This window comes from Streptomyces sp. NPDC001153 (assembly GCF_053598315.1).
Map to the genome: position 1 here is coordinate 1 of NZ_JBSFJZ010000052.1, position 57,671 is coordinate 57,671.

Annotated in this window: 49 protein-coding genes and 1 pseudogene (1 of these 50 running past the window's edge); 25 read left to right on the forward strand and 25 right to left on the reverse strand. The window is 70.6% G+C overall.

The annotated features are described in order from the left end of the window. Positions 1–48 precede the first annotated feature (48 nt). Positions 49–663 (reverse strand): FMN reductase, encoded by a 615-nt coding sequence (locus ACWDEN_RS40295; RefSeq protein WP_450862927.1) that lies wholly within the window; start codon positions 661–663, stop codon positions 49–51. Then, positions 660–1,766, reverse strand: coding sequence for an LLM class flavin-dependent oxidoreductase (locus ACWDEN_RS40300; protein ID WP_351605248.1), 1,107 nt, complete (start codon positions 1,764–1,766; stop codon positions 660–662). The genes ACWDEN_RS40295 and ACWDEN_RS40300 overlap by 4 nt, the downstream gene beginning before the upstream one ends. A gap of 204 nt (positions 1,767–1,970) precedes the next feature. Between ACWDEN_RS40300 and ACWDEN_RS40305 the strand changes: the two genes are divergently transcribed. The 7 genes from ACWDEN_RS40305 (at position 1,971) to ACWDEN_RS40335 (ending at position 10,694) form a co-directional block, all read left to right on the forward strand. After that, positions 1,971–2,822, forward strand: a complete 852-nt coding sequence (locus tag ACWDEN_RS40305; protein ID WP_450862929.1) for an NmrA/HSCARG family protein — start codon at positions 1,971–1,973, stop codon at positions 2,820–2,822. Positions 2,823–2,981: 159 nt separating this feature from the next. After that, the gene (locus ACWDEN_RS40310) at positions 2,982–4,022 is read left to right on the forward strand and encodes a helix-turn-helix domain-containing protein (protein ID WP_450862931.1); all 1,041 of its coding nucleotides are present in this window, start codon (positions 2,982–2,984) and stop codon (positions 4,020–4,022) included. A gap of 71 nt (positions 4,023–4,093) precedes the next feature. Continuing rightward, positions 4,094–6,841, forward strand: coding sequence for an ATP-binding protein (locus ACWDEN_RS40315; protein ID WP_450862933.1), 2,748 nt, complete (start codon positions 4,094–4,096; stop codon positions 6,839–6,841). Between the two features lie 84 nt (positions 6,842–6,925). Next, complete coding sequence (locus ACWDEN_RS40320; protein ID WP_351605257.1) at positions 6,926–7,693, forward strand: alpha/beta fold hydrolase; 768 nt, start codon at positions 6,926–6,928, stop codon at positions 7,691–7,693. 48 nt (positions 7,694–7,741) lie between these two features. Further along, entirely contained in the window at positions 7,742–8,992 is a 1,251-nt protein-coding gene (locus ACWDEN_RS40325) for a sugar ABC transporter substrate-binding protein (RefSeq protein WP_450862935.1), read from the forward strand. Further along, positions 8,964–9,863 (forward strand): carbohydrate ABC transporter permease, encoded by a 900-nt coding sequence (locus tag ACWDEN_RS40330; RefSeq protein WP_450862937.1) that lies wholly within the window; start codon positions 8,964–8,966, stop codon positions 9,861–9,863. The genes ACWDEN_RS40325 and ACWDEN_RS40330 overlap by 29 nt, the downstream gene beginning before the upstream one ends. A gap of 15 nt (positions 9,864–9,878) precedes the next feature. Further along, positions 9,879–10,694: a carbohydrate ABC transporter permease gene (locus ACWDEN_RS40335; RefSeq protein ID WP_351605266.1), complete on the forward strand. Its 816-nt coding sequence runs from the start codon at positions 9,879–9,881 to the stop codon at positions 10,692–10,694. Positions 10,695–10,715: 21 nt separating this feature from the next. Here the strand turns inward: ACWDEN_RS40335 and ACWDEN_RS40340 are convergent, their stop codons facing one another. From ACWDEN_RS40340 to ACWDEN_RS40365, 6 genes and pseudogenes are all read right to left on the reverse strand, one after another. Further along, entirely contained in the window at positions 10,716–11,198 is a 483-nt protein-coding gene (locus ACWDEN_RS40340; RefSeq protein WP_351605269.1) for an alpha/beta fold hydrolase, read from the reverse strand. 6 nt (positions 11,199–11,204) lie between these two features. Beyond that, positions 11,205–11,597 carry an alpha/beta fold hydrolase gene (locus ACWDEN_RS40345; protein WP_351605271.1) on the reverse strand — a complete coding sequence of 131 codons (393 nt, stop codon included), beginning with the start codon at positions 11,595–11,597 and terminating at the stop codon, positions 11,205–11,207. Between the two features lie 45 nt (positions 11,598–11,642). Then, positions 11,643–12,365, reverse strand: a complete 723-nt coding sequence (locus tag ACWDEN_RS40350) for an alpha/beta fold hydrolase (RefSeq protein ID WP_351605273.1) — start codon at positions 12,363–12,365, stop codon at positions 11,643–11,645. A gap of 35 nt (positions 12,366–12,400) precedes the next feature. Beyond that, positions 12,401–12,898: a MaoC family dehydratase gene (locus ACWDEN_RS40355; RefSeq protein WP_351605274.1), complete on the reverse strand. Its 498-nt coding sequence runs from the start codon at positions 12,896–12,898 to the stop codon at positions 12,401–12,403. Positions 12,899–12,915: 17 nt separating this feature from the next. Next, entirely contained in the window at positions 12,916–13,884 is a 969-nt protein-coding gene (locus ACWDEN_RS40360) for a hypothetical protein (protein WP_351605277.1), read from the reverse strand. Between the two features lie 59 nt (positions 13,885–13,943). Further along, positions 13,944–15,062: pseudogene (locus ACWDEN_RS40365) on the reverse strand (FAD-binding oxidoreductase); the annotation flags it as partial. A 211-nt stretch (positions 15,063–15,273) separates the two neighbouring features. On the opposite strand from ACWDEN_RS40365, the gene ACWDEN_RS40370 reads away from it, so the two are divergent. Next, entirely contained in the window at positions 15,274–16,152 is an 879-nt protein-coding gene (locus ACWDEN_RS40370; protein WP_351605280.1) for an alpha/beta fold hydrolase, read from the forward strand. Between the two features lie 9 nt (positions 16,153–16,161). Here the strand turns inward: ACWDEN_RS40370 and ACWDEN_RS40375 are convergent, their stop codons facing one another. The 7 genes from ACWDEN_RS40375 to ACWDEN_RS40405 all read right to left on the reverse strand — a co-directional run bounded on the left by ACWDEN_RS40375 (position 16,162) and on the right by ACWDEN_RS40405 (position 23,987). Then, positions 16,162–16,392, reverse strand: coding sequence for a hypothetical protein (locus ACWDEN_RS40375; RefSeq protein WP_351605283.1), 231 nt, complete (start codon positions 16,390–16,392; stop codon positions 16,162–16,164). A gap of 23 nt (positions 16,393–16,415) precedes the next feature. Continuing rightward, positions 16,416–16,865 (reverse strand): DUF5709 domain-containing protein, encoded by a 450-nt coding sequence (locus ACWDEN_RS40380; protein ID WP_351605417.1) that lies wholly within the window; start codon positions 16,863–16,865, stop codon positions 16,416–16,418. Positions 16,866–16,876: 11 nt separating this feature from the next. Further along, the gene (locus tag ACWDEN_RS40385; RefSeq protein ID WP_351605286.1) at positions 16,877–17,803 is read right to left on the reverse strand and encodes a glyoxalase; all 927 of its coding nucleotides are present in this window, start codon (positions 17,801–17,803) and stop codon (positions 16,877–16,879) included. A gap of 114 nt (positions 17,804–17,917) precedes the next feature. After that, positions 17,918–18,889, reverse strand: a complete 972-nt coding sequence (locus ACWDEN_RS40390) for a helix-turn-helix domain-containing protein (RefSeq protein ID WP_351605288.1) — start codon at positions 18,887–18,889, stop codon at positions 17,918–17,920. Continuing rightward, positions 18,883–19,923 (reverse strand): helix-turn-helix domain-containing protein, encoded by a 1,041-nt coding sequence (locus ACWDEN_RS40395; protein WP_351605291.1) that lies wholly within the window; start codon positions 19,921–19,923, stop codon positions 18,883–18,885. The genes ACWDEN_RS40390 and ACWDEN_RS40395 overlap by 7 nt, the downstream gene beginning before the upstream one ends. Positions 19,924–19,997: 74 nt before the next feature. After that, complete coding sequence (locus ACWDEN_RS40400) at positions 19,998–20,984, reverse strand: alpha/beta hydrolase (RefSeq protein ID WP_351605293.1); 987 nt, start codon at positions 20,982–20,984, stop codon at positions 19,998–20,000. Between the two features lie 69 nt (positions 20,985–21,053). Further along, on the reverse strand, positions 21,054–23,987 hold the full coding sequence (locus tag ACWDEN_RS40405) for a helix-turn-helix transcriptional regulator (RefSeq protein ID WP_351605295.1): 2,934 nt from the start codon (positions 23,985–23,987) through the stop codon (positions 21,054–21,056). 270 nt (positions 23,988–24,257) lie between these two features. Here ACWDEN_RS40405 and ACWDEN_RS40410 point away from each other — a divergent pair, with 270 nt between their 5' ends. The 4 genes from ACWDEN_RS40410 (at position 24,258) to ACWDEN_RS40425 (ending at position 31,561) form a co-directional block, all read left to right on the forward strand. Continuing rightward, positions 24,258–27,032 carry an ATP-binding protein gene (locus ACWDEN_RS40410; protein ID WP_351605298.1) on the forward strand — a complete coding sequence of 925 codons (2,775 nt, stop codon included), beginning with the start codon at positions 24,258–24,260 and terminating at the stop codon, positions 27,030–27,032. A 1,332-nt stretch (positions 27,033–28,364) separates the two neighbouring features. Continuing rightward, positions 28,365–28,496 carry a hypothetical protein gene (locus tag ACWDEN_RS40415; protein ID WP_351605301.1) on the forward strand — a complete coding sequence of 44 codons (132 nt, stop codon included), beginning with the start codon at positions 28,365–28,367 and terminating at the stop codon, positions 28,494–28,496. A gap of 629 nt (positions 28,497–29,125) precedes the next feature. Further along, entirely contained in the window at positions 29,126–30,268 is a 1,143-nt protein-coding gene (locus ACWDEN_RS40420) for a globin domain-containing protein (RefSeq protein ID WP_351605303.1), read from the forward strand. Positions 30,269–30,427: 159 nt separating this feature from the next. Continuing rightward, complete coding sequence (locus ACWDEN_RS40425; protein ID WP_450862944.1) at positions 30,428–31,561, forward strand: nitric oxide synthase oxygenase; 1,134 nt, start codon at positions 30,428–30,430, stop codon at positions 31,559–31,561. A gap of 33 nt (positions 31,562–31,594) precedes the next feature. Here ACWDEN_RS40425 and ACWDEN_RS40430 read toward each other — a convergent pair whose 3' ends face one another. From ACWDEN_RS40430 to ACWDEN_RS40455, 6 genes are all read right to left on the reverse strand, one after another. Further along, complete coding sequence (locus tag ACWDEN_RS40430; protein WP_450862945.1) at positions 31,595–33,043, reverse strand: FAD-dependent oxidoreductase; 1,449 nt, start codon at positions 33,041–33,043, stop codon at positions 31,595–31,597. A 250-nt stretch (positions 33,044–33,293) separates the two neighbouring features. Continuing rightward, positions 33,294–33,710 carry an ester cyclase gene (locus tag ACWDEN_RS40435; protein ID WP_450862947.1) on the reverse strand — a complete coding sequence of 139 codons (417 nt, stop codon included), beginning with the start codon at positions 33,708–33,710 and terminating at the stop codon, positions 33,294–33,296. A gap of 84 nt (positions 33,711–33,794) precedes the next feature. Further along, the gene (locus ACWDEN_RS40440; RefSeq protein WP_450862984.1) at positions 33,795–34,622 is read right to left on the reverse strand and encodes an alpha/beta fold hydrolase; all 828 of its coding nucleotides are present in this window, start codon (positions 34,620–34,622) and stop codon (positions 33,795–33,797) included. Between the two features lie 493 nt (positions 34,623–35,115). Next, on the reverse strand, positions 35,116–35,334 hold the full coding sequence (locus ACWDEN_RS40445) for a hypothetical protein (RefSeq protein WP_450862949.1): 219 nt from the start codon (positions 35,332–35,334) through the stop codon (positions 35,116–35,118). Further along, complete coding sequence (locus ACWDEN_RS40450) at positions 35,331–35,975, reverse strand: hypothetical protein (RefSeq protein ID WP_450862951.1); 645 nt, start codon at positions 35,973–35,975, stop codon at positions 35,331–35,333. The genes ACWDEN_RS40445 and ACWDEN_RS40450 overlap by 4 nt, the downstream gene beginning before the upstream one ends. Positions 35,976–36,282: 307 nt before the next feature. Beyond that, the gene (locus tag ACWDEN_RS40455; protein ID WP_351605317.1) at positions 36,283–36,942 is read right to left on the reverse strand and encodes an NADPH-dependent FMN reductase; all 660 of its coding nucleotides are present in this window, start codon (positions 36,940–36,942) and stop codon (positions 36,283–36,285) included. 1,075 nt (positions 36,943–38,017) lie between these two features. On the opposite strand from ACWDEN_RS40455, the gene ACWDEN_RS40460 reads away from it, so the two are divergent. Next, entirely contained in the window at positions 38,018–39,133 is a 1,116-nt protein-coding gene (locus tag ACWDEN_RS40460) for a PP2C family protein-serine/threonine phosphatase (RefSeq protein ID WP_450862953.1), read from the forward strand. A 314-nt stretch (positions 39,134–39,447) separates the two neighbouring features. Further along, a complete protein-coding gene (locus ACWDEN_RS40465; RefSeq protein ID WP_450862955.1) occupies positions 39,448–39,762 on the forward strand; it encodes a hypothetical protein in 315 nt (104 codons plus the stop codon). 11 nt (positions 39,763–39,773) lie between these two features. Here the strand turns inward: ACWDEN_RS40465 and ACWDEN_RS40470 are convergent, their stop codons facing one another. Beyond that, entirely contained in the window at positions 39,774–40,478 is a 705-nt protein-coding gene (locus tag ACWDEN_RS40470; protein WP_450862957.1) for a UPF0158 family protein, read from the reverse strand. A 790-nt stretch (positions 40,479–41,268) separates the two neighbouring features. Between ACWDEN_RS40470 and ACWDEN_RS40475 the strand changes: the two genes are divergently transcribed. Then, the gene (locus ACWDEN_RS40475; RefSeq protein WP_450862959.1) at positions 41,269–41,745 is read left to right on the forward strand and encodes a hypothetical protein; all 477 of its coding nucleotides are present in this window, start codon (positions 41,269–41,271) and stop codon (positions 41,743–41,745) included. Then, the gene (locus ACWDEN_RS40480; RefSeq protein WP_450862961.1) at positions 41,742–42,389 is read left to right on the forward strand and encodes a hypothetical protein; all 648 of its coding nucleotides are present in this window, start codon (positions 41,742–41,744) and stop codon (positions 42,387–42,389) included. Before ACWDEN_RS40475 ends, ACWDEN_RS40480 begins: the two co-directional genes overlap by 4 nt. Positions 42,390–42,398: 9 nt before the next feature. Here ACWDEN_RS40480 and ACWDEN_RS40485 read toward each other — a convergent pair whose 3' ends face one another. Beyond that, complete coding sequence (locus ACWDEN_RS40485) at positions 42,399–43,655, reverse strand: helicase-associated domain-containing protein (RefSeq protein WP_450862963.1); 1,257 nt, start codon at positions 43,653–43,655, stop codon at positions 42,399–42,401. A 185-nt stretch (positions 43,656–43,840) separates the two neighbouring features. Here ACWDEN_RS40485 and ACWDEN_RS40490 point away from each other — a divergent pair, with 185 nt between their 5' ends. The 9 genes from ACWDEN_RS40490 (at position 43,841) to ACWDEN_RS40530 (ending at position 56,101) form a co-directional block, all read left to right on the forward strand. After that, positions 43,841–44,971 carry a hypothetical protein gene (locus ACWDEN_RS40490; protein WP_450862965.1) on the forward strand — a complete coding sequence of 377 codons (1,131 nt, stop codon included), beginning with the start codon at positions 43,841–43,843 and terminating at the stop codon, positions 44,969–44,971. Between the two features lie 576 nt (positions 44,972–45,547). Continuing rightward, positions 45,548–45,928, forward strand: a complete 381-nt coding sequence (locus ACWDEN_RS40495; protein ID WP_450862967.1) for a hypothetical protein — start codon at positions 45,548–45,550, stop codon at positions 45,926–45,928. Positions 45,929–46,238: 310 nt separating this feature from the next. Further along, complete coding sequence (locus ACWDEN_RS40500; protein WP_450862969.1) at positions 46,239–47,843, forward strand: amino acid permease; 1,605 nt, start codon at positions 46,239–46,241, stop codon at positions 47,841–47,843. A gap of 66 nt (positions 47,844–47,909) precedes the next feature. Continuing rightward, on the forward strand, positions 47,910–48,821 hold the full coding sequence (locus ACWDEN_RS40505) for an urea amidolyase associated protein UAAP1 (RefSeq protein WP_351605338.1): 912 nt from the start codon (positions 47,910–47,912) through the stop codon (positions 48,819–48,821). 1 nt (position 48,822) lies between these two features. Beyond that, positions 48,823–49,623 carry an urea amidolyase associated protein UAAP2 gene (locus ACWDEN_RS40510; protein WP_351605341.1) on the forward strand — a complete coding sequence of 267 codons (801 nt, stop codon included), beginning with the start codon at positions 48,823–48,825 and terminating at the stop codon, positions 49,621–49,623. After that, positions 49,620–53,213: an urea carboxylase gene (uca, locus tag ACWDEN_RS40515; protein ID WP_351605344.1), complete on the forward strand. Its 3,594-nt coding sequence runs from the start codon at positions 49,620–49,622 to the stop codon at positions 53,211–53,213. The genes ACWDEN_RS40510 and uca overlap by 4 nt, the downstream gene beginning before the upstream one ends. A 5-nt stretch (positions 53,214–53,218) precedes the next feature. Beyond that, positions 53,219–54,922 carry an allophanate hydrolase gene (locus ACWDEN_RS40520; RefSeq protein WP_351605425.1) on the forward strand — a complete coding sequence of 568 codons (1,704 nt, stop codon included), beginning with the start codon at positions 53,219–53,221 and terminating at the stop codon, positions 54,920–54,922. Between the two features lie 42 nt (positions 54,923–54,964). Next, on the forward strand, positions 54,965–55,648 hold the full coding sequence (locus ACWDEN_RS40525; protein WP_351605346.1) for a TetR/AcrR family transcriptional regulator: 684 nt from the start codon (positions 54,965–54,967) through the stop codon (positions 55,646–55,648). Between the two features lie 240 nt (positions 55,649–55,888). Next, positions 55,889–56,101, forward strand: a complete 213-nt coding sequence (locus tag ACWDEN_RS40530; protein WP_450862986.1) for a hypothetical protein — start codon at positions 55,889–55,891, stop codon at positions 56,099–56,101. A 73-nt stretch (positions 56,102–56,174) separates the two neighbouring features. Here the strand turns inward: ACWDEN_RS40530 and ACWDEN_RS40535 are convergent, their stop codons facing one another. Continuing rightward, complete coding sequence (locus ACWDEN_RS40535; protein WP_450862972.1) at positions 56,175–56,852, reverse strand: GTP cyclohydrolase II; 678 nt, start codon at positions 56,850–56,852, stop codon at positions 56,175–56,177. Between the two features lie 187 nt (positions 56,853–57,039). Continuing rightward, positions 57,040–57,671, reverse strand: the 3' portion of a protein-coding gene (locus tag ACWDEN_RS40540; protein WP_450862974.1) for a zinc-binding dehydrogenase. Its footprint extends 415 nt past the window's final position; the window shows 632 of its 1,047 coding nt (coding positions 416–1,047); the start codon falls outside the window, past its right edge; its stop codon occupies positions 57,040–57,042.

Consider the following 57,671-nt stretch of genomic DNA (forward strand, 5'->3'; position numbering starts at 1 on the left):
GACTGAGCCCTGCCGTCACGGGCCCGGCCGGGCCCGTGACGGCAGGGCTCAGTCGAAGCGCAGGTCGGACAGCTGCCGTTCGAGCGCGGTGACGTCGTCGTCGGGTGCCACCTCGGACGGACGGGCGGCCATGAGGGCGGCCAGCTCACCGCCCGCCCGCCGGATGCGCGCGGGCAGCCCCTCCGTGTACGTGTCACCGCCCGACCCCCAGTCCTCGGACGCCGCGTACACCGCGGTGGGGACGACGGCCGCCCGCAGGTAGGAGAACAGCGGGCGCAGCGCGTGCTCCAGGACCAGGGAGTGGCGGGCCGTGCCTCCCGTCGCCGCGATCAGGACCGGCTTGCCGGAGAGGGCCTCCGGATCGATCAGGTCGAAGAAGGACTTGAACAGCCCGCTGTAGGAGGCGGTGAAGACGGGGGTCACGGCGATCAGACCGGCGGCTCCCGTCACCGCGCCGATCGCGGCGGCCAGTGGGGGCGGCGGGAAGCCGGTCACCAGGTTGTTGGCGACGGCGACGGCCAGCTCGCGCAGCTCGACGATCTCGGTCTCCACCTCGAGGTCCTGGGTGGCGAGTTCGCCGTGGACCGCCTCGGCGAGACGGTCCACGAGCAGACGGGTGGAGGACGGGGTGCTCAGCCCCGCGGACACGGCGACGAGTTTCATACGGCACTCACCTCTTCCTGGGCTTCCCGGCCTTCCCGATCCTTGAGCAGCGAAGCGTGCGTCGGCGCGTCCGGCACCTCGGCGGGGCGCCCCTTCGCGAACTCCTCGCGCAGCACCGGCACCACCTCCTGGCCGAGGATGTCGAGCTGTTCCAGCACCGTCTTCAGGGGCAGGCCCGCGTGGTCCATCAGGAACAACTGCCGCTGGTAGTCGCCGACAGTCTCGCGGAAGGAGAGGGTCCGCTCGATGACCTGCTGCGGGGAGCCCACCGTCAGCGGTGTCTGCTCGGTGAAGTCCTCCAGGGACGGTCCATGGCCGTAGACCGGGGCGTTGTCGAAGTAGGGGCGGAACTCCCGCACTGCGTCCTGCGAGTTCTTCCGCATGAAGACCTGCCCGCCGAGACCGACAATGGCCTCCTCGGGGCGGCCGTGGCCGTAGTGGGCGTAGCGCCGCCGGTACAGCTGGACCATCCGCCGTGTGTGCTCGGCCGGCCAGAAGATGTTGTTGTGGAAGAATCCGTCACCGTAGTAGGCCGCCTGGTCGGCGATCTCCGGCGAGCGGATCGAGCCGTGCCAGACGAACGGCGCTACGCCGTCCAGCGGGCGGGGCGTCGACGTGAAACCCTGAAGGGGCGTACGGAACTTCCCCTCCCAGTCCACGACGTCCTCGCGCCACAGCCGGCGCAGCAGCCCGTAGTTCTCCCGGGCGAGCGGAATGCCCTGCCGGATGTCCTGCCCGAACCACGGGTAGACGGGCCCGGTGTTCCCGCGTCCCAGCATCAGGTCCACTCGCCCGTCCGCGAGGTGCTGGAGCATCGCGAAGTCCTCCGCGATCTTCACCGGGTCGTTTGTGGTGATCAGGGTCGTTGCGGTGGACAGGATCAGGTTCTCGGTGCGGGCGGCGATGTGGCCGAGCATCGTGGTCGGGGACGAGGGCACGAACGGCGGGTTGTGGTGCTCACCGGTCGCGAAGACGTCCAGGCCCACCTCCTCCGCCTTGAGCGCGATGGCGACCATCGCCTTGATGCGCTCGTGCTCCGACGGCGTGCGGCCTGTGGTCGGATCGGGCGTCACGTCCCCGACCGTGAAGATGCCGAACTGCATGGGTGCCTCTTCTTTCCGGCAGTCGTGTGAGGTGGGGAACGCTAGGCGCCGGGCGCACGAGCGTCATGACTGTGCGTGCACGGGGTCGAGTCCTCCAGCGCCCGTCTCGGGCGAGTCTGCGTCATGCGCTGTCGCTCGTGACGGATGGTTGCCGTCGGGGCCGACCTCAGATCCGATGCCCCGTTGCCGGAAAGGAGTTCATCCATGGCGCATGAGCCGATCCTGGTGCTTGCCGCGACGGGCGGGCAGGGCGGTGCCGTGACCGAAGCGCTGCTCGCCCGGGGGGTTCGGATCAGGGCGCTGGTCCGCGACCCCGGCCGCAGTGCCGCGCGGCAACTGGCCGACCGGGGTGTCGAGGTGGTGGCGGGTTCTCTGAGCGATCCCGGGTCGCTCGCCGCGGCCATGCGGGGGGTGGCCGGTGTCTTCGCGTTCACCACCCCCTTCGAGGCTGGTGTCGAGGCGGAGGTGGACCAGGGGCGGGCGATCCTCGCCGCGGCGGCGCGGGAGCGCGTTCCGCATCTCGTGTTCAGTTCGGTCGCCGGGGCCGACCAGGACAGCGGGGTACCGCATTTCGAGAGCAAGGCGCGCATCGAGGCTGAACTGACCGCAGGTGGTGTGCCGTACACGATCCTCGGGCCGACGTACTTCTTCGACAACGCACTGGGCGGAGCGGAGCGCATCCTCGACGGTGTTCTCGATCTGCCGCTGCCGCCCGACCGGCCGTTGCAGCAGCTCGCCCGGCCGGACCTCGGCGCGTTCGCGGCGGAGGTGCTGCTCAACCCGGCTCCCTACGTCGGGCGGCGCATCGAACTGGCCGGCGACGCACCGACTCCCACTCAGATGGCGGCCGCGCTCGGTGCGGCGCTGGGACGGGAGGTCCGCCATGAGTACGTCCCGCTGTCGGCCATCGGCAATCCGGACATGCACGCGATGTGGACGTTCCTGAACGGGCCCGGCTACCGCGTCGACATCCCCGCCCTCCGTGCCGCCCACCCGGAGATCCACTGGACCCGCTTCGCCGACTGGGCGGGCCGCGCCTGGGCCACCGGGGGCTGAACCGGCAGTCCGCCTGCCGGCCGGCTCGCCGGGCCGCGTCGCACGAGCGCGCCCGGCGAGCCCCGCCGCCCCCGGATCTCACGCGTTCACGCGATGTGGCGAACACTCCCCCACTGGCACGGTGTGTCCGGAAAACGCACAGGCCGAAAGGCGGAGATCATGTCGCCGGATTCCTCCCTACTGCAACCCAGGCCCTCCGGCACCCTCCACACCACGGACGCGGTGCCCAGCCACCGACGGCGGGCGTACTGGCGCGAGGCCCTGTCCGAGACGTTCGGCTCGGTGGACATGGGCGTTCCCGACGAGATCCACCGCGGCACGATCCGTACCTCACTCCTGGGCCCGATGCAGGCAGTGACGGTGGAAGGCGACCCCCTGCGGGCCCTGCGCACGCGGCGGCTCATCGCGGGCAGCGACAACGACGACTACGTGGTCGTGAAGCTGCTGAGCAGAGGTGTGGCCCGAGTCGAGCAGGACACGCGGGACACCTTCGTACGGCCGGGGCAGCTCTTCGTCTACGACATGGCGCGGCCGGTCCGGATGACCATCCCCGAGCCCTTTCGGACGAAGTCCCTCGTGCTGCCGCGCGAGGTGCTGGGTCTGAGCGAGTCGGAGCTGCGGCACATGACGGCGTCTCCCCTCGACTCCGAGACACCGCTCGGCGCGTTGCTGTCGCCGTTCCTGTCCCGGCTCGTGGACACCGCACAGACGTATCCGCAGCACACGGCCGAGTCGATCGCCCGCAACGTCGTGGATCTGCTGCAGACCCTGGCCGACGAACGGCTGGGCAGGGCGACCGAGGACACGCAGAACGCCGCGCGGGTGTCGCTGCTGCGGATCCGGGCGTACATCGACTGGCATCTCGCCGATCCCGACCTTACCCCGGAGGCCATCGCCCGGGCCCACCACATCTCCGTGCGCTACCTGCACAAGCTGTTCCAGTTGGAGGACATCACGGTCAGCCGGTGGATCCAGCAGCGTCGGCTGGAGCAGTGCCGGCGCGAGCTGGCCCGCCGGGGGTCGGCGGGGCTGACCATCGCCGCGGTGGCGCACCGCTGGGGTTTCACGAGTGCCTCCCACTTCAGCCGGGTGTTCCGGGCCGCGTACGGGGTCTCCCCCGCCGAGTGGCGCAGCTCCGCCGTACGAGGGCCCCGGATGTCCGCCCCGGGTGACGAGCCCGAGCTACCTCATGTGCGCTGAGCTGCCGCTTTTGCCATAGTGGACCTCCTGAGCACCGGCGTTCGCCGGTGTGCGAGGAGGGGACGGTCACGGTGGCGGGGTCGAGCGGATCGCTGTCCCGAAGCGGTCTGCGCGGCCGGGAGGCCGAGCTGGAGGAGCTGCGGGCACTGATCGCCTCGGTGGCCCGTACCGGAAGCGGCGCCCTGGTCCTCGTCCGGGGCGAGCCGGGAATCGGCAAGACCACGATGCTCGCCGAAGCCGTCACCAGGGCCGAGGCGGCGGGATTCTCCGTCGGGGTCGGCAAGGCCGACGAACTGCATCACATCGTGCCGCTCTCGTCGCTCGCGACCTGTCTCCTGTACGGCGACCGGCCGCTGCTGTCCGGCGACGCGCTGGCCGGTCTCGCGCACCGCCACGATCAGCGGATCCGGCTGGTGGAGCGCTTGGCGGAGGCGATCGAGGAGAGAGCCGGCAGCGTGCCGGTGCTGATCGCCCTGGACGACGTGCAGTGGGCCGACGCGCTGAGCCGGTTTGCGCTGCAGCAGCTTCCGCGACGTCTGCGGACGTCGCCCGTCCTGTGGCTGCTGACCGGGCGGCAGGGCATCGGGGGACCCGCCGAGGAGATCGTCACGGCCGTCCGGGACGAACTCCCGGCGCGCACCCTGTCCCTCGGCCCGCTGTCCGGCTCGGCCATCGGCCAGCTCGCCGACGACACCCTGGGTCCGGGCGTGGACGAGCGCGTGCGTGAGCTGCTCGAAGGAGCCGGTGGAAACCCGTTCCTGGCGGTCGAGATGCTCGTCGGGCTGCGGACCACCGAGCACTCGGGAGAGTCCGTACCCCCGGGGCTGGTGTCGGGAGTGCGCGGCAGGCTCACGTCCCTGCGGTCCGCCACCTTGCGCTTCCTGCAGATGGGAGCGGTGCTGGGGCGCAGGTTCGCCTTCCACGACGCCGCCGCGCTCTGCGGCGGGCCGTCCGCCCCGCTGATCGCGGCGCTCGACGAGGCGGTGCGCGCGGGACTCCTGGACGACGACGGCGACCAACTGGCCTTCCGGCACGACCTGCTGCGCCAGGCGGTCTACGTGGACATCCCGCCCTCGGCCCGCAAGGCGCTGCACCGAGAGGCCGCGGGCCACCTCGTCGCCTCGGGACACCGGCCGATCGACGCGGTGTCGCACGTCCTACGGGGCGCCCGGCCCGGAGACGAAGAGGCGGTGGAACTGCTGAGGCGCGCCGCGGACGACGTACTGCCGGTGACGCCGGGGCTCGCGGCCGACCTGGTGACACGCGCCCTGGACCTGGCGCCCACCGCGCGGCCGTCGTGGTTCGCCGTGGGTGAGCAGGCCATCGTCTGCCTGACCCGAGCCGGCCGGAATCGTGAGGCACTGTCGACCTGCGACCGGCTGCTGGAGTGCCGACCGCCCGTGGAGACGTTCGGCCGGCTGCAGGCCGCCCTCGGCGGGACGCTGTGGAACCTGGACCTCGCCGAGGAGTTGCGCCACCGGGCCGAGACGGCCCTCGCCGTCGGAGGTGCCGCCCCGGAGGTCGAGGCCCGGCTGGCCGCCCTGCGGGCGCTGGCCCTGTCCCGCGGCCACGATCTGCGCGCGGCGCGTGAGGCGGGCGAGAACGCGCTGCCTGCCGCGATCGCGACCGGGGACCGGGACGCCCACGTGCAGGCCCTGTTCGCGCTCGGTGAGATCGCGCTCAACGCGGGTGAGAACGCCGCCGCCCTGGAGCGGTTCACGGCGCTCAGCGCTGTCGACTCCTCCTTCTTTCCCGAGGAGATCGTCGCGTACCAGCACATGGACGACTTCGCGTCCGGCGAGAGGCTGCTGCTGAAGGCGGCGGAGCGTTCCGGGGGGCTCCGCGAGGCCATGCTGCTGTGGGCCCAGGGGCAGCAGCACCTGGGTACGGGCAGGCTCGACGACGCCGAGGCCGACTTCGTGACGATGGAGCGCCTGGAGGACGACGTACAGGTACCCGTCCAGCAGGTGAACGCGCGCGTGATCCGGTCCTGGATCGCCCTGCTGCGCGGCGAGGGGGAGGCGGCACGGCGCCATCTGGCCGCCGCACGGGAGAGGCTGGCGGTCAAACCGAACCCGGGCAACAGGGCCGCGGTGCGGTTCCTGGAGGCGCTGCACGCCGACGCCGACGGGGACATCGCCCTGGCCGTCGACAGGATTCATCAGGTGCAGGAGGAGGGTCCCTTCCTCCGCTGGCGGCTGTTGCGCACCTGGGTCGACGCCGCGATACGCATGGCCCTGCGAGGAGCGGACCACGAACTCGCGCGGGACCTGGCCGCACAGGCCGAGGCCCACGCCGCACGCAACCCGGCGGTGCCCACGGCGACCGGGGTCGCGGCGCACGCCCTGGGGCTCGTGCGAGGCGACCGCGCCCTGCTGGAACGCTCCGTCGCCCTGCTCGGGGCGGGCCCCCGACCGCTGGTCCACGCCTCGGCCTGCGCCGACTTCGGGCAAGCGCTGCTGGCGGCGGGCGACCGGACCCGGGCGGTGGCCGCCCTGACCCAGGCCCATGGCACGTTCACCGCGTCGGGCGCGCACGCCGCGGCGGCACGCGTGGAGCGCGAGCTGAAGGGGGCGGGGAGCGACGGCCGCCGCGCGGCGAGCGGGCCGCGTCCCGTCCAGGGCTGGGAGGCCCTCACGGCCTCGGAGAAGAAGGTCGCGCGCCTCATCGCCGAGGGCCACACCAACCGGTCCGCCGCAGAGCTGCTCGTGGTCTCTCCGCACACCGTCAACACGCACCTGACCTCGGCCTTCCGCAAGTTGTCGGTCAACTCGCGGGTGCAGCTGGCCAATCTGGTCCGGTCGCTGCCCGACGGCTGAGCGCACGGTTGGTACGTTCACGCGATGCCGGGGCGAGCCGGGTGCGGTTGGCTGGGAAGCCCACCCCGGTCGGAGGTCGCCGACGTGCACGGAGACACCCCTGCACCGCCCACCGTCGTCCTCGTGCACGGAGCGTTCACCGACGCCTCGTGCTGGGCGGGGGTCATCGGGCTCCTTCACGCCGACGGTCTGACGGTGCGCGCCCCGGCGAACCCGCTGCGCGGCCTGGCGTACGACGCCGCCTCCCTCAGGAGCGTGCTGCGCCGGATCGACGTCCCGGTCGTGCTGGTCGGCCACGGCTACGGCGGCGCCGTCATCACCGATGCCGCCACCGACGCCGACAACGTCGTCGCCTTGTGCTACGTCGCCGCGTTCGGCCTCGACGCCGGAGAGTGCCTCCTCGACATCACGAGCCGCTTCTCGCCTGCACCAGGCGCGGACGCGCTCTTCAGCGCCACCGTACCCGCGCCGTGTCCCGCCGACGCGGACAGCGAGTTGTACATCCGCAGGGAACGTTTTCCTCACGCGTATGCCGCTGATCTGTCCCCGCACGTCACCAGTGTGCTGTCCGTGACACAACGCCCCATCGCCCGGTGCGCGTTGACCGGCAGATCGGGCCCGCCCGCCTGGGCGGCCACACCGTCCTGGTACGCCGTCGCCACCGCCGACCGCATGCTCGACCCCACCGCTCAGCGGTTCATGGCGCTGCGCATGGCGGCCACCGCCCGCTTACTGGACGCCTCGCACGCCGTGCCGCTCTCCCGGCCCGATGCCGTGGCGGCGATGATCCGCGAGGCCGTGCGGACATGCATGGGGCCCGGCTCCTGCCACGGGCCTCGACACCCCTTCTGAGCAGGCATATGAGATAGCATCCCCGCTCGTCACTCGGAAGGCATCACCATGATCAAAGCGGCCGGACCTTCGGCGCAGCGCATATCCGCCCTCCTCACGGCCGCAGCCCTCGTCCTGACCGCCTCCGGATGCGCGGGCGGTTCCGGGCCCACGTCCGCCGCGGGCAAGGTCACCTCCATCACCGCTCTCGACTACTACACCGACGCGACCGAACACGCCCAGTGGAGCGAGCGGCTCGACGCCTGTGGCAAGACCGCCGGCGTCACGGTCGAGCACCGCAGCGTCCCGGGCGCGTCTCTGGTCCCGAAGGTGCTGCAACTGGCGTCGTCGCGGACCCTTCCCGACCTGTTGATGCTGGACAACCCCGACCTGCAGCAGATCGCGCAGACCGGCGCCCTGACCCCGCTGGACCGGTACGGCATCGGATCCGGCGGGTTCGCCGAGGGCATCCTGTCGGCGGGCACCTACCGGGGCAAGGTGTACGGACTGGCGCCCACGGTCAGCACCATCGCCCTCTTCTACAACAAGGACTTGCTGTCCAAGGCCGGTGTCTCCGTGCCGCGGACCTGGGACGAGCTGAAGGCGGCGGCGGCCAGGCTGACCCGCCCGGGGCGCTACGGCATGGCGGTGGACGCGAACGCCACCTTCGAGGACACCTGGCAGTTCCTGCCCTTCCTGTGGTCCAACGGCGGCGACGAGAGGCATCTGGACACCCCGCAGGCCGCGCAGGCACTCCAGCTCTGGGTCGACCTGGTCAGGAGCGGATCCATGTCGAAGTCGGTACTGAACTGGACACAGGGCGATGTGCACGACCAGTTCGTCGCCGGGCGTACGGCCATGATGGTCAACGGGCCCTGGCGGGTGTCCGAGATGAACAAGATCAAGGACCTGCACTGGGGAGTCGCCCCCATCCCCGTCCGTCGGCCGGGGCAGACCCTGGTCACCCCGCTCGGCGGCGAGGTGTGGACCGTCCCACAGAACGCTTCGAACGCCCGGCAGGCCAAGGCGGCCCAGGTCCTCGCCTGTGTGAACGACTCCGCCCACATGCTCGCCCTGGCGAAGCAGAACTTCACCGTGCCCTCCCGCTCGGCGGTGGCGTCCCGCTATGCCGAGCAGGTCCCGTCGATGGCGGCCTTCGTCAAGAGCGTCGAACGGGCCCGCGCCCGTACCGGCGAACTCGGCGTCAGGTGGCCCAAGGCGGCAACCGGAATCTACACGGCTGTCCAGGCCGCGCTGACGGGCGAGCAGACACCACGGGAAGCACTCGGGCATGCGCAGCGGATCGCGACCGCTTCCTGACCGGCTCGCCCGGTGGGGGTTCCTCGTTCCCGCCCTGGCCTACCTGCTGCTGTTCTTCGTCTACCCGATCGCCAAGAACTTCGCGATGAGCTTCCAGCGGTACACGATCACGACGTTCTACACCGGTGCCGCGCCGTTCGTGGGGCTGCGGAATTACGCGGACATCGTGTCGTCGGACCAGTTCCCGAAGCTCCTGCTGACCACGGCCTTGTTCACCGTCGGTTCGCTCGCCGGGCAGTTCGTGCTCGGGCTGGCCGTCGCCCTGTTCTTCCACCGCCGGTTCCCGCTCGGCGGCGTGCTGCGCTCGCTCCTGCTGCTGCCCTGGCTGCTGCCGCTGGTCGTCTCTGGAACGGCCTGGAGATGGATGCTCGACGCCGACACGGGAGTCGTGAACCACGCGCTGCGCGACCTGCACCTGCTGTCAGCCGGCATCCCCTGGCTGACCGGCACGTCACAGGCGCCAGTGTCGGTGATCCTCGTCAACGTGTGGGTGGGCATCCCCTTCAACGCCACGATCCTGTACGGCGGGCTGCAGGACATCCCGGTCCAGCTGTACGAGGCGGCGCGGCTGGACGGGGCCGGTCGGCTCGCGTCGTTCCGCCACATCACCTGGCCGCTGCTACGACCCGTGGCCGGCGTCGTCCTGGTGCTGGGCCTGGTCTACACGGTCAAGGTGCTGGACATCATCCTCGTCGTGACGGGCGGGGGTCCGGCCGAAGCCACCGAGACCCTCGCCACCAGGTCCTACGAACTGTCCTTCCGGCAGTTCGAGTTCGGGCGCGGCGCCGCCCTCGGCAATGTCCTGGTCGTCCTCTCGCTCGCCTTCGCCCTCGTCCACCTGCGCGCCAACCGCCGCGCCCTGAACGCCTGAAGGGGAGGGGAGCCCGTGAAGCGCGCACCCGCCCGGGGCCGGACGTCCACGCTCGTCGGCATCGTCCTGCTCGCGCTGATGCTGTTCCCGGTGTACTGGATGGTGAACGTCTCCCTGCAGCCGGCGAACAATGTCCTGCGGGCCGGCTGGTTTCCCGTCCACCCGGACTTCAGCGGCTACGCCACCGCGCTGCGCGAGCAGAGGCACAACCTCGTCACCAGCCTCGTCGTGGCTCTCGGCAGTGCGGTGCTGAGCCTCGCACTCGCCGCTCCGGCGGCCCATGCCCTGGCCCAGTTCCGCCTCCGGGGAACCACCGCCGTGCTCTTCGGTGTCCTGGTCACCCAGGCGGTTCCCGGCATCGTCGTGGCGAACGCCCTCTACGGCGCCTACAACGAACTGGGGCTCCTGAACTCCTACTTCGGGCTGATCCTCGCCGACTCGACCGCCGGGGTGCCCTTCGCGATCCTGGTTCTGCACGCGTTCATGCGGGCCCTCCCCAGGGAGATCATCGAGGCCGCTCGTGTGGACGGTGCCGGAAGGCTGCGCGTCTTCCGCTCCGTGGTGCTCCCGCTGAGCACCAACGCTCTGATCACCGCCGGCGTCTTCACCTTCCTCTTCGCCTGGAGCGACTTCCTCTTCGCCCTCACCCTGAACACCACGGACTCGGTCCGGCCGGTGACGCTCGGCATCTACGAGTACGTCGGCGCCCACATGGACCGGTGGAACGCCGTCATGGCCACCGCTGTGCTGGCCTGCGTCCCGGCGGCGGTGCTGCTCGTCCTCGCTCAGCGCCGCATCGCCGCCGGGATCACCAGCGGAGCCGTCGGATAAGGGCACGGTCGGGAGTGCTGGTCAGCGGACTGCCTCGGCCGCCGCGGTGATCACGCGGGTGACCACGTCGGGGCACGTGATCAGGGACAGATGGCCCGCTGGCACCTCGGTCATGTGGGCGTCCGCGCGCTCGGCCATCGCCCGCTGTTCGGCCGGGGGGATGACGTGGTCCTCGGTGCCGACGACGGCCCAGGAGGGAAGGGACTTCCACGCGGGAGCACCGGAGGGCTCCGACCCGGCGCTGACCGCGAAGGGCCGCTGCCCCGCCGCGAGGAGCCGCGCCCGCGCGGCGGGAACACCGTTGGCGAAGCAGTCCTGGAAACCCTTGTAGGCGCCGTTCGGGGCCCACTTGAGGTAGGCGTCGACGTCGCCGGACGGTCCTCCGGGGTACGGAACCAGGTTCAGGAACGTCGACGGTTCGGCCGTGACGCACGAGCCGGGCCGGGCCCCGTTGATCTGGAACACGGTCTCACCCTGGTCGGGGATGTACGCGTCGTCGTACACGAGCGCCTACACGTTGGCGCTCTTCGCGGCCGCGTTGCTGATGACCATGCCGCCGTAGGAGTGGCCGACCAGGACCACCGGGCCGGGGATGGTCGCCACGAACGAGGCCAGGGTCTGGGCGTCGTAGGAGACCTCGCGCAGCGGGTTCGGCGGGGCGTAGACGGTGTAACCGGCGTGCTGCAGGCGGGCGATGACGGCGTTCCAGCTCGATGCGTCCGCCCAGGCGCCGTGCACCAGCACGATGGCGGGCTTCGCACCGCCGTCCGGCTCCGGGGCCGCGGCCGCGGGTGCGGCGGTCACCTGCGAGGTGGCGGCGAACACCGTGGCGGCAGCGGCCACGACGCAGGACGCGGCGAGGGCGCGCGCCCGTCTCGTTCTCGGGCGAGGGAGGGATCTCATGGGTTTCTCCTGCTGAAGTGAGAGGATCGACGGGGTGGTTGCGGATCAGGCGCTAAGGCTCCGGACGGCCTCGCGGATCAGGTCCGCGACCTCCTTGGGGTGCGCGAGCATGACGAGGTGCGAGGAGTCGACCTCGACGATGGTCATGCCGGCCCGCTGGTAGCCGAAGCGCTCGACGTCGGGGTTGATGGTGTGGTCCGAGGACGACACCAGACCCCAGGACGGCTTGGTCTTCCAGGCCGCAACCGGGGCCGCCTCGGCGAAGGCCGCACCGGCCAGGGGCCGCTGGGAGACGGCGAGCGTCCGGGCGAGGCCGGGGTCCACGTCGGCGGCGAAGATGGCGGGGAACTTGTCGATGTCCACCGTCACATCGGTGCCGGGCTCGTCCGCACCCTCGACCGGGAAGGGCGTGAAGACGAGCGCCGAGGCCAGGTCGGAGTCGGGGAACCGGCCCTGCAGCTCGCCCAGGCTCTCCCCCTCCTCCAGCGCGTATCCGGCCAGGTACACCAGGGCCTGGACGTTGTCCTCGGCGCCGGCCACGGTGATGACGGCACCGCCGTAGGAGTGCCCCACGAGAACGACGGGACCGGGGATCCGGCGGACGATCGAGGCGATGTGGGCGGCATCACCGAGGAGACTGCGGTTGGGGATGGCCGGGGCGAGCACCTGGATTCCGTCGGCCAGCAGTTCGGGGATGACACGCGCGAAGCTGGAGGCGTCGGCGAAAGCGCCATGCACCAGGACGACGGTGGGTGTGGACGTGGTCATGGACGTTCCTTCCGGAGGGTGCGGGTACGGGGTGGTCATGCCGTGCGGCGGAGCAGGTACTTGTGCTGTCCCGACAGCACGAGTTCGCCGCGCTGGTTGTGGATGGTGGCGGCCGTGAAGACGACGCCGGTGTCGCCCCGGGGCTCCAGCGCGGTGACGGTGAGGGCGGGGTACAGGGTGTCCCCGGAGTGCACCTCCGCCAGGAAGGTGCAGGACAGCTCGAGGAAGCTGATGAACACCTCGCCGATGAAGTGCGGGAACAAGGTGGCGCCGGGCGCGGTGAAGGCCAGCACCTGAAGACCGTGCACCACGGGCGCGGGGTGGCCGCGGTGGCGGGCCCACTCGGCGTCGTAGTGCACCGGGTGGTTGTCCGCGGAGACCGTCTGGAACGCCGCGGCATGGGCGTCGGTCAGAGTCCGGCTGGGCGCCCGGAAGACCTCGCCGACGCGCAGGTCCTCGAAGGTCCGGGCCGGTACGACGAGGAAGTCGTCGGGGTCGAAATCGGTGGAATTGGCAGATGTCTGATCAGTCATCGGTCAGCTCTCTTCCGCTACTTGCCGTGCTCGACGTGGACCGCGAGGACGTTGGGGTCGCTGTTCGTGAAATAGGCACCGCTGGCGATGTACGCCGTCCGGCCCCGTACGGCGAGCGAGGTCGGGTTCTCCAGGCCGTCGGCGGCGGTCAGCACGATGCTGTGGCTGCCGTCGGGCCTGACCAGGGCGACCACGTTGTCCTTGTTGATCGCCGCGAGCAGGGTGTCGCCGACGCCGGTGAAGTCGAAGTCGTCGATGTCGACCAGTGTGGTGGCCCGGGTCTCGACGGGCCCGGCGCCGCCGTGGCAGGTGAGCGGGATGCGCAGCACGGTGCCCTTGTCCAGGTTGGACACCCAGACCGCCCCGTTGTGGATCTTGATGCCGTTGGCTCCCAGGAATCCGGCGGGCCGCAGCTCGGGGGCGGCGGCCCACCGGGTGGGCGTGCCACCGGCGACCGGCACCCGCCAGACGGTGCCGAGGACCGAGTCGGCGACGTACAGCAGGCCGCTGTGCCGGTCGAGGGCCAGGCCGTTGGGCAGGCTGTCGGACGGAAGTGCGGCGATGTGCTGCGGGGTGCCTCCGGGGCGCAGGCGCCACACACCGGTCAGGTCGGTGCCCGTGGCGTACAGGAAGTACAGCGTCCCGTCGTGGGTGCGGACGATGCCGCCGAGGAACGGTGAGGTCAGAGCGGGGGTGACGGACCCGGCCGGGGGTGCCGGCAGGGTCGCCAGGATGTGCGCCCGGCCGTCGGGGGTGATGCGGGCGATCTGGCGGGAGTAGGCGAAGGTGACGTCCGCGGCGCCGCCGGGCTCCAGGGCTATGTTCTCCGGCCGCTGCCCGTCGGTGATGTTCAGATGCGCGACGAAGCGTACGACCGACGGCGGGCCGGAGGCGGCGCCCGCAGTGCCGGTGAGGGTGACGGTGAGGGCCGCCGCCACGGCCGTGGTCAGCAGGACTGTCCGCGCCCCTTGTCTGGTTCCGGGCATGGTGAAGTTCCTTTCCGATGCGAGGACTCGATGTGTGTGCTCAGCCGGTGAATCGCTGGCGCAGTTCGCCGATGCCCTCGATCGTCCGGAGCGCGGAACTCCACCAGCAGAGCAGCGGTCTCCGGGGGAATCCCGGCCCAGTCGGCGGGAACGCCGTCGACGCTCGCGCAGGCCCGCAGGGTGTTTCCGTCCATCAGCTCGACCGCCCGGGCCCCGGCGTCGTTGAACAGCGGTACCGCCGCGGCGGCGTCGGTGAGCCGAGGGAAGAACAGCAGCGCGGTGTGGGTGAGCCGGTCCAGGGAGACCGTCCGGAACACCATCTCGGCGATGAACCCGAGGGTGCCCTGGGAGCCCACCACCAGTCCGCGCAGGACCTCCGCCGGGCCGGCTCCATCCAGGAAGGCGTCGAGGCGGTAGCCGTTGGTGTTCTTCAGCTCGTACTTCGCGCGGATCCGGGCGGTGAGTTCACGGTCGTCCTCGATCTCCGCCTTCAGCGCCAGCAAACCCTCGCACAGCTCGGGCTCGGCCGTGCGCAGTGCCGCGTCGGCGTCCGGGGTCGCGGTGTCCACCACCGTGCCCGACGGCAGGACGACGGTGAGGGAGGACAGCAGACAATAGGAGTTGCGGGTGACGCCGGCGGTCATGCCGGAGGCGTTGTTGGCGACGACCCCGCCGACGGTGCACGCGCTGGAACTCACCGGGTCGGGGCCCATCAGACGGCCGTGGCGAGCCAGCGTCACATTGACGCGTCCCACGGTCGTGCCGGGGCCGATCCGCACCTCGGTGCCGTCGCCGAGCACGTCGACGCCGGTCCAGTGGCGGCGCACGTCGACCAGGATGTCCTTGCCCTGGGCCTGCCCGTTCAAGGAGGTTCCGGCCGCCCGAAAGACGACCTCCCGCCGGTTGTCGCGGGCATAGCGCAGCACCGCGGCCACGTCCTCGATGCTCTCGGCGATCACCACCACCATGGGCACGAAGCGGTAAGGGCTGGCGTCCGAGGCGTACTTCACGAGGTCGGACACCGAGTGCAGCACCTTGCGCTCCCCCAGCAGTCGGACGAGATCCTTCTGCAGGGCATCGGGTGTTCCGGACGCCCGGTCGTCCATGACCCGGTCGTCGGCCGGGCCACCGGTGGCGTGCGGTCGCAGCTTTCCCGGTTCCGGATCGAGCAGTGCCATAGAAATCTCCGTCATGATTCAGGAATGACACCGGCCCACGGCAGCGGCTGGTTGCCATCGGAGTTTATGCAGACGAGAAGTGTCCGGCGCGGACCAGTGCACTACGGGAACACATCCGGTGCATTCCGAGAAAAGCGGCACCAGCGGGGGTCGACAGGTTTTCCGCGAATCAATGAACGGCAGGAGAATCCGACCTCCCGAGTGAGAAATCATGACAGCAGAAGTCGCCGGCATCACCCACCACACCGCCGAACTCAACGGCATCAGGCAGCACTGGGTGAGCGCCGGGCAGGGACCGCCGGTCTACCTGTTGCACGGCTTCCCCGAGACCTGGTACGGGTGGCGCAAGCAGATACCGGTGCTCGCCGAGCGGTTCACCGTGATCGCGCCGGGTCTGCGCGGCTACGGCGACACGGACAAACCCGCCTGCGGATACGACAAGCGGACCATGGCCCAGGACGTCGTCGCGTTGATGGACCACCTCGGCCATCGGCGTATCGCGCTGATCGGCCACGACCGCGGCGCACGCGTGGGCACCCGGTTCGCCAAGGACCACCCCGACCGGATCGACCGGTTCGCGGCCCTGGACAACATCCCCACCCGGATCATCGCCGAGACCTACGACGTGCGGCTCGCCCGGCAGGGGTACTGGTTCTTCATCTTCCTCGGCGTCCCCGACCTTCCCGAGGCGCTGATCGCCGGCCGTGAGGAGGTCTGGTTCACCCACTTCTACCGGAGCTGGTCGTACGACCCCGGCATGCTGACGCCCGAGGAGATCGCGGTCTATGTGCGCGCCTATCAGCAGCCGTGGGCGATACGCGGTTCCTGCATGGACTACCGGGCGGCGTCCCAGGATGTCGCGCAGGACACCGAGGACGCCGACCGGCTCATCGACCGCCCAATTCTGACCATGTGGGGCGAGGAGTTCAGCGCCGTCGGGCAGTCCTACGACGTCCTGGAGGTCTGGAAGGGGCTGGCGCGGAACGTGCGGGGCGTGCCCATCCCCCGGTGCGGGCACCTGTGCCAGGAGGAACGCCCCGACGTCGTGAACGCGGAACTGCTGGAATTTCTCGCCGACTGGAACAGCTGAGCCGGTAGGTCAGCGCGGCTCCACGCCGAGATCCGTATCGACCTCATAACCGAATTCGGCCTGGCCGGCCGTGGGATGCGCTATATCGGTCGCCAGGTCGAAGGCCGCCCCGTCGATCGCGTTCTCGAACGCGGACTCCTCGTGTTCTTCCTGAACGCGACGATGATGCTCGGTCACCTTTTCCACGATGTTCCGGATATGCGGGTGACGGTCGGCTGGATTCGACTCTTCGGCGTTCATACTACGCTCCTCCTTTTGAGGCATCAGTAGGTCTCGGAATCGGGAATCACATGCATCGCAGCCTCCTCCGCCGACGCGCCGGCGCCGTCCGGGCCGATGTCGGATGCGAACAGGTCGGACTCGGTGTTCTCGTGGCTGCCCTCGTCCGGCGCGACCAGGCGTCCGGCGCGCTCGTCGCCGACCTCCAGGTCGACGGGCTCACCGGCCATCCCCCAGGTGTCGCCGATACCGTCGCCCTCGGGGACACCGATGTCGGGAACCTCCTCGGCGAGGCGCTCCTCCAGGCTCTCTCCACGCCACCGCTCGGACGCCGTGACTCCCGTGTGCTCCACGGCCCAGGGCCGTTCCGGGGGCGAGTAGCCCTCGTCCAGGGGCTCGACACCAGCCCGGTGGTCGAGGGTGTCCGAGGCGTCCAGCAAGCCGGCGTCGTCCTGCACCTCGGACCCGTCCGGCTGGTAGACGTCGTCCCCCATCGCCTCGTCGGTCACCTGTGATCACTGTCCTGGTGCAGTTCGGCCACATACCCGCCGGGGAACCGCACCATGGCGTCGGAGCGGCCCCGGGCGGTGTACGGACCCCACAGCACCCGCGCGCCCGCCGCCTCGGCCTTGCGCAACGTCACGGCGAGATCCCGCACCGCGTAGCCCGTGGTCTCCCGCCCGAACGGGTAGGGAAGATGGCCGTCGGTGACGCTCACGACGGTGTTGCCGAACCCGGAGCGGATGACGATACGGCGATATGTCTCCTGGGGCAGACCGATGTCGCCGCCGTCCGCCGCCCGGCGGTCCGAGACGACGCGGCCCCCGGTGAACCGCAGGTAGGAGCCGAGGAACCCGTCCACCGAGTCGGGCGTCAGGTAGACGCGGTTGTCCGGCACGGATTGAAGGGGCTTGTACGACGGCGCCGTGGTGTGCCAGTACAGCTGGGCGTTGACGCCGCCCGGGAACTGGACGATCGCGTCCCGCCCGATCGGGTCGTCGAAGGGCGCCACGACCAGCTGTGCGCCGCTCTGCCGGGCCTGTCGGACACCCTTGTCGAAGTCGCTCATGAGCCAGCCCGTCCGCTCGGCTCCGAACGGGTACGGAGCGGGCGTCCGGAAGTCGAAGACGGACAGGGTGCCGACGGGCGACATCACCAGTTCCGACTCGGTCCTGCTGGGCGTCGGCGTGACGGTCGTGAGGACCTTGGCCGTGTGGGTCCCGCCGAAGGTCGTGCCCCAGCTGGCGACGAACGCGTCCACCTTGCCGGGGGTGACATAGACGTGCGTGGTGTCGTACTGGGGGCCCACCGCCGTGGTCGAGGCCGGCACGGCGGCCGCCCCGTCCCGAGCCGAGGACGGCGCCCCGGATCCCAGCACGCTCAGTGCCACCATGACAGCAGGCACCACCCATGCCATCGCTCTGCGCTTCATTCCCGTTCCTTTCCGCCGGAGCCGTACACATCGAAAGCTAGGCACCGAGCGCGGGAGCGATCATGCAGACAGCGCCCCGGCTCTTGCCCTTCCGGGAACAGTGCCGACCGGACGTCAGGTCCCCAGGTGCACACCGCGCCACTGCACCGGCGACATCCCGTACGTCTCGCGGAACGTCCGGCTGAAGTGGGAGGGGTTGGTGAAACCCCAGCGGGCGGCCACCGCCGCGATCGAACGGTGGGCCGCGCCGGCGTGGGCCAGCTCCTCACGCGCCGCCTCGAGCCGTCGGGTGCGCACCCAGGCGTTGACCGTGGTGCCCTGGAGCTGGAAGATCCGGTGCAGATAGCGCAGGGAGATGCTGTGCTGATCGGCGATGGCCTGGGGGGTGAGTCCGGGATCCTGCAGCCGGACCTGGACGGATGCGGTGATCCTCTCCCACAGCGCCGGCGCGGACCGACTGCTGACCTGCTCCAGGGCCAGGGTGGCCAGGATCTCCGCCGCGATGCGGGCGAGGTCGTCGCGTCGGGTCGAGTCCGCCCGGATGACCTCGTCGACGAGCCCGCGCAGCAGCGGCATCAGCAGCGCCGCCGCCCCGTCCCCGGTGTCGTCCACCACGGTCGCCGTCAGCGCGGACAGCTGCCCTTCCTCCAACCGGAGCAGGGCGCGGGGCAGCATGAGGACCCGGGCCCGCTGCCACTGGGGCAGCACGATCCGGTACGGGCGCCGGGCGTCATGGAACGCCAGCCGGCCGGGCCGGAGTTCGGCGGTGCGGCCGTCCTGAAGGAGCAGTGCGGTGCCGTCCAGTTGCAGACGCACCAGGATGTGGGTGCTGGGGGCCTCGGCCACCGTGCGGGCGCTGCGTAGGATCGTTCCCGGCCCGAACTCCTCGGTGGCGACCTGGAGTGCGCCCAGACGCTCTGCGGTCAGCTCTCCCGCCCACGGGCGGCCGCCCTCAACGGCGACCTCCAGACCCACGAAGACCTGCGACAGCACGCGTCCCCAGGCGGCGACACGGTCCCTGGGGGCAAGTCCCCGGGTGGAGAAGGAAATCCCCTGGCCGGGGGTGGTCAGCGATGCGGTCAGCACAGTACTTCTCCCATCACGCGATTCGCACGCTGCCGGTCGAGCCAGTCGGTGGGAGACAGGCCGAACGAACTGCGGAAGGCCCTGCTGAACCGGGCGGGACTGCTGAAACCCCAGCGTCGCGCGACCTGTCCCAGGCTGACGGATCCCGGTGCCTGTACGGCGAGGTCCCTGCGGCACTCGTGCAGGCGCAGTTCCCGGATCCACTGGCACACGGTGGTGTCCTCGGCCTCGAACAAGCGATGCAGATAGCGGACGGAGATGCCGTGGGCGTCGGCGACGGCCCGGGGGGTCAGACCGGAATCCGCCAGGTGCCAGCGGATGAAGGCCTTGATCCGCAGCAGCAGGACCCGGTCGGCACCGGGCAGTACGGCGAGATCCTCGCCCAGTTGATCCACGGCCGTGGCCGCCATGAGGCCGATGACGCCCTCGGCCAGCCGCTCCGCCACCGGTGTCGCGTACGCCTCGGAGGTGTCCGCCAGCCGCTCCAGCAGCGGGGCGAGCAGGGCGGTCAGACCACCGCTCGGACGCACGGCCTGCGCGGTGAGTCGACTCAGATCTGCCTCCGACGGCCCGAGCAGGTCCCGCGGGACCGCGAAGATCTTCAACCGGAAGCGCTCGGGGAAGGTGGTGCGGAAGGGCCGGACGGTCTCGAAGAACCCGATGTCACCGGCCCGCAGCTCGGTGGTGCGGCCGTCCTGTTCGACCTGGGCCCGGCCGGTGCTCTGGAGCGCCACGAAGATGTCCCGCCCGTCGCCGCGGGCGATGAAGCGCGGTGAGCGGTGGACCCGGCCCGGATCGCATTCCACCGTGATGATCCGCAGGTCGCCGAGGTGATCGGTGCGCATGGCCGCGTCATAGGTACGGCCGTCGGTGGCGATCTCCATCCCGACCAGGGTCGCGAGCACGGCGTCGTGCCAGAAGTCCAGGCTCTCGCGCGCCGGAACCGAACGGGTGCTCAGCACCTGGGCTCGCGGACTCGTGCAGGAAGCCGTCCACCAGCTTCTCTCCCCGTGGGGGTCGATCACGGTTGGCATGTGGTGAGCATGCGGTCGAGGCACGAAGCCACGCATCGGTCGGTCGACTGGTCACCGGCCCGTTCCGCACGCCCTCAGTGCAATCGGGCACCCAGAAAGGCGCAACCGGTCACGAGAGCTGCCCGAGTGGGCGGGCTGTCGTGCAGGGCATGCAGGGCCACGAAGTCGTGGACCGTGCCGAGGAACCGTACGGCGGACGCCTCGACCCCGGCTTCGCACAGATTCCGCGCGTACTGCTCGCCCTCGTCCCGGGCCACGTCGGCCTCCGCGGTGACGATCAGCGTCGGCGGCAGCCCCACCAGGTCCTCAGTGCGTGCCCGCAGCGGGGACGCGGTGGGCTCGTCGTGCAGGGCCGCGTCCGTTACGTAGCGCGCCCAGTACGTGCGCAGGGCACGGCGGGTGAGCAGGTATCCGGTGGCGAACTGCCGTTGCGAGGGGCTGTCGCAGCGGGAGTCGGTGAGCGGGTAGTAGAGCAGCTGTGCGCTGAGCCGCGGCCCGCCCCGGGACTTCGCCAGCATGGTCACGGCGGCGGCCAGCGTGGCACCGGCACAGTCGCCCGCCACGGCCACCCGGCGTGCGTCCAGGCCGAGTTCGTCGGCTCGGGAGACCGCCCGGACGAGCAGCTCGTAACACTCCTCCAGCGCCACGGGGTAGCGGACCTCCGGGGTGCGGCTGTACTCGGGGACGACGGCGCACACCTGCGCGCCCCTGACGACTTCGCTGATGAGGCGGGCATGGGTCTGCGCATCGCCCAGTGTCCACCGGCCGCCGTGCACGTACAGGAGGGTCGGCAGCGGGCCGGTCGCGCCGGCCGGGCGGACGGTCCAGAATCCGAGCAGCCCGGACGGGCCGACCGATGCCACGCGGTAGACCGCGTCCACGTCGAAGTCCCCGAACCGGTCGACCTGGGCCTCCCGGAGCGCCTGCCGCGCCGTGTCGGGGCCGAGGTCGTCGAGGGACGGGGGCGCGGCGGACGCGGTGACGAGCCGCCGCACCACGGGGTCGAGGACGACGGCCGCGCGGGAGTCACCGCCCGACCGGCCCCCGGGGGTTCTCCCCATCACGCACTCTCCTCTGGCTGGGCGGCGCCCCTCGTCGGCGGGTTCGTACGGAACCGGCCGGTCCCCGCCTCACCTGTCCTGGAGGAGGTCACGCAGTTGCTGGCGGCGGCTGATGCCGAGCTTCGGGTAGACGTTGTACAGGTGGGAGCCCACGGTACGCGGCGAGAGGAAGAGCTGTTCACCGATCTCACGATTCGAAAGGCCGCTCGCGGCCATCAGGACGATCTGCCGTTGCTGTGCCGTCAATTGCTCCAGCAGGCCGGAGGTGTCGGGGGTGGGTGCCGCTCCGCTGGCGCGCAGTTCGCGGGCGGCGGCCGTGGCGAGGGCGCCCGCGCCGAGGCGTTCGGCGGTTTCCCGCGCGGTGGTCAGCTGCTGACGCGCCTCGCGTGTCCGGCGGCCGCGCCGCAGCCAGATGCCGTAGTTGAGGCGGACGTGGGCGCGTTCCCACGGCCACCGGTCCGCCTCGTGGTTGACCAGGGCGAGGTGGAAGTGCTGCTCGGCGTCCTCGTCCGGGTCGATCAGGGCGGTGGCATGGTGCAGGAGCAGCGTCATCCTGGTGCTCGGGCGGTCCCCCTGCTCCGCCCGGGCCCTCGCGAGGATCGGCACGACGTCGGCCGTGCGGCCGGTGCGTTGGGCCGCGACCGCGAGTTCGGCGATGCTCCGGGGCGACAGGACGGGGTGCAACGGTGAACCGTCGACGGTGAACAGCTCACGCAGCTGCCGCCAGGCGCCGTCCCAGTCCCCGAGCGCGATGCAGGCGAGTCCTTGAGCGCGCAGCAGGCGTGCGTGGGTGGCCCGGTTCTCGTCCAGGCAGACGACGCGCCAGATCGGCGGGGTGAGCCAGGGCTCCGGCGGGACGGTTCCGCGCAGCGCCTGCAGGGCCAGGGCCTGTGCCTGAAGATCCGCCTGGAGGCGTGGCAGGCGCAGCACCGCGGCCTCGGCCGTGGCCTCCCGGACCAGGTCCTCGGCCTCGGTGAACCACCCGATGCTCACGAGGGTGTCGACAAGGGCGAGGACGGTCCAGCCGCGGATGCCGAAGGCACGGGCGGTCCGGAGCTGGGCGTCGCTCTCGCGGAACTGTCCCAGACACACGTCCGCCTCGTCCGCGAGGTAGGCCGCCGAGAGCGCTGCCATGCGGCAGGCCGGCGTCTCCAGGCCGTCCAGCGGTACACCGTACGCACGAACGAGGCTCTTCGGCGAGCCTGTCGCGGACTGCGGCCGGACCACCGCGCTGACCAGCGCGTCCAGTGCCTGCTGCGTTTCCGGCCGGTCCAGGTGGCTCTGCGGCTCGGTCACGAGAGGACGGGGCCGGCCGGTTTCGGCCTCCCGGACCGGGTCGGCTCCCCGGCCGCGGCCGGCCTCCCGGGCACCCCTGGCCTCCCGGGCGCCCCTGGCCTCCTGGGCACCGTCGGCCTCCCGGGCACGGTCGAGCAGTGTGGACAGGCCGGCCCGGTGTTCCGGCAGACCGGACTGGACGGCAATGCCCGCCGCCACCGCCGTCAGCGCGAGCGCGACGGACGGGCCCACCACCGGAAACTGCTCCGAGGCGTCGACCAGGAGATCGAAGGCCTCCCGCTGGGCGGACTCCAGAGACAGCGTCGAGGCCAGGGCGCCGGCCGCCGCGCAGGCGAGTTCCGGATCCCCCGGGTCCTGGACGAACCGGCCGTACAGGTCCCTGACCCAGCCGGGATCCCCCACCGCATGCGCCGCCACCACTGCTTCGGCCAGCCGGCGTGCGCGTGCCCGCGGCCGTGGGCTGAGCCGGGCCGCCTGCTCCAGGGCCCGCGCGGTGCCCACGACGTCCCCGTGCCGCCACGCGGAGTCCTCGAGCGCGGCGGCCACGGACTCGCTGGTTCGCACGGTGGCATTGGCCAAGTGGCGTGCTCTGTTCTCCGGCTGCGTGACGGCCTCGGCGAGGTCCACGTGGGCTTGCTGCCGCTCGCCCGCCGGATGCCGCGAGAACACGGCCGACCGCGCCAGCGGATGTCGGAAGACGAGGCGGTCCTCGATGAGCGAGACCAGACCGGCCGCCTCCGCCGGGGCCCACACCGCGAGATCGTCGGTGTCCAGGGCCGCCATGAGGGTGGCGACGCTCTCCCCAGGCACGGCCGCCGCGGCGTACAGCAGGGCCCGTCCTGTCTCGGGAGGCAGCGCGTCGAATCGTGCCGCGAAGGCGTGAGCCGTCAGGGGAGGACGCGCCGGCACGCCGTCGCCGCCCCCCGCTCGGGAGTCCATGGGCACACGGCGGCTCAGTTCGACCAGGGCCGAGGGGTTTCCTTCGGCTTCCTCCAGGATCTCCAGCCTGCACCGGGCGGTGGGCGCCGTCGGCTGCCGGTCCAGCAGCGCCGCGGCCGAGAGCACGCTCAGCGGGCCCAGGTGCAGCGTCTCCATACCGGGGGGCAGGCCGGGCGGGGGCGCGTCGCCGCGCACGGTGAGCAGCAGCCTGACCGGGCGACCGGCCAGGAGCCGGATCCCCGCGCAGAGCGCGTCGACGAAGGCGCGGTCGCAGGCGTGGATGTCGTCCACGCACACCAGTACCGGCCGGAATGTGGCGAGCCGGTCCAGCAACGCCAGCAATGCGGCCTGCACCTGTCCGTCGTCCGGCCCTTCGTCCGGCCCGCCGTCGTGGGAGGCGGGGTTCATGACGGCGCCCAACACCTGTCCGTGCACGGCGGGCAGGCCGGGCAACTCGTCCAGGACCGGCGCCAGCAGTTGCTGCAGGCAGGCGCGGGCGCGGCAACGGTCCTCGGCCCAGCCCTGCGCCGACAGGACGAGCATGCCGTCGCCGATGGCCCGTTCCCGGGCATGGTGGAGCAAGGTCGTACGACCGATCCCCTCCTCCCCGAGGAGCAGCAGCGCCTGGGGGCTGCCGGGCTGTCGCGTCACACACCGCAGGATCCGCTCGATCTCGCTGTCACGACCCAGGGGACGCGATGCCGCCGTACGGCAGGACCGGCGGTCGGCTTCCTCGCCGGTCGCCGGTCGGGATGGGTGGACCGTCATACACGTACTCCGGACCTGCTCGGCTGCCCACGGCTGCGGGCATGTTCCCTGGCCGAGTTCATAATCGGGGAAACGAGGCCGCGATGCTTCTGTCACATGACCGGTCGTCCGCCGTTTCCGGCCTGACCGGCGTCAGGACCGCGGGCGGCGGCCCCGCCGCGGCTTGCGTGCGGGCAGCGGCCCGTGCGCGTGCGACGGTATGTGCGCGTGCGGCTGGCCGTGACTGACAGGATGACCGGGGTCATGATCACCGGCTGGAGGAGTACGACCATGGTGCACGTGGGTCCCGACTACCCCGCCGAGCCGGGCATCCTCGGCAGGACCGCCGAGCTGTCCCGCATCGAGGGACTGCTCGGGGCGGTCGACGGCACCGGCCCGCAGGTACTCGTGCTGACCGGGGAGCCGGGAGCGGGCAAGAGCACCCTCGTCGACTGGACTGCCGGGCAGGGCCGAGCACGCGGGCTGTGGATCCTGCGCGTGCGCGGCAGCGAGGGCGAGGCCGGACTAGGGCTCTCGGGTGTCCATCAGCTCCTGCACCCGCTGCTTCCCGGCGACGCACTGCCTGCCCAGCAGCGGGAGGCCCTCGACCGCGCCTTCGGGCTGACGGCGGCGCCGGACGACGCGGCTCTCGACCAGCTGTCGCTGTGCGTCGGCGTACTCGCCCTCATCGGCGACGCCGCCGCGCGCCGGCCGCTGCTCCTGCTCGTGGACGACGTCCAGTGGCTGGACCTCGGCTCGGTGGACGTGCTGGGCTTCCTCGCCCGGCGCCTGGAGGGCAAACCGGTGGTGATGCTGCTCGCGGCCCGCGAGGACTCCGTGCCGGCCCGCTTCGACCGGGACTTCCCGCAGGTGTCCGTGGGCCCGCTGAACAGGGCGGCGGCGGGTCTGCTGCTGGATGCGCAGCCGAACCCGCCTCGCGGCCGGGCCCGCGCCCAGATCCTCCAGCAGGCCGCCGGCAACCCGCTGGCCCTGATCGAGCTGCCCAGAGCTCTTGCCCGGGGCCGGACCGGCACGGGTCAGGACGGCGGCGCCGCCCTGCCACTGACCGCACGCCTGGAGAACCTGTTCGCCGCCGACCTGCCCGGGCTGCCCGAGGCCACGCGCGAGGCACTTCTCCTGGTCGCCGCAGCGGGCACCGGACACCTGTCCGACCTCCTGCGCGCCGCTCCGTCGTCGGACGTCGTGCAGGCGCTGGACCCGGCGGAGCGCGTCGGACTGGTGCGGATCGAGAACGGCCAGGTCCTGCTCCGCCACCCGCTGGTGCGCTCGGCCATCTATCACTCGGCCTCCTTCGCCGAGCGTCGCCGAGCCCATCTCGCCCTGGCCTCCGCTCTCACCGGGGAAGCGGACCGCCGCGCCTGGCATCTGGCCGCGGCGGCGACGGGTCAGGACTCGGAGGTCGCCGACGCGTTGGCGGAGAGTGCCGAGCGGGCGCGTGCCCGGGGCGGGTACGCGGCGGCCGCGTCGGCACTGGAACGCGCCGCTCAGCTGACCCCGGCACCGGAGATGGGTGCCCGGCGCCTGCTCATGGCCGCGCAGGCCGCCATGTTCGCCGGCCATCCGCAATGGGTCGACGAGCTCAGCGGCCGGGTCGGCGGCCTGACCGAGAACCCGCGGCTGCGGGCGGAGGCCTCCCTGCTGGGCGGGTGGGCCCTGGGCGTGACACTCCGTCACGATGACGCGCTGACCCTGCTGTTCGGTGTCGCCGAAGCCACCGCCACCTCGGCACCGGACCTGGCGCTGGGTGCCCTGCACACCGCCGCGACGTCCGTCTACAACTCCGGTACGGCCTTCCACCGGGCCGAACTGCGCCGGATCGGCGCCCTGATCGGTGAAACCGGCGACCCCGCCGCCCTCGCCTGGACCCAGTCGGCCATCGATCCGCACCGCCAACGGGCCCGGCTCATGGGGCTGTTGAAGGACGCGCTGGCCGCCATGTCGCCGGAGTCCTTGGGGGATCTGACGGCGCTCGGCGGCGCGACCTGGATCCTGGACGAGACCGAGCAGGCCGTCCGCCTCCTCGGGCAGACCATGGACGTCATACGCCGCGCCGGCAGCGCGGGCACGAACGCGACCGTCACCCAGGCGCTCGCCCTCGCCCTGTTCGAGAGCGGTTCGTGGACGGCGTCCCAGGACGCGGCGGACGAGGCGTTCTGGATGGCGACCGAGGCGGGAGCCGACAACGTGACCCTGGGCTCCTGCATCCTCCAGGCCACCCTGCGCGCGCTGCGAGGGGACCATGCGACCGCGCGAGCGCAGGCCATGGAAGCCGTACGGGGCGTGGACCTGCGCAGGTCCCTGAGCCTCCAGGTCAGGCACCGGCACGCCCTGGGCATGGCCGCGTTCGTCGCCGGGGACCACGCCGACGCCTACGAGCAGCTGCGCGCCACCTTCACCCGCGACTTCCGCCCCGCTCCCGTCCACTACCACGCCTCCGTCTACTACCTGGGCGACCTGGCCGCCGCGGCGGTCCGCGCCGGCCGGACGGACGACGCGCGCACAGTGGTCGACGCCGTCGAGCACAGCCTGGAACCCGACAGGTCCCCCCGGCTGGCCGCCGTCCTCCACCGGGCCACCGCCCTGCTGAGCGACACCGAGGACGCCGAGGACCACTTCCGTGCCGCCCTCGCCGACTCCGCCACAGACTGCTGGCCCTTCGAGAGGGCGCTCACCCGACTCGACTTCGGCGAGTGGCTGCGCAGGCGCCGCCGCAGCACCGAGGCACGCCCGCACCTCAACGCGGCGCTGGAGTGCTTCCAGCGGCTCGACGCCCGGCCCTGGACCGATCGCACCGCCGCGGAACTGCGGGCAGCAGGAGCCCCGATGACGGCGGCGACGGCCGCGAGTGCGGCGGACGCACTCACCGCGCAGGAACGGCAGATCGCGGAACTGGCTGCCCAGGGCCTGACCAACCGCGACATCGCGGCCCGCCTGTACCTCTCACCCCGCACCGTCGGCTATCACCTGCACAAGATCTTTCCCAAGCTGGGTGTCCGCGCCAGGGCCCAACTCCGCGACGCCCTTTCGCCGGATCCGCCGCAGTGATCGGCTGCGACCTCGCTCGCGCCGCTTTCCACGACGCCAGTGACGATGACCCACCGCACGCATATGGACGCCGACGGCTCCGGCAACGGCGCGCTCCTGCAGATATGGGACTGCTACGACGGCGGTACCCCGGCTCCTTGGCCACCGTGTACCGGCCAATCCGCTCGGGCATCCCCGCCATCTACCGCTCCGAACTCCTCAACCATCCCCGCACGCCCACCAGCCAGGACACGGGGGCGCCGATCAAGCCTAGTCGTTCCCGGTCCGGGGTTGAGAAGGTTCTGCTGATCGAACGGGGAGTACCGGCCAATCGAATACCGCCGCGGAGGGCAGAGACGCACTCCGCATCGTGGGGCGCTGCAAAGCAGGCAGCTGGACCGCTCGTGGAGCTGGTGGCTCGCGATCAGGCGGATGCGGTGAAGCTGAGAAGGATGGGGAACCTGCCGCGAATGTCGGACGAGTCGGCTGTCGCCGGAATCAGTCCGAGCCGGGACAGACCAACGGATTAAGCGGCCAGCCGCCTTGCCCCAAACAGTGATCAATCGGCGCAAGGCGGCAAAACCGACGTGCACCATTTCTATACGGGATGTGTCAGCACCCACGAGTCACCCGGCCCGGCGCCCGGCAGCGCATGCCTCAGCCCCCAGCCGAGCCGTACTCAAGTACGGCCACCCCTCAGAAGATCCACGTAACCCTCCCCGACAAGCCACCCAGCGTGACGGAGTCCGTCGCAGCCGCCCTCCTGGAGCTCCTTCGCGCCGTGATCGCCGATCCGGGGCGGCAGCGTGCGCGCGGTCCCTGAACCAATCACCGATCCGGGGCGCATCTCCTGTCTGGACATACGCCGCCGAGACCGGCTCGCCGGAGTGATCCACGAGTACCGACACGCCGCCTGACCTGGTCGGACGAAATATTCGGCAGCCGCAGGGTCGGCACCGTCCGCCGCGAGTGCACCGACCGCCTACTCATCATGAACGAACGGCACCCGCGCACCGACCCGAACACCTACACCGACCACTACAACCGGCACCGCCCCCACCGATCCCCACACCAACGATCTCCCCAAGCCTCGGAGACCAGCCAGACGGCACCTGTCATCCCCTTCGGTGGCCGCGTCCGCCGCACTCAACTACTCGGCGGCCCCATCAACGAGCCCCAGCAAGCAGCCTGACGGCAGGAACACAAACGGCCGGATCATCAGCCCGAACCAGGGTTTTCACGCGGGTCACCCATACCGCTGCCCGGGAACCCGAGTGCCCCGGTTATCCGGATTTACCGACAGAGATCATGTTCATCTCGGTGAATTCACTGGGTATTACGCTGTCGTGAGCCATGACTTCTGAATCCACCGCAGCTCCCGACACCGACTGGTTTCGGCTGGCAATTCGAGCGGGCTTCGGCATCTCACCGGCAGAAGCGGACGCGGATTTCGCGGAGTTGCCGGGCTGCCGCGCCGCGGTCTGATTCCGGCCGGATCCACACACTTCCTCCGGTCGGTTCCGCGTCCACTCCCCCTCCTCGGCGCCGAACACACGCGTGGCAGGCCGGCCTGTGGGGCGAAAGCACGCGAGTGGCGGCGAGGTCGTGCCCATCCTTTGGTTGACGGGTGAAGATTGTGTATTAGGGTGAATGCGGTCCTGTCGATCGCCACCGAACGGCAGGACATCCCAGGGAGTTCCGCCCCGTCCGTTCCCAAGTTGCCCGTATGCCAGTCAAGTTGATCCCTGGCGTCGTATCGATACGGCGCCACAGCCGAATGGCGGACCCTTTCTGGGTGCTGGATGGGCATCCGGCACAGCGGAACCCCGTGCCGGTCATCGGCCTGTCCCCGGCAACCGCGACCGGATGTGCAGCGGTCACGGCGGTCTCCGCTCCCCACTGCTCTGACACTGAATTTCCCTCATAGTGATGACGATTCAATCTGAAGCGGGAGGCGCCCGGTGATATTCTCCCGTGCGTCGCGAGGACGCCGTGACGCACCGGATGCCACGGCGCAGTCACCGGAATCAGCAGCGCCTCCTTCCACTCCCTCGCCCCCGGCGCCGAGTGCGCTGCCGGACCTCGTGCCGCTGACTGCGGAGGAAATCGCCCTGATGCGCGCGAGTGTGGCCGTGGTCGGCGCGTACGCAGCGGACATGACGGTGTATTTCTACGCCATTCTGTTCGCACGCTACCCCGAGGTGCGCGGGCTCTTCCCGGACAACCTGGACGTCCAGCGCGACCGGTTGCTGCGCGGGCTGCTGCAGATCGTCGACCTCGTCGACGACCCGGAGAACCTGATCCGGTTCTGCGGCCGGCTCGGTCGCGACCACCGCAAGTTCGGGGCGCTGAACGGCCACTACCCCGCGGTGGGCGAGTGCCTGCTCGCAGCCCTGGCCCGCTACGCCGGTCCGGCGTGGAGCCCTGAGCTGGCCGCCGCATGGACGCACGGATACGGCGTCGTCGCACAGGTGATGATGCACGCCGCGGGGGAGGACGCCCGCACGGCGCCCGCGGTGTGGGAGGCGGAGATCATCCACCACCTGCACCGCGGCCATGGCATCGCGGAAATCACCGTGCGGCCCGACGCGCCCTACCCGTACACGGCAGGCCAGTACGCGAGCGTGGAGACGCCCTGGCACCCCAAGACGTGGCGCTACTACTCGCCCGCGCACGCGCCGCGACCGGACAACACCGTGACCTTCCACGTGCGTGCGGTCGCCCAGGGCCAGGTCAGCCAAGGCCTGGTCTACAGCGCCAAGCCCGGGGACGTGGTGCGGCTCGGACCCACTCAGGGCGACATGACGCTCGACCCGCGCAGCGACCGGGATCTGGTGTGCGTGGCCGGCGGGACCGGCATGGCCCCCATCAAGGCCCTGGTCGAGGACGCGGCCCGCACCGGGACAGAGCGCTACGTCGACGTCTTCGTCGGCGCTCGGACCGCCGAGGAGCTCTACGGCCTGGACGACATGCTCAGGATGTCCCAGCGGCACCACTGGCTCTCTGTGCGGGCCGCGGTGTCGCACGAGCGTATTGCGGGGCTGGAGGGTAGCCTGCCGCGGGTGCTGAACGAGTTCGGGCCGTGGTACCGGCACGAGGCGTTCCTCTCCGGCCCGGTGGACATGGTCACGCAGGCCGGCGCCACCCTGGCCCGGCAGGGCATCCCGCAGGAGCGGATCCATTTCGACCCCTTCGACGTGCCCGCACTCGAGGCCGCGTTACTGCCCCGGAAATTGCGGGAACCGCCCGAGGACTGAGCGTCCGGCCGACCCGGCCCCGGCCGTGCGGCCACTCGCTTGCCGCGCCCGCCTGCCGGACTCGGCATCGCCCCGTCCGCTCCCGGCCGTGCGGCCGCCGTACCACCGCCGGCGCGCCGGGCTCGTGTGAGCACCAGACCCCGAGCAGGAGAGAATCCGATGCAACTCCCCCCTTCGTCCGGCCCGGCTCCGCGCCGACCGTCGGCGCACGAGGCCGTCCTGGCGGCCGCCGAGGTGTTCATCCGGCAGTACGCCGCCGAGAACCCGGGCGCCGGCGACCCGCGTCGGCGGCTCGCGGAGGTCACCGCGGAGGTGGAGCGCTTCGGCACGTACGAACACACTGCGGCGGAGGTGGCGTACGGCGCGCGGGTGGCCTGGCGCAACGCGGCGCGCTGCATAGGCCGGCTCTACTGGAACAATCTGATCGTGCGGGACCTGCGGCACGTCACGCATCCCGACGACATCGCCAGTGAGTGCTTCGAGCATCTGCGGATCGCGACCAACGGAGGCCGTATCCGGCCGGTCATCAGCGTCTTCGCCCCCGATCGCCCCGGCCGTCCCGCCGCCACGCTGCTGGGCGAGCAGTTGGTGCGCTACTCGGACGACCCGCGCAGCACCCACCGGGTGGCGCTGGCCCGGGACTTGGGCTGGAAAGGCGGTGAAACACCCTTCGAGATACTGCCGTTGCTGGTGCAGCCCGGCTCCGGCCTGACTCCGGAGTTCTACGAGGTGCCCGAGGACGCCGTGCTGGAGGTGCCGTTGACGCATCCGCACCATCCCGGGTTCGCCGCCCTCGGTCTGCGCTGGTACGCGGTGCCGGCCGTCAGCGACATGTCGCTGGAGATCGGCGGGGTCACGTACCCGGCCGCGCCCTTCAACGGCTGGTACATGGGCACCGAGATCGGCTCGCGCAACCTCGCCGACACCGACCGCTACAACCTGCTGCCCGCCGTCGCCGAGCTGTTCGGCCTCGACACCCGCAACGAGCGCACTCTGTGGCGCGACCGCGCCCTGGTCGAGCTCAACCTGGCGGTCCTGCATTCTTACGAGCAGGCGGGGGTGAGCATGGCCGACCACCATACGGAGTCGCGGCGGTTCCTCGCGCACGTGGACCGCGAGAGGCGGCACGGGCGCCCGGTGCCGACCGACTGGAGCTGGATCGTCCCGCCCCTGTCCGGAGGGGCGACCGCGGTGTTCCACCGCTACTACGACCCCGAGGATCCCGAGCTACGGCCGGCCTTCGTGCACCGGACCGCAGAGGTGCCGCAGGGGTGCCCCTACGGCGCGGCCTGAGAGGGCGTTCCGCCGCGCGCGACCACGCCTCGCCTACCTTTGTCCGACCACCTCGCCCAGCCACCGCGTCAAGGTTTCGCGAACCTCGTCCGGATCGGGGTCCTCGGCCGCCCAGGCGGCGTAACCGTCGGGTCGGACCAGTAGCGTGAGCCGCAGGCCGGCTGCGGGGGATGCGGTCACCACCCGCCCTTCCCACGGCGCGGCGACTGCGGCGACGTCGCGGCCCACCAGTACGAACGTGCCTCGTCGCAGGACCTCATACAGCCGTGCCGGTTCCCCTGCCAGTCGGAGGTCCGGTACCCGGCGCCCGGCAAGCCGGTGGGAGCCCCAGGGTGCGGGGTAGGCGATCCCGATGCCGGAGATGCTGCGGGACGCACGCGGCTCTATGACACGTAGCTGGTGCGCGATGGCGGCCAACGAGGCGCGCAACGCGCGGACTGCAGGTGACCCGGTGATGACGGCCGTGAGGAGTGCGTGACTGACGTGCAGCACCCTTCGGGCGACCGGATGGCGCTCCGTGTGGTAGCTGTCCAACAACTCGTCATCAGCCCAGCCGCGCACGACAGCTGCCAGTTTCCAGCCGAGGTTGGCGGCGTCCTGCATCCCGGTGTTCATGCCCATGCCCCCGGCGGGCGAGTGGACGTGCGCGGCGTCGCCCGCGAGGAACACCCGCCCTTGCCGGTAGCGGGGTACCTGTCGTTCGTCGCTGTGGAAGCGGGAAACCCAACGGGCATCGTGCATCCCGAGGTCGTCACCGATGGTTCGCCTCGTGATGTCCCGGACCTCCTCCATCGTGACCGGCGCATCGTCGGGCAGCTGCTGCTGTTGCCGGTCCCAGGCGATGACCCGGTACCAGCCGTCCCCGAACGGCGCGAAGAAGGTGAAGCCGTGCTGGTTCGAGGCGAAATTGAAAGCTTCGTCAGGGGCGCGTTCAAGCAGTACATCGGCCAGCATCACGGAGCGGATGGCCGACTTGCCGGGGAACGGCATGCCCAGGCTCTGTCGGACGGTGCTGCTCGCTCCGTCGGTACCGACCAGGTAGCGCGCTCGAAGTGTGGCCGTGGCACCGTCCGGATGGTTCGTTTCCGCGTCCACGCCGCCCGGGTCCTGCCGTATCCCTGTAACCCGAGTCCCCCGCACTATCGTCGCTCCCGCTTCCTCGGCCCGGCGCAGCAGAAGACGCTCCACCTGCCATTGGGGGACGATCAGCAGGAACGGAAAGCGTGTGCGAAGGCCGGAGAAGTCGATGCTGATGCGGCCGAACGGATGCAACGCCCGGACCGGTGAGCCGAGAGCGAGTAGTTCGTCGGCCAGGCCCCGGGCGTCGAGTTCCTCCATGGTTCGTGCGTGGATGCTGAAGGCGCGGCTCAGGTTGGATTCGTGATCGCGCCGCTCCACCAGCGTGACGTTGACCCCGGAGTCGGCGAGGTCGCCCGCCAGCAGAAGCCCGGTTGGCCCGGCACCGATTACCAGAACATCCACCGCTGATGCCCCGTGTTGGTCCGAAGAGCCACGAACTGACCCGCCGTTGGCATCCATATTCGTCAGTATCAGCCCCGCTTGTCGGATTTGCTAGTTGAGTCGGCGGACCGCGCATCTGACCGTTTGCCATCCGAGGACCTCAACATTCCGCCGACCCGAAGCGTCCTCTCGGCACCGCATGGATAGGAACGGTGGCCGATCGCGTGCGAGCTGGTTGTTCCCGGTACCATCGGAAATCCCGCTCTTGGGGTCACAACTCGGTGAGTCCGAGTTGGCGCAGCATGCCGAGTTCGTCGCTGCTGCCCCAGCGTTCGACGAGCTTTCCGTCGCTGTCGAAGCGGCTGATCTGCATGCCCCGGTAGCTTGCCTTCCTGCCGGTCGCCGGCCGTCCCATCAGCGGCCCCAGATGCGTTCCGGTGATGGTGTAGGCAAAGGCCAACTCGTCGTCGGTGGCCACCAGATGCTCCACCGCGACGTGCAGGTCGGGAAAGGCTGCCCGCAGATCGGCGAACATGGCCTTGTACCCTTCGGGCCCCGGCACCTGGCCTGGGGCTGGATCATGGTCGATCGAGTCGGGTGCGACGATCCCGTCGAGGGCCGCGAGGTCGCCGGTGATGACCGCCTCTGCGAAAGCTGTCTGTGCGGCGATGTTCGTTTGCTGAGACATGGGCATTCCTCGGGCTCGTGCCGGCCACCGGTCTGTCGCCGGCCGCGTGAACGCGGGAAGACCGGTGAAACGGCACCTGGTCGGTCAGCCGCGTGCGAATTCAAGGAGGTCGTTGTTGAACCGTCCCGCGAACTCCGGCACCATCGACAGTCCGTGCGGAGCACCGGAGTGGACCTTGAAGGTCACGTCCTTGACCAGTTGCGACGATTTTTTCGCGGATGCCACGATGGGGACGATCTGGTCGTCGTCGCCGTGAATGATCAGCGTGGGGATGTCGAACTCCTTGAGGTCCTCCGTGAGGTCAGTCTCAGAGAACGCTCTGACACAGTCGTGGGCGCTCTTGACGCCTACCGTCATGCTCCAGAGCCAGAACTCGTCACGGGTCCCCTGTGACACGGACGAGCCTTCGCGGTTGGCACCGTAGAACGGAGCGCTGAGGTCCTTGTAGTACTGGGACCGGTCCGTCAGCACACCTTGCCGGATCTCGTCGAAGACCTCGATCGGCAGCCCCTCCGGGTTCGCTTCCGTCCTGAGCATCAACGGAGGGATCGCACCCAGCAGGACCACTTTGGCCACACGCCTCGAGCCGTGCCGGCCGATGTAGCGCGTCACCTCTCCGCCGCCCGTCGAGTGACCGACCAGGATGGCGTCGTGGAGATCAAGGTTCTCCAGGACCGATGCCAGGTCGTCGGCATACGTGTCCAGGTCGTTGCCCATCCACGGCTGGTCGGACCGTCCGCCTCCACGTCGGTCGTGGGCCACGGCCCGGAAACCGTTGTCCGCCATCAGCTTCAGCTGCGGATCCCACGCGTCCGCGATCAGTGGCCAGCCGTGGGAGAACACCACCGGCTGACCCGCCCCCCAGTCCTTGAAGTAGATCTGTGTGCCGTCCTTGGCAGCGGCAAAGGCCATGATCGCCTCGCTAGCACTTGTTCGGACTACACCCTTCATGGCCATTCAGCGCCCGATCCGGGGATGTGCGTACCACGTCCGACCAGCAGTGAACGCCCGTGAGGGCGAGGGCGATATTGGTGAAGGCAGTCGTTCAGTACAGCCTCCTCCCCACGCTACTCGGGACATCCCGCTTCAGCACGCCATGGCAGGCCACAGTGAGCACACACCCGTGGCTCATATCGAACGGGGCATGGAGTCCGGCATAACGGGCTAAGGTAGGCATCAGGAGACAGGCCACAACAGCATTGCTCGGCCCGTCTCTGAGCTGTATTACTCGGCCCGTCTCTGAGCTGTCCGAGGGTGCTCAACGAGAGCTTCGCGGGTTGGATCGCCCAGGGGCGGCTCTGGGGACGACCAGGCCGTCGCCGGCCTGGCCAACGCTCAGGGAGCTTGGCCCCCGTTCGCCGCCGGGGACTCGACGGTCCCATGGTGGAGGAGGTTCGGTCGGGACTCAGACCGCAACGGCGTCGGCCCTGGCGATCCAGCTCATGTGGTACCGCGGCAGTTCCGGAGCATCAGATACACCCCGCTCCTCCAGAGTCAGGACCTGGAAGTGCCCTGGGATGCCGAGCGCGTCGCAGCCGGTTTCCCAGTTCGCGCACCATATCCCCAGCGCTGCGGGAGCGTAGAACCGCGACGTGGTGGTGCTGTAGAAGTCGGGGCGCTTCATGGCCTGTCCGGCCTCGTCGGTGACGGCGACGCCGCGAGTGGACTGTCCGTTGAAGGCCGACGGCGACCATTGGCAGCTCTCGTAGGTACGCCCGAACAACGCGAACGGCAGGGCATCGACGGCCAGTGGCGCTGGATGCGGGAGTCCGCGAAGAACAACGATGTCAGAGGGAGCCGGCCACTTTGCAACCGCTGTATGACGCGAATGGTCAGCGGCTTGAAGCGTGACCGGTAACCGACGGCGCAGACACAGATCACGTGGTCGCGCTCGGGGTCGAAGCGGCTGCCGAGCTGCTCCCGGTGAGCGTCGATCAACTGGCCGCTCTGGTAGGAGCGGCAGGAACGTCGTGAGCGCGTGATCTCGAAGGCGGCGAGATCGTCACGCCGCAGCGGCACCGCCTCGTTGGGCCGCAGCCCCAGCTTCACCGTGATCACGTCGAACGCGGCTGTCGCGAGCAGACCGATACCGATGCCGGCCGGCAGCCAGAACAGGGGTGCCTGCCAAAAGTCAATCAGCTGTCCCATGGCCGCCATGACCAGGAAGATCGCCGCGGCGACCGCTGGCGGGATGTACGGGAGCCAGCCAGTGGACTGCAGTTGCGTCTTCGTCCGCTTCAGCACGGTGCGCGACTTGTGGGCCACGTCCGGTGATACACCTGATAAGTGCACACCATCAGCGTGTGACTCAGCGCCGCGTCGAGCCGTGCAGCCTTGCAGCCTTGCAGCCTTGCAGCCTTGCAGCCTTGCAGCCTTGCAGCCAGGGTGGCCTGTCCCGGACGATGCGGCCACCAAGGCAGGAGACAAAGCGGTGGTGGCGTCAAAGTCCAACGTAGAGGCGTTTGGAACTAGATGCCCGGATTACACGTAACCGCACGCTCTGATACCTCGACGTGAGTGGACATCCGTCCGTCTGCCCCGCCGGGTTGGCCCGAACTTGCGGCGTCCGCCATCACTTCTCGGCGCGCTGGGTGATGGCCGCCTCGGTACCGTCCCCCAGGAACTCGTACCAACGGCGTTCGAGGCAGACATAGCGCACGTCCGCTTCGACGAGGCTGAGGAAACCCGACACAGTCTCGCTGAGACGTTGTTGCAGCCCCCGGTCGGCCAGCGTTCCGTCCTCGGTGAAGGCTTGGTAGCTGTTGGCCAAGCTGAACATGTCCGGGTAGACGCGGGTGCCCAGGTGTTCCAAGGGAACCCGCAGAGCCCACAACCCGCGGTTGCCTCCGACCAGCGACGGCGAGGCGGAGACGAGCAGCGCGTGCTTGGTCTTGAACGGCTGCGGCCGGACACGCGAGACCCAGTCGATGGCGTTCTTCAGTACTCCCGGCACGGACGCGTTGTACTCCGGCGAGGAGATGACGAAGGCATCGCTCTGCTCAAGCCGGTCCCGTAGGGCGAGAGCGCCAGGCGGCAGCCCTTCGTCAGCCTCCATGTCACCGTCGTACAAAGGCAGGTCGAAGTCGCGCATTCTGGCGAGGTCGACGGCAGCACCGGTGTCGGAGATGAGCCGGGCCACGAGGGAGGCGAGGCGAGCGTTGGCAGAATCAGCCCGCAGAGCCGCTCCGAAGACCAGGAACCGCAGCAGGCCGGGAACCGAGTCCGTGGGCATGGGGTCCGTCCTTCCGTCGCGGGCATGCGCCTCCAAGAGGGCGCCCTACCGACCAGTGTCGTTGCCCGGCCGGCATCGTGCGACGGGGCGAGGAACCGACAGGCCCGAGCCAGGTCAGAACGATGGCTCGGCGGCCCCCGCGCGAAGTGATGCACCCTCGGCACTGGCAGGTCACCTCCATGCGATGCTCACGGAAGCTGAGGCCGACGGCATCGACGGCAGCGCTGAGGGCAACGGCGACGGACAGCAGCGGTACTCAACAGCCCAGCGCGGCACTGAACAAGTGCCGGCGCCCCAGCCCACCAGACTTGCCCGCATCTTCTCCAAGCGCTTGGCCGCAGGTTCAAGTCCTACCGGTGGGCGCCCACCCTCAGCTTTCCCTTGGGAGTGTTTTCTGCTGGTCAGGGCAGGTGCCGCACGCAGAGAAGCGCCAGACCGCCCCCGATGACCGCTGAGAGGATCCGGCACTGTCCGGCTGTCACCGGGTTCCTGCGGGCGGCTGCGGCGAATACCCGGAGAAGTTTTCCAGCCGCCGTCAGGCCGTGCAGGCAGCGCGGGGAGGGAAGATCGAGCCAGGATCGCTGCCGACGTCCCGAAGCTGCCTCGAGATGAACGGAGCAGACAGGCGTGCGATCATCTGGCGGCTGGCACGGCGCCCTCGCCAAAGGCAGCCACGTCTTGTGGCGCCATGTCCTCATGGAGGCGGATAAACCGCACCTGGTGCCGCCAGGCCTCCGGTCCTGGCCAGTGTCCTCGTCGATCTCCGCGGCCAGTGCGGATTCGACGAGGACAACGTTGAGCGGTGGCCGAGACGTCCACGACGTTGTGAATCGCACGCGCTCCCGCGGGTGCCCAGGATCGGCAGCCGTGAGCCAGCCGACGAGGCGCCGGGCCGCCTCTGGGGACAAGGTGAGTGCTACAGGCGACCGGATGCAAGGCTCCGTCCCGGATATAGCGGCCCACCGAGAGGCTCTGCGGGCTGGGCGGGGTGCCGGTGACCTGCTCCACGGCAACAGTGCCCTGGCTCGCCACATCAATCATCAGGTGGGAAGATGGTGATCGAGGCGAGATAGATGTGATGGAACCTGAGATCGACTACAGAGCGGTGTTCCAAGCACTTCCCGGGGCGATCGCACTGTTCACCCCCCAACTTGTCTACGCAGACGTCAACGAAGACTTCCTGCGCACGTTGGGCCGCACACGCGGACAAGTGATCGGCCGCTACCTTCGCGACGACTACGCCGATATGCCGAACGACCCCGGCGCGGCCGTGGTACGCAACATCCAAGCGTCAATGCGCCAGGTGGCTGACAGCGGTGTGCCCAACACCATGGAGCTGCAGCGCTACGACATTGAGGACCCTGACGAGCCCGGGGTCCGGGGCGAACGCTACTGGAGCATGATCAACGTTCCCGTCTTCGACTCGGCCGGGCGAATGACGCTGTTGATGCACCGGCTGGAGGAAGTCACCGAACTCATTCGCGCCCGCGAAGTCGCACTGAGCCTGCAGGAGGCGATGCTGCCCGCTCCTCGCCCGGTCGGCCGCCACCCGGCAGCCGTACGCTACCGGCCGGCCATCGACACGCTGAACGTTTGCGGTGACTGGTACGACCTGGTCGACCTGCCGGGCGACCGCATCGCGGCCGCCGTCGGCGACGTCGTAGGGCATGGCTTGTCCGCAGCCCAGGTCATGGGGCAACTGCGCAGCGCGCTAAGCGCCGCCTCCCGCGCCGCCGACGGCCCCGCCCGGGCCCTGGAGGTCCTCGGACTGTACGCCCGCTCCGTCGACGGCGCCGAGAACACCACAGTGGCCAGCACGTTCATCGACTGGGACACCCACAGCATCACCTACAGCAGCGCCGGCCATCCCCCGCCAGCCCTCCTGCATATCGACGGCACCGTCGAGTTCCTGGAGCAGGCCACCGACCCTCCTCTGGGCGCCCGCCTCGAACACGGCCCTCGGCTCCAGGCCACCGTGCCATTCACCGAAGGCTCCGTGCTCGCCCTCTACACCGACGGCCTCATCGAACGACGCTGCGAAGACATCGACATCGGCCTCGCCCGGCTCACCGACGCCCTGACTCGCCACCAGGCAGCCGACGCGGGAGCGCTTGCTGACGCCCTGCTCTCCGACTTGCTGCTGCCCGGCGGCGTCACCGACGACACCGCCTTGGTCATTGTGCGCCTGTGATTGAGCAGGTGGCTTTCACGGGTTCCTCGCCCCGCCCGTAGCCGATCGCATCAGTAGCCACGGCAGCAACCGAGTAGCGTTCAGCAAAGGCCCCTGACCGTAATGCCTGGTCAGGGGTCTTCGGGCAATGGGTGCGCTCAGCGAAGGCCGAACCCTCGGTGACCGCCGATAGTTAGTTCGTCTTGCCGAGTGTCAGCTTGATCGGAGGAGTGCCGAGCACCTTCTTGCCTCGCGTGCGGGACGGCGTGTACGTGGGGTGGCCGGCGGTTGACCGAGCGAGGGCACCTGCGGGCACCGCCGGTACCTTGTTCCCTGTGGACGGACAGCTGAGCGATGCGGAACTCGATGAGCTGGTCGAGCAGGCCACCGTTGACGCCTACGACGGCGAGGAGCAGCTCACAGGCCTTTTCACGATGCTCGCAGAGCAGCTGGCTGTGCCGTTCAAGACGGTCGTTCTCGGGGTCGAGGTCACCGTGAAGAAGGTGGACCTGCTGCCCGGCAGCCAGATCGTGGCGGTCTGCACGCGCGGCAGGCACCGGCAGGCGATCGGCATTCTCGACCTTCCGTTGCCGGATCCGGCGCCCGAGGGGGCCGAGTGGATCGAGGCCTACCGGCACGGGGGCCCCTGAAGGCACCCAGGTCAGTGGCCGCCCGACAGCGCCGGCCGGTAGCCCTGATCGGCGAGCCAGGCCCGGGCCCGGCCCTGCTGCCGCTCCGCGGAGAACAACCAGTACCGCTGCAACTGCGCCGGCGAGGTGGCCAGCATGTCCTTGAAGCGGCGGAACGCTCCTGGACCCTGGATCGCGATGCCGAGGAACCGGGCGAGGTCGGGGTCGTCGAGGGTGGTGATGAAGTCCTCCATGTCGCGGTAGGCGTCCCGCGATCCCTCGCACGGGACGTCGAGCCACCGCTCAATGCCTTCCGGTTCCTCCTCGTCCCATGACTCCTCGGTGTCCGCGAGGGCAGGCCGGCACTCACCGGTGTCCAGGTCGATACGGCCACCACCCCAGGCCGGGTCCCCTTCGAGCAGACTGGAGAGTTCCTCCAGGTCGACCGGCAGCGGCCGCAGCAGGCAGAGGGCAGGGCCGCCCGCAGTGTCGAGCTGTTCGGCGAGGACCTCGTCTCCGGGCCAGCCCCGTTCGCGCAGTGCGGACGAGCACGCGGTCGCTGCCTCCCGGGCGCCGGGCAGGCCCCGGGACACTGCTGCGGTGAGTGCGTCTCCACACTGCTGCAGCACTCCGACGGGGTCATGCGCACGCAGCAGGGCGAGCAGGGACGGGCAGTCCGCGTTGTGGCGGGCGGCGCGGAGCGCCTTCAGCGCGTGGTCGGTCCATGCCTCGGTCACGCCCGCGAGGCTACTCCCCCGAGTTCTCGGCTGCGCTCGAACACAGGGACCTCCGCCGTGCGCTGCGAGCGCCGCCGTCTCCGGTGCGATAATGCGCTGGAGAGCACAGCGGACAGGGCCACAAGCAGGCACAGGCGGCCGACGTTCAGCCCGGAACCGTGGCCTCATCCGGCACCGTCTGGCGAGTGGTCGTACTGGGACGTGTGGTTCGCCGTGGCGTGCGTGGTGGACTGCGGCGGCGACTGGGAGGCCTTCGAGGTTCGCCTGACGCGGGAGCGGTCGGGTGGGGTGATGCGCGGGGCGTATCTGGAACCGTTGTGGAGTCATCTGGTGGATCTACGGAGCGCCTTGCGGCGGACGCGCTCGGCGCGGGCGAGCTGGCCTGAGGCGCGGTACGTGACCCGAGGGTCGTCGCCCGGGCTCGTTCCAAGGTGTGGAAGCAGGCGCTGGAGGGGCGGGCGAAGACGGCGCCCATGCGCTGGACTCCGAGTCGGCGGCTGTCCGAGCGGGCTGTGACAGGGGCGTGGCCGCGCTTTCCCGGTGTCGCCGCAGGGGCCTTACGAAGCATTCGCCGGGGTTGTGGATCTGGATCGGCATCATGGCCAGTGGGCGACGATGGCGGTGGCAGAGGTTCTGGCCGAAACCACCGTCGCCCAGGTGGGGGAAGCAGTCGGGGCGGCGAGGTTGCCGGCTGTCCGCCGGGCCGCGTTGGCGTGCGGGCGCGGGCGCTGCGGGTGTGCGACGACTCGTGCGGCACACTGGGCGAGTGGCTGCGCCGGGCGGTGGCCGAGTGCGTCGCCGTCCCCTGGCGGCGGACGGCGATGCCCGCCGACGTGTTCTGCAGGACTTCCTTGAGCTCCTCGTTGAGGTCGGTGATTTCGGCGGGACGTACCGGCAGGAGGCCGAGCTGTTCCTGCACGCCGGGGTCGGCAGCGATGTGGACCTGGTGGAGACTCTGGCCCGTGCGCTGCACAGCGAGTACGCCTCGGCCCGCCTCGACTTCCGCGCTCGCGAGATCCTGGGCCTTCGCGCCTACGCCCAGGTCGCGGCCGGGGCGGCGGACCGATTCGCCGCCACCGCGACCGTGCTGGGCGCCGAGGACTGGCAACCGCTGGAGGCCATGGTCTCCTACGCCCTGCAACGTGGTGACGCCGCGAGCGCCCGTGCCGTGCTCCGGGCTGCGGACCGGCCGGCGTTCCATCGGGACCGGGTACCGCGCCGGTCCATCGAACTGACCCAGGAACTCGACGGGGAAGGGCTCACATGACGCGGGCAGACGACACAAGGAAAGTGTGGGACCGCGAACCCCTGCGCTGGCTACTGGAGGCGGTAGGCGACGGGGTGACGCTGACCCAGGCCGGCTACCTGCCGCGGACTCTGGTCATCGAGGCCGCCGAGCGCTACGACTGGTATCTGCCGGGCATGGTGCCGCGCGCCGAGTACGACGTCGTTCGCCTCGCCGAACTGCATGAACTGGCCCGCGCGGCTCGGCTGCTCGCCAAGCGGCACCGAAAGCTCGCCCTGACCACCCGCGGCCGACAACGCCTCGCCGACCCGGCCCTGCTGCAGGCCACGGCCGCCCGCGCGTGGTTCGGCGACGGTGTCCGAGCCGAACTCGCCGAAGCCGCCGCGGCGGCCCTGCTCGGCGGAAAACTCACGCTCGACGACCTCACCGCCGCCGTTCACACCCTGGCCGCCGAGGTGTTCACCCTCCCCGACGGCTCCGCGCCACGACGCGACGACACCCGCCACTTCCTGTGGCAGTGGCTGCGTCCCGGCGAGGCCCTCGGCTTCCTGGCGTACCGTGACCGCCGCCGCGCCACGATCTCCCTCACCCCCACCGGCCGAGTCGCCGCCCTCACCGCGCTCCGAGAACGTGCCCGAGCCCCGCGGACCGCACCCTGGACGTGAACCTCCCGTTCAGGTCCGGGCGGGCAGTACGCAACCGAGTTTCAGCAGCGCGGCGCGGACGGCCGGCAGGTCGCCGGGGGCCACCATGAGATGCCTTGGGCCGATCCGGGAGCACAGCGCGCCCGCCCTGCGGTCCTTCGCGATCATCACGGCCTGCGCCTCGTCCACGCACTCCAGCAGGTGGCACGTACCCAGATCCCGTACCTTCTCGGCGCGGGAGGCGGCGTCGGCCAGCAAAGCCGTGACGGTCTGCGGCAGTTCCTCTCCTGTGCTGGTCTCGGCGAGGAAGCGGCGCAGCTCCTCCAGACCTCGGCCCGCGTGGAGGGCCTTCAGCAGGGAGGCGGTGGACAGCGTCCAGACACGGTCGGTGGACCGGGTTGCGAACGCGTCGAGCAGCAGCGCCTCGGCGGGGGCCAGGCCGTCGAGTGCCACGATGTCGAAGTTCGGCAGAACCCTGACCGGGCTCCGCGCCCCGGCGGCGGGCTCCGGGCCCGGTCGGTAGGCGTCGGTGCGCCCCGTCGCGTACGCCCCGAGCGGGTTCAACCGGATGGCGAGCAGCCCGTCGTAGCGGCTGAGCCGCTGAAGCCAGTCGGCACCCCACATGTGGCGGAAGTCGTCCCGGGCGCCGTCCGGGTCGATGTACCGGACGTCAACGAGGCCGAGGGTGGCCGCGTACTCGAACAGCACACACAGGGTGTAGCGGCCCTGCAGCACCGGCCAGTCGTGGTGTCCGTCGTAGCCGAGGCTGCCGTACTGCGCGTCCTCCAGGTACAGCGTCCACAGCGCCCGCTCGGAACGGACCAGGTACGGGTCATGCCCTGCGGTACGCATCGCCTTGAACAGCTCGTCCACCGCCATCCATTCCCCTGGCGTGCAGCACTCGGCGAGCGCCGCACCCACCGCCCTGCGGCGCGGGCCGGCCGCGCTGAGGACGTTCGCCGCGCGCTGCCCCTTGACTGCCTCGATGCGGCTGAACTCGTCCAGTGCCCCGTGGCTCAGCCAGCGCCGCCACAGGTGCCGGATCGTCTCGTGGGCGGGCGCGGCCAGCGCCTTGCTGCCCCGCGCGGTCAACTCCAGTCGGCCGCCCAATAGTTCGGCAAGGCCGCCGGCCTGGAGCAGCAGCGGCCAGGCGAATGCCCTGACCGCCTCGCCCTCGTAGAAGTCACTGCCGGTGAGGACCTCGCCCAGTGCGCGGAGGGTGGCCGCGGAGGGGCGCTTCGTCTTGTCGCCGCACCGCAGCCTGCCCGCGGCAACCAGCTGCAGCACGGCCGCGAGCTCCGTTCTTGCATCATGCTCCATCGCCCGCTCGGTCCACACCGCCACAGCCCGCTCCTCCCCGCCACGGCTCGCCTCGGCTCACCCTATGACGTTTGATCGCTGCCTCCGGTCGGCTCCGCTGCCGTGGTCCATCCGCGTCCGAGCCCACCCGCGGCGGCGATAGGGTCCGCCGTGTGAGCGAGTACCAGTACTACGAGTTCCAGGCCCTCGACCGGCCGCTCAGCCGCGAGGAACAGGAGCAGCTGAGGGCCATCTCCACCCGGGCCCGGATCACCGCCACCAGCTTCACCAACACCTACGACTGGGGCGACCTGAGCGCCAATCCGCGCAAAATGGTCGAGCGCTACTTCGACGCCCACCTGTACGTGACCAATTGGGGCACCCACCGGCTGATGCTCCGCCTGCCCAAGCAGACCTTGGCCCTGCCGGCGGTGCGGCCGTACTGTCTCGACCACCGCATCGAGGCCTGGACCACGCGCACCCACCTCCTGCTCGACCTGACCAGCGAGGACGAGGGCGGCGACTGGATCGAGGGCGCCGACGACTCGCTGTCCGCCCTCATCGGCGTACGCGACGAACTCACCACCGGCGACCTGCGCCCCCTCTACCTGGCCTGGCTCTCAGCGCTCGCCGCCTGGGAACTCGATGACGACGACGAAGAGGAGTACCGGACCTGCCCCGAACCGCCCGTCCCGGCCGGGCTCGGCGAACTGACCGCCCCGCAGCGGGCGCTCGCGGATTTCCTGCGCGTGGACGACGATCTGCTGGCAGTCGCGGCCCAGGCCAGTCCCGCCGCATCCAAGAAGCTGACCAGGCCTGCGAAGAAGGAACTCGCCCCGCTGATCGCCGCAATGCCCCAGAAGGAGAAGGACGCTCTGCTGCTGCGGCTCGCCCTCGGCCCGGAACCTGGGCTGCACACCGAACTCCTGCACCGCCTGCGCGGCGCCGACGCCCCCACCACGGTCCCCGGGCGCCGGTCCGCCGCCCACCTCCTGGACGCCGCCCACACCCTGCGCACCGAACGCCGGCAGCGCGCCGAACACGAACGGGCCACCGCCCGCGCCCGGCATCTGACCGCTCTCGCAGGCGAGGCCGAATCCGTCTGGCAGCAGATCGAGGCGCACATCGCCACCAAGAAGACCAGCTGCTACGACCAGGCCGTCAGCCTCCTCGCGGAACTGCGCGACGCCTACGCCCACGCCCGACAGCACACCGACTTCCACCAGCGCCTGGCCCGCCTGCGCGAGGACTGCCAGCGCCGACCCGGCCTCATCCACCGCCTCGACCGCCACGGCCTCCGATAGGCCGCCTCGTCCCCGGCACCGATCGAGCCGCGTTGCGCCCTCCCCACCTCAGTGAGGCAACGTGAGCGCCTGAACGTGCACGGCCCCAGGGAGCGCTGAGACTCCACGATGATCTCCTTCCTCCGGTTCGCGGAGCCCCGGCCGCGAAGGAGTGAGGGTGCTGTGGAAGCCGTGGTCGCGGCTGCCGTACCAGCTGGGCACTGCCCGGTACTGCTTCCATTTGCTGACGCACCGTTCTGCGGTACTGCCCCGGTGGTAAGGGCTCGCAGAGAATCAACATGCTGCTTTGATCCCTGTGCGGCTGCTGTTCGCGAGGAGGGCGGTGACGTCAGCGGGCGTCCGGACCTGGCTGTCTCTGTGTCCGAGCGAGTTGACGGCTGACGATACGGTCGTCGTGGCTCAAGACGGACTCGTCCTCTGAGACCTCTTTCAGCGCACGCCGACAAGCGGCTGGGCCACCTCGTCCGTACCCGGAAGCCGGCAGCACTCCGCCCCCATCGCCTCGTCCGGTCTCGGCACCCTCGGTCACGGCAGGCGCTCTGCGTCTCCTTCGCCGGAAGCGGGTACGAACCGCTCATGCAGCACAACAGCGCGCGCCTGAAGGCAGCGTGGATCTGCCTGCTCATCGTCGGTGCTGGCATCCTCGTCTTCGGTGTCGTCGCCGCGGTCGCACCGGGGGCCGGCGACAAGCAGCTCATGCGGGCCGACGGTGTGGCCGCGACCGGTATGGGCCTGTTCGGTGTGCTGATCACCCTCGTACCGTTCCGCCGCGGGGAACGGTGGGCGTGGTATGCGCAGTGGTACTACCCGGCGTTCTGGATCGCCCACTTGGCGGGAGGACTGCCGCCGGGCAAGGACCATGTCCACCAGGTGGTGTTCATCGTCCTGTCGCTCGCCGGGCTGCTGCTGCCCGTTCGCGTCTTCTTCCCCCGGCGTGACGACCACCGCCTGACCTGAGTACCTGTCATCACTCGTGCACACCCGAGCCGGTGAACGGGATCGTGGGCGTAGTCGCAGGTGTTGTGCTCGCTGTTCGAGCGACGGGGTGAGAGGAGTCCTGCCGGCGGCCCTGTCGCGTCTGATCCTGCGCCTCGCGCGGAAGCACCCGCTGTGAGGACACCGCCAAGTGCCGGCACGCGGTCATCTCCGAGGCAGCCTCGCGGATACACGAAGTTAACTTCCCGGACTCGGGTGTGAGACCGGTCCGGCCGACGATCGCAATACCTATCAAGCGACAGGTATCTGTCGACCGATCGGAGGTGCGGCGATGAGCCGGCCCGAACTCCCCCTTGCGCAGGACCCTGGCGACGGTGCCACGACCGGCCACCCCCTCTTCGGCTACCAGCAGGAACTCCACCGCGGCGTAGGCAGCTTCGCGTCGTTCGCCGCGGGGTTCTCCTTCGTGTCGATCCTCACCACCGTCTTCCAGCTGTTCGGGCTGGGCTTCGGCCTCGGCGGCGCGACGTTCTTCTGGACCTGGCCGCTGGTCTTCGCGGGCCAACTGCTCGTCGCACTCTGTTTCGCCGAACTGGCCGCACGCTGGCCCATATCCGGGGCGATCTACCAGTGGTCGAGCCGGCTGGCCGGCACCACGACGGGCTGGTTCGTCGGCTGGATCATGATCATCGGACAGATACTCACGGTCGCGGCGGCCGCGATCGCGGCACAGGCGGTACTGCCGGGCATCTGGTCCGGGTTCCAGATCGTCGGCGGTCCGGGCGCCGATCCGTCGGTGGGCTCCCCGACCGGCGCGCAGAACGCGGTCCTGCTGGGATGCGTCCTGCTGGTCATCACCACGGCGGTGAACATCCTGGGCATCCGCCAGATGGCCGCCGCCACCAGCTTCGGCGTCACGGTCGAGATCATCGGCGTGCTCGCACTGGTGCTGATTCTGTTCTTCCTGCCCGAGCGTGGTCCGCAGGTGGTGGCCCATCCCACGGGCTGGGCCGGTCACGGCGGCTACTTCGGGGCCTTCCTCGCGTCCTCACTGATGGCGGCGTACGTGATGGTCGGCTTCGACTCGGCGGGCGAGCTGGCGGAGGAGACCCACCGCCCGCGCCGAACCACTCCCCGGACCATCCTGCGGGCCCTGATCACCTCGGGTGTCGGCGGCGCGTTGCTGATCCTTTCGGGGCTGATGGCGGCGCGCAGCCTGACCGACGGAAAACTGGCGGCCGGTGGTCTGTCCTGGGTGCTCACCGACCGGCTCGGCGGGGTTCTGGGCCGCCTGCTGCTGTGCTGCGTGGCGGTCGCTGTGTTCGCCTGCACCCTGGCCGTGCAGACCTCCGGGGCGCGGATGATGTACTCCATGGCGCGCGAAGGCGCCCTGCCCTTCCACCGGCGCCTCGGCAAGGTCTCGGCCCGCACCGGTACGCCGATCACCACGTCGGTGGTGGTGGGCGTCGGCGCCGCGATCGCGCTCGTGGTCAACATCCGCCAGTCGGCGGTCTTCACCGCCCTGTCCAGCCTCTGCATCGCCCTGCTGTACCTGGCCTATCTGGGCGTGACGGTGCCCCTGCTGGTCACCCGGATCCGGCGAAGGGGCAGCGGCGGGCTGCCGACAGGCGTCGACGAGACCGGCCGGCCTCTGTTCTCGCTGGGCCGGTGGGGAGTGGCGGTCAACACGCTCGCCGTGCTCTACCAGGCCGGCATGACGGTCAATCTGATCTGGCCCCGTGCGGAGATCTACGACCTCACCGGCGGCACATGGTGGCTGCGGTGGAGCGCCCCGCTGTTCATCGGGCTCAGCCTCGCCGCCGGTGCCGGTTACTTCCTCCCCCGCCGGCTGCACCACCGTATCGAGCTGAGGCACGTACCGCACACGCACACCGAGCCGCCCCTGGACGCGCAGGCCGTCGCCGAGCCCGCCTGATGAGCGCCCGTGTGACACGAGGGGACGCATCGATGACGTACCGACGAAGGGACGACGGGACACTCCATGACCCCCACCGAGAGCTCGACGGCCGTACCGCAGCACGGCCGCTACCCGACCGGGCAGGCTCCCGCCCGCGCCCGTGATCTGCACCTGACCGACAGCGTCCGAAGCGCCCGCGACGACGCCCGCGCCCAGGGCGGGCAGGCCGGCGCGTGGATGCCGTACCTTCCGGCGTCGGACAGCCCGTACTGCCCGCCGGGTGTGGACGCGGCCGCCCTGGTGTGGGCGGAGACGGTGGCGCCCGGCGGCTACACGCACAAGGTCCTCGCCCGCGGTACGCGGCTGCGCTTCGACGACCCGAGCGGTGACGCCTGCGCCCACCTGCTGCTCTTCAACGCCCTGGAGCCGGTGGAGCGGCTGAACGTCGCCGACACCCAGAAGGTGCCGTGGCAGGCGTATCCGGGCCAGAACCATCCGCTGCTCTCCGGTGACGGCCGAATCCTGGCGGTGGTCAGCGCCGACTCCTCCGGCCGGCACGACGCCTTCTGCGGCACCACCACCGACGCCTGGAACGAGCGCAAGTACGGTGACGCCCGCCCCGAGGGGCCATCGCCGTCCGGCCGCGGGCTCTTCCTCAAGGCGGCCGCCAAGCACGGTCTGAGCCGGCGCGACCTGCCACCCGGCCTGTCCTTCTTCCAGGGCGTGCGCGTCGAGGCGGACGGCACCCTGGCCTGGCAGGGCAGCGCGGGGGCGGGTACGCATGTCGAACTCGTCGCGGAGATGCCCCTGTTGGTGCTGGTCGCCAATGCCGCCCATCCGCTGGATCCTCGTCCCGGCTATGTGGTCGGCCCACTGCGGGTGCACGCCTGGCGCGGTGCCCCGACCGGCCGAGACGAGCCGCGGTTCACGGCGACTCCGGAACTGCACCGGGCGTACCTCAACACCGTCGACTACTGCGAAGCCCGGGGGTTGTGACATGGCGACCACACGGACCGGGACCAGGCCCGTCAGCTGCCCGACCGCCGCCGGCGGCACGGTCGCCTCCACCGTCCCGGTCGGCGCCGTTCACGCGGAGGGCTCCCCCCTGGACTGGGGTGCGAGCCTGGTCGAAGGCGAAGTCGTCCTGGACGAGACGGTGGCCCCCAATGCGCCCTGGTCGGCGGTGGTGCGGACGGGGCACGTCCTGACGATCGTCGATGTCGGCGGCAACCAGTCGGCCGACTGTCTGCTCTACAACGCCGACGATCCCGAGGAGCGCTACAGCGTCCCCGACACCCTGGCCTGGCAGGGCAACGCCTATGTGCGCACCGGCACCGTGCTGCGCAGCAGCGAGGGCCGCCCGTTGATGACCGTCGTCGCCAACGAGGTCGACCGCCAGGACACCATCGGCGGCGCGTGTGGCAAGGAGTCCAACACCCTTCGCTACGGCCATCATGTGATGTTCCAGCACGGCTGCCGTGAGAACTTCCTCGCCGAGGCAGGGCGGCGTGGCCTCGGGGTGCGGGACATCGTCTCCAACCTCAACTGGTTCATGAACGTGCCCGTCGAGGCGGACGGCGCGCTGGGCATCGTGGACGGCATGTCGGCGCCGGGCCGCCGGGTTGCGGTGCGCGCCGAGACAGACGTGCTGGTGATGGTGTCCAACTGCCCGCAGATGAACAACCCGTGCAACGACTTCAACCCCACTCCGCTGCGGATGATCGTCGTGGAGCCGGCACCGGCCGACGTCGACCCACGGTCCGCGCAAGCCGCTCGCACCGCGAAGGAGGGCGCGTGATCCGCCCCACCGCCGTTCTCGTCGCCAACCGCGGTGAGATAGCCCGCCGTGTGATCCGCACCGCCAGGAGGATGGGCCTGGGCACCGTCGCCGTCTTCTCCGACGCCGACCGGGCCGCCCCGCACGTCCGCGAGGCCGATCACGCGGTCCGCATCGGTCCGGCGCCCGCCCGCGCGTCGTATCTGCGCGGGGAGGCGATCATCGAGGCCGCGCTCGCCCATGGCGCGGACATCATCCACCCCGGCTACGGCTTCCTCTCCGAGAACACCGTCTTCGCCCGTGCCGTGGAGGAGGCCGGTCTGCGTTTCGCGGGACCGACCGCCGACCAGATCACCGCCTTCGGTGAGAAGCACACCGCGCGCGCCCTGGCCAAGGCCGCCGGAGTGCCGCTGCTGGCCGGGACGGAGTTGCTCGCAAGCGCCGAGGAGGCAGTCACCGCGGCCTCCTCGATCGGGCTGCCCGTGATGGTCAAGGCCACCGGCGGTGGCGGCGGCATCGGCATGCAGGCCTGCGCCACCGCCGACGAGGTACGCGGGGCCTTCGCCCGCGTCGCGGCACTCGCGGAGTCCAACTTCGGATCCGCAGGGGTGTTCCTGGAGCGCCTGGTGCGCCCCGCCCGCCATGTCGAGGTGCAGGTCTTCGGCGACGGCACCGGCCGGATCGCCGTCTTCGGCGACCGGGACTGCTCGTTGCAGCGCCGCAACCAGAAGGTGATCGAGGAGGCCCCGGCCCCGGCCCTGCCTCCTCATGTGCGGGCACTGCTGCACGACTCCTCCCGCCGGCTGCTCGCCTCGGTCGGCTACCGGGGCGCGGGGACCGTGGAGTTCGTCTACGACCCCGCGCGCGAGGAGGCCGCCTTCCTGGAGGTCAACACCCGCCTCCAGGTCGAACACCCGGTGACCGAGGAGGCGTACGGCGTCGACCTCGTCGAACTCATGCTCGCCCTGGCCCGCGACGGCGGGGTCGAGGACGCGGTGTTCGAGCGGGAGTGGACGGCCGCCGGGCATGCCGTGGAGGCCCGCGTCTACGCCGAGGACCCCGGCAAGGAGTCGCTGCCGTCCTCGGGCCTGATCACCCGGGCGGCCTTCCCCGGCCAGGGCGCCGACGACATGCCCGGCGTGCGCGTCGACGGCTTTGCCGAAACCGGTCTGGAGGTCTCCCCGTACTACGACCCCATGCTCGCCAAGGTGATCGCGAAGGGCCCCACCCGGGAGGCCGCGTTCGACGTGCTCGGCCAGGCCCTGGCCGCGAGCCGGGTCGACGGCATCGTCACCAACCTGGGCCTGCTGCGCGAGCTGACCTCGCGGGGCGAGGTGCGCGAGGCCGTGCACAGTACCAGCACGCTCGCCACCACGGCCGACCCCGATCCGCGCATCGACGTCCTGGTGCCAGGCGCGATGACCACTGTCCAGGACCTCCCGGGCCGACTCGGCTACTGGCACGTGGGCGTGCCACCGAGCGGCCCCTTCGACGCCGTCTCCTTCGCCGAGGCCAACCTGGCCGTCGGCAACCCGGCCCAGGCGCCTGGCCTGGAGGTCACCGCGGGCGGGCTGACCCTGCGCTTCTCGGCCGCCACCGTGGTCGCCGTCACCGGCGCTCCGGTCCCGGTCACGGTGGACGGCAGCGCGGCAGCCCTGTGGGAGCCGGTCACGGTCGCGGCCGGCGCCACTCTGGCGCTCGGTGCCTGCCGGGGGCCGGGCCTGCGCAGCTATGTGGCCGTCCGGGGCGGCATCGACGTACCCGAATACCTGGGCAGCGCCTCCACGTTCACCCTCGGCGGCTTCGGCGGGCACGCCGGTCGGGCGCTGCGCGCCGGAGACGTACTGCGGCCCGGAACTTCGCCGACCGCCGGCGGCGGCCCCACCCCGCCCGAGCGCCGGCCGGCGATCACCTCGCACTGGCAGATCGGTGTCACCGAAGGGCCGCACGCGGCGCCCGAGTTCTTCACCCGCGAGGACATCGACACCCTCTACGCCACGGACTACAAGGTCCACCACAACTCGGCCCGCACCGGCGTCCGCCTGATCGGTCCCAAGCCGCGGTGGGCCCGCCAGGACGGCGGTGAGGCGGGCCTGCACCCCTCCAACATCCACGACACGCCGTACGCGGTGGGTGCCCTCGACTTCACCGGCGACACACCGATCATCCTGGGCCCCGACGGACCGTCCCTCGGCGGGTTCGTCTGCCCCGCGGTGGTCGCCAGCGGCGAACTGTGGAAGCTCGGCCAGCTCCGCCCCGGCGACACCGTCCGCTTCGTACCGGTCAGGGAAGCCGAGGCGGCCGCCCTCGATGCCCGCCGCTCCTCCCCCACGCTGATCAGCACGGGCGGAGACGGCGACGACGGCGTTCTCGGCCGCCTGGAGGCCACCGATGCCCGCCCCGCCGTCACCTACCGCCGGGACGGCGACGACAACGTCCTGGTCGAGTACGGCCCCATGGTGCTCGACCTCGGCCTGAGGATGCGGGTCCACGCCCTGCAGGAGACCCTCGCCGCGCACACGCCCGACGGCGTCCTCGACGTCACCCCGGGCATCCGCTCCCTCCAGATCCACACCGACGCCCGCCGACTCAAGGCCCGTGACCTCACCGCCCTGCTGCGAGAACTGGAGGGCGAAGTCCCGCCCAGCGACGAACTGGTGGTCCCCTCCCGCACGGTGCGGCTGCCGCTCAGCTGGGACGACCCGGCCACCCGGCTCGCCATCGAGCGGTACATGGCCGGGGTGCGCGATGACGCCCCGTGGTGCCCGTGGAACATCGAGTTCATCCGCCGTGTCAACGGCCTTCGGACCGCGGACGACGTCTACCGCACCGTCTTCGACGCCTCCTACCTGGTGCTCGGCCTCGGCGACGTCTATCTCGGCGCCCCCGTCGCCACCCCGCTCGACCCGCGGCACCGCCTGGTGACCACCAAGTACAACCCGGCCCGCACCTGGACCGCGGAGAACTCCGTCGGCATCGGCGGCGCCTACCTGTGCATCTACGGCATGGAAGGCCCCGGCGGCTACCAGTTCGTCGGCCGCACCGTGCAGATCTGGAACCGGTTCCGCAAGGGCGGCCTCTTCCAGGACTCGCCGTGGGCGCTGCGCTTCTTCGACCGCATCGAGTGGTATCCCGTCACCGCGGAGGAACTGCTCGAACTGCGGGCCGAGACCGACGCCGGGCGCGGTGACTTCCCGACCGAGGAGGGCACCTTCTCGATCGCCGAGTACAACGCCTTCCTCGCCGCGGAGGCCGACTCGATCGCCGCGTTCCGCCGGCGGCAGAGCACCGCCTTCGAAGCTGAGAAGCAACGCTGGCGAGCCGCGGGAGAGTTCGACCGCGACGACGATCCCGAACCCGTGACCGCCACTGCTGCCGTCACCCTGCCGGACGGCGCGGTCCCCGTCACCGCGCCGTTCACCGCCACCGTCTGGCAGATCGCCGCCGCACCGGGCGCCACCATCGCGAGCGGCGATGCGATCCTCTCCCTGGAGGCGATGAAAATGGAGTCGACCGTGAACGCCCCCACCGCCGGGACACTGCTGGAGATCTACGTCAAGCCCGGTGAGCAGGTCGCCCCCGGCCAGATCCTCGCGGCGGTGCGGGCATGAACGCCATGACACCGGCCGCACGCGTCCAGGCCGCCTACGACCGGATCGAGGGCGTCGGCCGGCCCGACATCTGGATCAGCCTCAGGCCACGCGAGGAGGTGCTCGCCGAGGCGGCCGGCATCGACCCGGCGCTGCCGTTGGCCGGCCTGGTGGTGGCCGTCAAGGACAACATCGACGTGGCCGGCCTCCCCACCACCGCGGGCGCCCCGTCGTACGCCTACGAACCGCAGGCCGACGCGCCCGCGGTGGCCCGGCTGCGCGCGGCCGGCGCGGTGGTGCTCGGCAAGACCAACCTGGACCAGTTCGCCACCGGCCTGGTCGGCACCCGCAGCCCCTACGGCGCGGTGCGCAACGCCTGGGACGCGGCCCGCATCTCCGGCGGGTCGTCCTCCGGATCCGCCGTCGCGGTGGCGCTGGGCATCGCCGACATCGCACTAGGTACCGACACGGCCGGCTCCGGGCGGGTGCCCGCCGCCCTCAACGGCATCGTCGGCGTCAAGCCCACCAAGGGTCTGGTGCCCGTGACCGGGGTGGTCCCCGCCTGTTACACGCTCGACTGCGTGACCGTCTTCGCCCGCGACCTGCAACTCGCCCGCACCGCCGCGGAGTTCGTCGAGGGCCCCGATCCGGCCGATCCGCTCTCCCGCACCGGCACCCAGCTCCCGCCGCCCCCCGCGCGCCCGCGGATCGCCGTACCGGCTGGGGAGCATCTGAAGGGCATGGCCGGCGGCTGGCACGAGGCCTTCGACGCTGCCGTCGCCCGCCTGGCGGGCACCGGGGCGGAGATCGTCGAAACCGACATCACCCCGCTGCTTCAGGCCGCGGAACTGCTGTACGGCGGCGCGTTCGTCGCCGAGCGGTACGCCGCCGTGGGCGCGCATCTGGAGAAGCACCGCGACCTGATCGGGGCGGACCTCGATCCGACCGTCGCCGCCATCGTGCTGGCAGGCCGGGAGAAGACCGCCGCCGACTGGGCCACCGACGCCGCCAGGCTCGCCGCGCTCGGCGCCGCCGGACGCGCGGTGCTCGACGGCTGTACGGCTCTCCTGACGCCGACCACCACCTGGCATCCCACCCTCGACGAGGTGGCGGCCGACCCGGTCGGCGCCAACGCCCGGTTGGGACGGTTCACCAACTTCGCCAACCTGCTGGACTGCGCCTCGCTCGCCGTTCCCGCCGGGTTCGTGGACGGCCTGCCGTTCGGCGTGATGTTCACCGGACCGGCCTTCTCCGACCGCGCCCTGGCCGTGCTGGCCGAGCGGTTCGCCAACCCCGGGGTCGACCTGTTCGTGGTCGGCGCCCACCTCACCGGCCAGCCGCTCAATGCCCAGTTGGTGCAAGCCGGCGCCACATTGGTCGGCCCGGCCCGCACCGCAGACGGCTACCGGCTGTACGCCCTGGCCACCGAGCCGCCCAAGCCCGGCCTGCTCCGGGTCACCGAGGGCGGGCGCGACACCGGCGCCGGGGCGGGTCACGCCACGGCGTCAGGCGGCGACGCGCGGACGGGCGTCGAGGGCGAGATCTGGCGGCTGCCCGCTGCCGGGTTCGGGGCGTTCACCGCCGCCGTGCCCGCGCCGATGACCATCGGCACCGTCGAACTGGCCGACGGGCGGCAGGTCTGCGGCTTCCTCGTCGAGCCGTACGCCGTCGAGGGCGCGCCCGACATCACCCGCTTCGGTGGCTGGCGGGCGTACACGGCGTCCGCGTGACCGGAGGCCGCGGGGCGGACACCTGGTGGCAGGATGGGGGCCATGACGACGACGCGTCCCCGTCAAGGCAGGCCCCGGCACACGCCGCCGTCCGACCCCGGCACCTCCGCCCGGGAACAGATCCTCGACGCCGCCGGGGCGCTCTTCGTCGACCATGGGATCACCAGCACCAGCACCCGCATGATCGCCGAGCGGGTCGGCATCAGGCAGGCCTCCCTCTACTACCACTTCGCCACCAAGGAGGAGATCCTCGCCGAGCTGCTGGCGACGTCTGTCCGGCCCAGTCTGCAGATGGTGGACCGGATCCGGGCGCTGGTGCCCGAGCGGGCGAATCCGGCCGCCGCGCTGTACGCCGTTGCCGCGATGGACGTACGCACCCTCTCCCGCACTCCGTACAACATCGGCACGCTCTATCTGCTGCCGGAAGTGCGAGCCGAGCGGTTCAACGCCTTCCGGACCGAGCGAGGCCGTCTGCAGTCGAGCTACGGCACGCTGGGCGCCCTGGCGGCGACCGAGGACGTCGCGCGCGGCCTGCCCGCCGAGCGGCTCGGTGAACTGCTGATCCAGCTGGTGGAGGTCGTCATCCAGATACGGCGCTCCCGTGAGCCGGACGCGGCTGACACCGAGGCCATCGCGTCGTCGTGCCTGCGCCTGTGCGGGCTCGGAGAGGCGGCGGCGGCCGCCGCCCGGGAGGAGGGCCGAACGCTGCTGAGCAGCCTGGACTGACCGCCGGCCCACCGCACGCCCTCCAGTGCCGCTGTGCAGCAGCTCAGCCTTCACCAGGCCCTCGGTGGACGCGCAGTGCCTCGTCCCGCTCGAGCGGGAGCCGAAAGAGGTCGAGCACGGTGTCACCCGCGTCAACCCCTCACTCGCCGGGCAGAGGGCAGGCGCCTGAACTGCCCCTTGCGCGCCTTCGTCGCGGTGACCGACCAGATGGGCTGCGCCAGCTGCGACCTCTTCGCCTGGATGGACTCCGTCGACGATCTCGTCCGCCCGCTTCAGGACCGAGACGTCAGGATCGACACCCAATCGCTCAGTCTCAGTTGGGCAGGCGTCTGTTCCAGCTCCTGCGCCACGCGGGGGACGGCCCGGCGCTACGGAATGGACGCCCGCAGCACCCTCGTCAAGGTCGGCCGCCGTGGGTTGGTTACAGCTCAGGGGGCCTGTTCCTGGACGTGACGCTCGATCTTTCGGCCAATCGGCCGTGAAGCGCATTCTGCACTGGCCCGCCGCCGACGACGGGCATCGGCCTTCAGCCTGCCGTCAGGTCCGTCAGCGGCAGGGTGTGCTGGGTCTGGAGGACCTTCGCGCGGAGGTAGCGGACGTTGTGGGCCGTGGTGAAGACGCCGGTCGGAACCCGGTGGCGTACGGTGACGCCCAAGGAGCCCAACTGACCGGCCTTGTCGGGGTTGTTGGACAGCAGGTCGAGCTCGCCGATGCCGAGGGCGGCGAGCATCTGCGCGGCGGCCGTGTAGTCGCGGGCGTCCTCCGGAAGGCCGAGCGCGGCGTTCGCCTGGTAGGTGTCGAGTCCCTGGTCCTGGAGGGCGTAGGCGTCGAGCTTGTTGTAGAGGCCGATGCCGCGGCCCTCCTGGCGGAGGTAGAGCAGGACTCCGCCGCGGTCGGCGATGCGCTCGACCGCCTCGCGCAGCTGGGGTCCGCAGTCGCAGCGGGCCGAACCGAAGACGTCGCCGGTCAGGCACTCGGAGTGGAGACGCACCAGCGGGGTCTGGTCGGGGTTTGACGGGCCGAGGACGACGGCCACATGTTCCTGGTCGTCGGCAAGGCTGTGGAAGGTAACGAGGTCGGCGGTCACCGTATAGCCGTCGCCGAAGCGAAGCGGAACCGTCACACGGGTGCGGACCGTGGCAGTCGGCAAGCCGGTCGTATCACTGCTGTCGATGGGTGCGGTAGTGTCGCGTGGGTTGCGCATGTCGGTTGTCCTGGGCGGCAGTTGTGGATGTCGGTCGCGCCATGGGCCTCGCCGCTGCGGCCCGTCGATCAGGGCGTATGCGCCGCATTCGGCCTCGTTCTGCGCAGCCCTGATCGTCGCGGGACCCGCCGGCCGCACGTCTCCGACGAGTGCGCGGCCGGCACGCTCGCGTGCTCAGGGCGAGTCGTCAGGGCACGAGGATGAGACGGATCGGGTCACCGATCTTGCGCTCCAGGCGGTGGATCGCCTCCGGGGCATCGGCCAGGGGGATGTGGTCGGTGATGGACGGGGCGAGGTCGAGACGGCCGCTGCCGGCCAACCGGATCAGCTCGTAGACGTGGTCGAACGAGGATCCGTAGTGTCCGTACACCTTCTTGTTCTTCAAGTTGAAGGTCATCTTCTCGGAGATCGTCAGAGGTTCCATGGTGATACCCACCAGGACCAGCGCGCCTCGGTTCCCGAGAAGGGGTGACGCCTGTTCCCGGACCCGGGGAACGCCCGCGAAGTCGAAGGCGTAGTCCAGTCCCAGTCCCTCGGTGGCCCGCAGCACGGCCTCGGCGAAGCCGGGGTCGGTGGGGTCGAGCGCGATGTCCGCGCCGAACGCGAGCGCTCGCTCGCGCGCACGGGGCAGCGGGTCGACGGCGATGATGGGCGCGGCGCCCATCATGCGGGCCAGCCGGACGGCGTGTGCGCCCACTCCACCGACTCCCCAGATGCCCACCGACTGGGCGGCACGCACCTGCACGGTCTCGACGAGAGCCGCGTATGAGGTGGAGACGGCGTCAGGGATGATCGCCGCCTGGTCGAAGGGAAGTGAGT

Coding starts and splice junctions, on each gene's coding strand:
- ACWDEN_RS40295 (WP_450862927.1), bottom strand. CDS start 663: ATGAAACTCGTCGCCGTGTCCGCGGGGCTGAGCACCCCGTCCTCCACC.
- ACWDEN_RS40300 (WP_351605248.1), bottom strand. CDS start 1,766: ATGCAGTTCGGCATCTTCACGGTCGGGGACGTGACGCCCGATCCGACC.
- ACWDEN_RS40305 (WP_450862929.1), top strand. CDS start 1,971: ATGGCGCATGAGCCGATCCTGGTGCTTGCCGCGACGGGCGGGCAGGGC.
- ACWDEN_RS40310 (WP_450862931.1), top strand. CDS start 2,982: ATGTCGCCGGATTCCTCCCTACTGCAACCCAGGCCCTCCGGCACCCTC.
- ACWDEN_RS40325 (WP_450862935.1), top strand. CDS start 7,742: ATGATCAAAGCGGCCGGACCTTCGGCGCAGCGCATATCCGCCCTCCTC.
- ACWDEN_RS40330 (WP_450862937.1), top strand. CDS start 8,964: ATGCGCAGCGGATCGCGACCGCTTCCTGACCGGCTCGCCCGGTGGGGG.
- ACWDEN_RS40345 (WP_351605271.1), bottom strand. CDS start 11,597: ATGAGATCCCTCCCTCGCCCGAGAACGAGACGGGCGCGCGCCCTCGCC.
- ACWDEN_RS40350 (WP_351605273.1), bottom strand. CDS start 12,365: ATGACCACGTCCACACCCACCGTCGTCCTGGTGCATGGCGCTTTCGCC.
- ACWDEN_RS40355 (WP_351605274.1), bottom strand. CDS start 12,898: ATGACTGATCAGACATCTGCCAATTCCACCGATTTCGACCCCGACGAC.
- ACWDEN_RS40360 (WP_351605277.1), bottom strand. CDS start 13,884: ATGCCCGGAACCAGACAAGGGGCGCGGACAGTCCTGCTGACCACGGCC.
- ACWDEN_RS40370 (WP_351605280.1), top strand. CDS start 15,274: ATGACAGCAGAAGTCGCCGGCATCACCCACCACACCGCCGAACTCAAC.
- ACWDEN_RS40375 (WP_351605283.1), bottom strand. CDS start 16,392: ATGAACGCCGAAGAGTCGAATCCAGCCGACCGTCACCCGCATATCCGG.
- ACWDEN_RS40380 (WP_351605417.1), bottom strand. CDS start 16,865: ATGGGGGACGACGTCTACCAGCCGGACGGGTCCGAGGTGCAGGACGAC.
- ACWDEN_RS40385 (WP_351605286.1), bottom strand. CDS start 17,803: ATGAAGCGCAGAGCGATGGCATGGGTGGTGCCTGCTGTCATGGTGGCA.
- ACWDEN_RS40395 (WP_351605291.1), bottom strand. CDS start 19,923: ATGCCAACCGTGATCGACCCCCACGGGGAGAGAAGCTGGTGGACGGCT.
- ACWDEN_RS40400 (WP_351605293.1), bottom strand. CDS start 20,984: ATGGGGAGAACCCCCGGGGGCCGGTCGGGCGGTGACTCCCGCGCGGCC.
- ACWDEN_RS40405 (WP_351605295.1), bottom strand. CDS start 23,987: ATGACGGTCCACCCATCCCGACCGGCGACCGGCGAGGAAGCCGACCGC.
- ACWDEN_RS40410 (WP_351605298.1), top strand. CDS start 24,258: ATGGTGCACGTGGGTCCCGACTACCCCGCCGAGCCGGGCATCCTCGGC.
- ACWDEN_RS40415 (WP_351605301.1), top strand. CDS start 28,365: ATGACTTCTGAATCCACCGCAGCTCCCGACACCGACTGGTTTCGGCTG.
- ACWDEN_RS40420 (WP_351605303.1), top strand. CDS start 29,126: ATGCGCGCGAGTGTGGCCGTGGTCGGCGCGTACGCAGCGGACATGACG.
- ACWDEN_RS40425 (WP_450862944.1), top strand. CDS start 30,428: ATGCAACTCCCCCCTTCGTCCGGCCCGGCTCCGCGCCGACCGTCGGCG.
- ACWDEN_RS40435 (WP_450862947.1), bottom strand. CDS start 33,710: ATGTCTCAGCAAACGAACATCGCCGCACAGACAGCTTTCGCAGAGGCG.
- ACWDEN_RS40440 (WP_450862984.1), bottom strand. CDS start 34,622: ATGGCCTTTGCCGCTGCCAAGGACGGCACACAGATCTACTTCAAGGAC.
- ACWDEN_RS40445 (WP_450862949.1), bottom strand. CDS start 35,334: ATGAAGCGCCCCGACTTCTACAGCACCACCACGTCGCGGTTCTACGCT.
- ACWDEN_RS40455 (WP_351605317.1), bottom strand. CDS start 36,942: ATGCCCACGGACTCGGTTCCCGGCCTGCTGCGGTTCCTGGTCTTCGGA.
- ACWDEN_RS40480 (WP_450862961.1), top strand. CDS start 41,742: ATGACGCGGGCAGACGACACAAGGAAAGTGTGGGACCGCGAACCCCTG.
- ACWDEN_RS40495 (WP_450862967.1), top strand. CDS start 45,548: ATGCAGCACAACAGCGCGCGCCTGAAGGCAGCGTGGATCTGCCTGCTC.
- ACWDEN_RS40500 (WP_450862969.1), top strand. CDS start 46,239: ATGAGCCGGCCCGAACTCCCCCTTGCGCAGGACCCTGGCGACGGTGCC.
- ACWDEN_RS40505 (WP_351605338.1), top strand. CDS start 47,910: ATGACCCCCACCGAGAGCTCGACGGCCGTACCGCAGCACGGCCGCTAC.
- ACWDEN_RS40510 (WP_351605341.1), top strand. CDS start 48,823: ATGGCGACCACACGGACCGGGACCAGGCCCGTCAGCTGCCCGACCGCC.
- ACWDEN_RS40520 (WP_351605425.1), top strand. CDS start 53,219: ATGACACCGGCCGCACGCGTCCAGGCCGCCTACGACCGGATCGAGGGC.
- ACWDEN_RS40525 (WP_351605346.1), top strand. CDS start 54,965: ATGACGACGACGCGTCCCCGTCAAGGCAGGCCCCGGCACACGCCGCCG.
- ACWDEN_RS40530 (WP_450862986.1), top strand. CDS start 55,889: ATGGACTCCGTCGACGATCTCGTCCGCCCGCTTCAGGACCGAGACGTC.
- ACWDEN_RS40535 (WP_450862972.1), bottom strand. CDS start 56,852: ATGCGCAACCCACGCGACACTACCGCACCCATCGACAGCAGTGATACG.